This is a genomic window from Enterocloster bolteae, assembly GCF_002234575.2.
GTDB lineage: Bacteria > Bacillota > Clostridia > Lachnospirales > Lachnospiraceae > Enterocloster > Enterocloster bolteae.
In genome coordinates this window covers 5,533,716-5,591,386 of record NZ_CP022464.2, presented here as the reverse complement: position 1 = coordinate 5,591,386, position 57,671 = coordinate 5,533,716, and the positions used below count along the sequence as shown (strand labels likewise).

46 protein-coding genes, 14 tRNA genes, 6 rRNA genes and 1 pseudogene (2 of these 67 cut by a window edge) are annotated in these 57,671 nt (G+C 49.4%); 58 read left to right on the top strand and 9 right to left on the bottom strand.

Features of this window, described 5'->3' with window-relative positions:
• Positions 1-726 carry the 3' portion of a thioredoxin-disulfide reductase gene (gene trxB, locus CGC65_RS25915; protein WP_002566473.1) on the top strand. It extends 198 nt beyond the left edge of the window, so 726 of the gene's 924 nt are visible here — the last part of the coding sequence; its start codon lies beyond the left edge, outside the window; it ends in the stop codon at positions 724-726.
• Positions 727-742: 16 nt separating this feature from the next.
• Complete coding sequence (locus CGC65_RS25910; protein ID WP_002566472.1) at positions 743-2,227, top strand: C40 family peptidase; 1,485 nt, start codon at positions 743-745, stop codon at positions 2,225-2,227.
• Between the two features lie 46 nt (positions 2,228-2,273).
• On the opposite strand, the gene CGC65_RS25905 is transcribed toward CGC65_RS25910, so the two are convergent.
• Both CGC65_RS25905 and hpf read right to left on the bottom strand, forming a co-directional pair.
• Entirely contained in the window at positions 2,274-3,749 is a 1,476-nt protein-coding gene (locus tag CGC65_RS25905) for an IS1182-like element ISClbo1 family transposase (RefSeq protein WP_007037661.1), read from the bottom strand.
• Positions 3,750-3,939: 190 nt separating this feature from the next.
• Entirely contained in the window at positions 3,940-4,470 is a 531-nt protein-coding gene (hpf, locus tag CGC65_RS25900; protein WP_002566470.1) for a ribosome hibernation-promoting factor, HPF/YfiA family, read from the bottom strand.
• A 725-nt stretch (positions 4,471-5,195) separates the two neighbouring features.
• On the opposite strand from hpf, the gene secA reads away from it, so the two are divergent.
• The 5 genes from secA to CGC65_RS25875 all read left to right on the top strand — a co-directional run bounded on the left by secA (position 5,196) and on the right by CGC65_RS25875 (position 11,331).
• A complete protein-coding gene (secA, locus tag CGC65_RS25895; protein WP_002571068.1) occupies positions 5,196-7,769 on the top strand; it encodes a preprotein translocase subunit SecA in 2,574 nt (857 codons plus the stop codon).
• A gap of 125 nt (positions 7,770-7,894) precedes the next feature.
• A protein-coding gene (gene prfB, locus CGC65_RS25890) for a peptide chain release factor 2 (RefSeq protein WP_390391334.1) occupies positions 7,895-9,035 on the top strand; the annotation gives its coding sequence in 2 pieces (ribosomal slippage) (positions 7,895-7,957 and positions 7,959-9,035; 1,140 coding nt in all).
• Positions 9,036-9,219: 184 nt separating this feature from the next.
• Positions 9,220-9,663, top strand: a complete 444-nt coding sequence (locus CGC65_RS25885) for an ACT domain-containing protein (protein WP_002566467.1) — start codon at positions 9,220-9,222, stop codon at positions 9,661-9,663.
• Between the two features lie 57 nt (positions 9,664-9,720).
• Positions 9,721-10,962 (top strand): homoserine dehydrogenase, encoded by a 1,242-nt coding sequence (locus CGC65_RS25880; RefSeq protein WP_002566466.1) that lies wholly within the window; start codon positions 9,721-9,723, stop codon positions 10,960-10,962.
• A gap of 3 nt (positions 10,963-10,965) precedes the next feature.
• Positions 10,966-11,331 carry a DUF2752 domain-containing protein gene (locus tag CGC65_RS25875; protein ID WP_002578469.1) on the top strand — a complete coding sequence of 122 codons (366 nt, stop codon included), beginning with the start codon at positions 10,966-10,968 and terminating at the stop codon, positions 11,329-11,331.
• Positions 11,332-11,401: 70 nt separating this feature from the next.
• On the opposite strand, the gene CGC65_RS25870 is transcribed toward CGC65_RS25875, so the two are convergent.
• Positions 11,402-11,857 (bottom strand): DUF4190 domain-containing protein, encoded by a 456-nt coding sequence (locus CGC65_RS25870; RefSeq protein ID WP_002566464.1) that lies wholly within the window; start codon positions 11,855-11,857, stop codon positions 11,402-11,404.
• 213 nt (positions 11,858-12,070) lie between these two features.
• Between CGC65_RS25870 and CGC65_RS25865 the strand changes: the two genes are divergently transcribed.
• From CGC65_RS25865 to CGC65_RS25845, 5 genes are all read left to right on the top strand, one after another.
• Complete coding sequence (locus tag CGC65_RS25865; protein WP_002566463.1) at positions 12,071-14,218, top strand: Tex family protein; 2,148 nt, start codon at positions 12,071-12,073, stop codon at positions 14,216-14,218.
• 18 nt (positions 14,219-14,236) lie between these two features.
• Positions 14,237-14,665: a tRNA (adenosine(37)-N6)-threonylcarbamoyltransferase complex ATPase subunit type 1 TsaE gene (tsaE, locus tag CGC65_RS25860; protein ID WP_002566462.1), complete on the top strand. Its 429-nt coding sequence runs from the start codon at positions 14,237-14,239 to the stop codon at positions 14,663-14,665.
• Positions 14,662-15,414: a tRNA (adenosine(37)-N6)-threonylcarbamoyltransferase complex dimerization subunit type 1 TsaB gene (tsaB, locus tag CGC65_RS25855; RefSeq protein ID WP_002566461.1), complete on the top strand. Its 753-nt coding sequence runs from the start codon at positions 14,662-14,664 to the stop codon at positions 15,412-15,414. The genes tsaE and tsaB overlap by 4 nt, the downstream gene beginning before the upstream one ends.
• Before the next feature lie 77 nt (positions 15,415-15,491).
• Complete coding sequence (gene rimI / locus CGC65_RS25850) at positions 15,492-15,941, top strand: ribosomal protein S18-alanine N-acetyltransferase (protein ID WP_002566460.1); 450 nt, start codon at positions 15,492-15,494, stop codon at positions 15,939-15,941.
• 135 nt (positions 15,942-16,076) lie between these two features.
• Positions 16,077-16,319 carry a hypothetical protein gene (locus CGC65_RS25845; protein ID WP_002566459.1) on the top strand — a complete coding sequence of 81 codons (243 nt, stop codon included), beginning with the start codon at positions 16,077-16,079 and terminating at the stop codon, positions 16,317-16,319.
• A 114-nt stretch (positions 16,320-16,433) separates the two neighbouring features.
• On the opposite strand, the gene CGC65_RS25840 is transcribed toward CGC65_RS25845, so the two are convergent.
• Genes CGC65_RS25840 through rpiB form a run of 3 tightly spaced genes read right to left on the bottom strand, consistent with a single transcriptional unit; the run spans position 16,434 to position 18,947 of the window.
• Positions 16,434-17,666: a 6-phosphofructokinase gene (locus CGC65_RS25840; protein WP_002566458.1), complete on the bottom strand. Its 1,233-nt coding sequence runs from the start codon at positions 17,664-17,666 to the stop codon at positions 16,434-16,436.
• 17 nt (positions 17,667-17,683) lie between these two features.
• Positions 17,684-18,475: a triose-phosphate isomerase gene (locus CGC65_RS25835; RefSeq protein ID WP_002566457.1), complete on the bottom strand. Its 792-nt coding sequence runs from the start codon at positions 18,473-18,475 to the stop codon at positions 17,684-17,686.
• A 13-nt stretch (positions 18,476-18,488) separates the two neighbouring features.
• On the bottom strand, positions 18,489-18,947 hold the full coding sequence (gene rpiB / locus CGC65_RS25830; protein WP_002566456.1) for a ribose 5-phosphate isomerase B: 459 nt from the start codon (positions 18,945-18,947) through the stop codon (positions 18,489-18,491).
• Between the two features lie 268 nt (positions 18,948-19,215).
• Here rpiB and CGC65_RS25825 point away from each other — a divergent pair, with 268 nt between their 5' ends.
• From CGC65_RS25825 to CGC65_RS25630, 40 genes are all read left to right on the top strand, one after another.
• Positions 19,216-19,977: a DeoR/GlpR family DNA-binding transcription regulator gene (locus CGC65_RS25825; protein ID WP_002566455.1), complete on the top strand. Its 762-nt coding sequence runs from the start codon at positions 19,216-19,218 to the stop codon at positions 19,975-19,977.
• Between the two features lie 217 nt (positions 19,978-20,194).
• Positions 20,195-21,106, top strand: a complete 912-nt coding sequence (locus CGC65_RS25820) for a ribonuclease Z (protein ID WP_002566454.1) — start codon at positions 20,195-20,197, stop codon at positions 21,104-21,106.
• Between the two features lie 48 nt (positions 21,107-21,154).
• On the top strand, positions 21,155-22,189 hold the full coding sequence (tsaD, locus tag CGC65_RS25815) for a tRNA (adenosine(37)-N6)-threonylcarbamoyltransferase complex transferase subunit TsaD (protein ID WP_002566453.1): 1,035 nt from the start codon (positions 21,155-21,157) through the stop codon (positions 22,187-22,189).
• Between the two features lie 101 nt (positions 22,190-22,290).
• Complete coding sequence (gene ispD / locus CGC65_RS25810; protein WP_002566452.1) at positions 22,291-23,034, top strand: 2-C-methyl-D-erythritol 4-phosphate cytidylyltransferase; 744 nt, start codon at positions 22,291-22,293, stop codon at positions 23,032-23,034.
• A gap of 330 nt (positions 23,035-23,364) precedes the next feature.
• The gene (locus CGC65_RS25805; protein ID WP_002566451.1) at positions 23,365-24,486 is read left to right on the top strand and encodes a sugar ABC transporter substrate-binding protein; all 1,122 of its coding nucleotides are present in this window, start codon (positions 23,365-23,367) and stop codon (positions 24,484-24,486) included.
• Positions 24,465-26,120: a sugar ABC transporter ATP-binding protein gene (locus CGC65_RS25800; protein ID WP_007038325.1), complete on the top strand. Its 1,656-nt coding sequence runs from the start codon at positions 24,465-24,467 to the stop codon at positions 26,118-26,120. Before CGC65_RS25805 ends, CGC65_RS25800 begins: the two co-directional genes overlap by 22 nt.
• Positions 26,107-27,057: an ABC transporter permease gene (locus tag CGC65_RS25795; protein ID WP_002566449.1), complete on the top strand. Its 951-nt coding sequence runs from the start codon at positions 26,107-26,109 to the stop codon at positions 27,055-27,057. The genes CGC65_RS25800 and CGC65_RS25795 overlap by 14 nt, the downstream gene beginning before the upstream one ends.
• Before the next feature lie 13 nt (positions 27,058-27,070).
• Positions 27,071-28,030, top strand: a complete 960-nt coding sequence (locus CGC65_RS25790) for an ABC transporter permease (RefSeq protein WP_002566448.1) — start codon at positions 27,071-27,073, stop codon at positions 28,028-28,030.
• Positions 28,031-28,127: 97 nt separating this feature from the next.
• Entirely contained in the window at positions 28,128-29,132 is a 1,005-nt protein-coding gene (locus CGC65_RS25785) for an N-acyl homoserine lactonase family protein (protein WP_002566447.1), read from the top strand.
• 108 nt (positions 29,133-29,240) lie between these two features.
• Positions 29,241-30,491: a Tm-1-like ATP-binding domain-containing protein gene (locus tag CGC65_RS25780; protein ID WP_002566446.1), complete on the top strand. Its 1,251-nt coding sequence runs from the start codon at positions 29,241-29,243 to the stop codon at positions 30,489-30,491.
• A gap of 22 nt (positions 30,492-30,513) precedes the next feature.
• The gene (locus tag CGC65_RS25775; protein WP_002566445.1) at positions 30,514-31,119 is read left to right on the top strand and encodes a class II aldolase/adducin family protein; all 606 of its coding nucleotides are present in this window, start codon (positions 30,514-30,516) and stop codon (positions 31,117-31,119) included.
• Between the two features lie 22 nt (positions 31,120-31,141).
• Positions 31,142-31,867 carry a GntR family transcriptional regulator gene (locus tag CGC65_RS25770; protein WP_002566444.1) on the top strand — a complete coding sequence of 242 codons (726 nt, stop codon included), beginning with the start codon at positions 31,142-31,144 and terminating at the stop codon, positions 31,865-31,867.
• A 119-nt stretch (positions 31,868-31,986) separates the two neighbouring features.
• Entirely contained in the window at positions 31,987-33,264 is a 1,278-nt protein-coding gene (locus tag CGC65_RS25765) for a RuBisCO large subunit C-terminal-like domain-containing protein (RefSeq protein ID WP_002566443.1), read from the top strand.
• A gap of 60 nt (positions 33,265-33,324) precedes the next feature.
• Positions 33,325-33,555, top strand: coding sequence for a hypothetical protein (locus CGC65_RS25760; protein WP_002566442.1), 231 nt, complete (start codon positions 33,325-33,327; stop codon positions 33,553-33,555).
• A 248-nt stretch (positions 33,556-33,803) separates the two neighbouring features.
• Positions 33,804-33,889, top strand: a tRNA-Ser gene (locus CGC65_RS25755).
• Positions 33,890-33,953: 64 nt separating this feature from the next.
• Positions 33,954-34,042: transfer RNA gene (locus tag CGC65_RS25750), tRNA-Ser, on the top strand.
• 186 nt (positions 34,043-34,228) lie between these two features.
• Positions 34,229-35,762, top strand: a 16S ribosomal RNA gene (locus CGC65_RS25745).
• 64 nt (positions 35,763-35,826) lie between these two features.
• Positions 35,827-35,944, top strand: a 5S ribosomal RNA gene (gene rrf, locus CGC65_RS25740).
• 98 nt (positions 35,945-36,042) lie between these two features.
• Positions 36,043-36,116, top strand: a tRNA-Ile gene (locus CGC65_RS25735).
• A gap of 76 nt (positions 36,117-36,192) precedes the next feature.
• Positions 36,193-36,444, top strand: coding sequence for a hypothetical protein (locus CGC65_RS25730; protein ID WP_146111403.1), 252 nt, complete (start codon positions 36,193-36,195; stop codon positions 36,442-36,444).
• A gap of 65 nt (positions 36,445-36,509) precedes the next feature.
• Positions 36,510-39,401: ribosomal RNA gene (locus CGC65_RS25725) — 23S ribosomal RNA — on the top strand.
• The 16S, 23S and 5S rRNA genes sit together here with 5 tRNA genes alongside, the layout of an rRNA operon.
• 116 nt (positions 39,402-39,517) lie before the next feature.
• Positions 39,518-39,592, top strand: a tRNA-Pro gene (locus CGC65_RS25720).
• Between the two features lie 27 nt (positions 39,593-39,619).
• A tRNA-Gly gene (locus CGC65_RS25715) sits at positions 39,620-39,691 on the top strand.
• A gap of 205 nt (positions 39,692-39,896) precedes the next feature.
• The gene (locus tag CGC65_RS25710; protein ID WP_002566098.1) at positions 39,897-40,733 is read left to right on the top strand and encodes a hypothetical protein; all 837 of its coding nucleotides are present in this window, start codon (positions 39,897-39,899) and stop codon (positions 40,731-40,733) included.
• A 71-nt stretch (positions 40,734-40,804) separates the two neighbouring features.
• Positions 40,805-41,380 carry a TetR/AcrR family transcriptional regulator gene (locus CGC65_RS25705; RefSeq protein WP_002566099.1) on the top strand — a complete coding sequence of 192 codons (576 nt, stop codon included), beginning with the start codon at positions 40,805-40,807 and terminating at the stop codon, positions 41,378-41,380.
• A gap of 81 nt (positions 41,381-41,461) precedes the next feature.
• Positions 41,462-41,803: a DUF1330 domain-containing protein gene (locus tag CGC65_RS25700; RefSeq protein WP_002566100.1), complete on the top strand. Its 342-nt coding sequence runs from the start codon at positions 41,462-41,464 to the stop codon at positions 41,801-41,803.
• Positions 41,800-42,660: an MBL fold metallo-hydrolase gene (locus CGC65_RS25695; RefSeq protein ID WP_002566101.1), complete on the top strand. Its 861-nt coding sequence runs from the start codon at positions 41,800-41,802 to the stop codon at positions 42,658-42,660. Before CGC65_RS25700 ends, CGC65_RS25695 begins: the two co-directional genes overlap by 4 nt.
• A 375-nt stretch (positions 42,661-43,035) precedes the next feature.
• Positions 43,036-44,567 (top strand): 16S ribosomal RNA (locus CGC65_RS25690).
• Positions 44,568-44,632: 65 nt separating this feature from the next.
• A 5S ribosomal RNA gene (rrf, locus tag CGC65_RS25685) occupies positions 44,633-44,750 on the top strand.
• Positions 44,751-44,846: 96 nt separating this feature from the next.
• Positions 44,847-44,920: transfer RNA gene (locus tag CGC65_RS25680), tRNA-Ile, on the top strand.
• Positions 44,921-45,003: 83 nt separating this feature from the next.
• Complete coding sequence (locus CGC65_RS25675; RefSeq protein ID WP_096039149.1) at positions 45,004-45,246, top strand: hypothetical protein; 243 nt, start codon at positions 45,004-45,006, stop codon at positions 45,244-45,246.
• A 65-nt stretch (positions 45,247-45,311) separates the two neighbouring features.
• A 23S ribosomal RNA gene (locus tag CGC65_RS25670) occupies positions 45,312-48,203 on the top strand.
• 148 nt (positions 48,204-48,351) lie between these two features.
• Positions 48,352-48,424 (top strand) — tRNA-Asn (locus CGC65_RS25665).
• A gap of 37 nt (positions 48,425-48,461) precedes the next feature.
• Positions 48,462-48,533, top strand: a tRNA-Glu gene (locus CGC65_RS25660).
• A gap of 19 nt (positions 48,534-48,552) precedes the next feature.
• Positions 48,553-48,625 (top strand) — tRNA-Thr (locus CGC65_RS25655).
• Between the two features lie 42 nt (positions 48,626-48,667).
• Positions 48,668-48,741, top strand: a tRNA-Ile gene (locus CGC65_RS25650).
• A gap of 45 nt (positions 48,742-48,786) precedes the next feature.
• Positions 48,787-48,860 (top strand) — tRNA-Asp (locus CGC65_RS25645).
• 36 nt (positions 48,861-48,896) lie between these two features.
• Positions 48,897-48,969: transfer RNA gene (locus CGC65_RS25640), tRNA-Val, on the top strand.
• 41 nt (positions 48,970-49,010) lie between these two features.
• A tRNA-Leu gene (locus CGC65_RS25635) sits at positions 49,011-49,094 on the top strand.
• A 13-nt stretch (positions 49,095-49,107) separates the two neighbouring features.
• A tRNA-Leu gene (locus tag CGC65_RS25630) sits at positions 49,108-49,187 on the top strand.
• A 173-nt stretch (positions 49,188-49,360) separates the two neighbouring features.
• Here the strand turns inward: CGC65_RS25630 and CGC65_RS25625 are convergent.
• From CGC65_RS25625 to CGC65_RS25615, 3 genes and pseudogenes are all read right to left on the bottom strand, one after another.
• On the bottom strand, positions 49,361-49,702 hold the full coding sequence (locus CGC65_RS25625; RefSeq protein WP_007038294.1) for a sporulation initiation factor Spo0A C-terminal domain-containing protein: 342 nt from the start codon (positions 49,700-49,702) through the stop codon (positions 49,361-49,363).
• A 432-nt stretch (positions 49,703-50,134) separates the two neighbouring features.
• Entirely contained in the window at positions 50,135-51,016 is an 882-nt protein-coding gene (locus tag CGC65_RS25620) for an aldose 1-epimerase family protein (protein ID WP_002566094.1), read from the bottom strand.
• Between the two features lie 3 nt (positions 51,017-51,019).
• Positions 51,020-52,090 (bottom strand): annotated as a pseudogene (locus tag CGC65_RS25615) (LacI family DNA-binding transcriptional regulator).
• Positions 52,091-52,531: 441 nt separating this feature from the next.
• On the opposite strand from CGC65_RS25615, the gene CGC65_RS25605 reads away from it, so the two are divergent.
• The 6 genes in view from CGC65_RS25605 to CGC65_RS25580 are tightly spaced (at most 27 nt apart) and all read left to right on the top strand, a layout consistent with a single transcriptional unit that may run on beyond the window.
• Complete coding sequence (locus CGC65_RS25605) at positions 52,532-53,695, top strand: ABC transporter substrate-binding protein (RefSeq protein WP_002566091.1); 1,164 nt, start codon at positions 52,532-52,534, stop codon at positions 53,693-53,695.
• A gap of 20 nt (positions 53,696-53,715) precedes the next feature.
• Positions 53,716-54,549: an ABC transporter permease gene (locus tag CGC65_RS25600; protein ID WP_002566090.1), complete on the top strand. Its 834-nt coding sequence runs from the start codon at positions 53,716-53,718 to the stop codon at positions 54,547-54,549.
• Between the two features lie 15 nt (positions 54,550-54,564).
• On the top strand, positions 54,565-55,350 hold the full coding sequence (locus tag CGC65_RS25595; protein WP_002566089.1) for an ABC transporter permease: 786 nt from the start codon (positions 54,565-54,567) through the stop codon (positions 55,348-55,350).
• Positions 55,338-56,099 carry an ABC transporter ATP-binding protein gene (locus CGC65_RS25590; protein ID WP_002566088.1) on the top strand — a complete coding sequence of 254 codons (762 nt, stop codon included), beginning with the start codon at positions 55,338-55,340 and terminating at the stop codon, positions 56,097-56,099. The genes CGC65_RS25595 and CGC65_RS25590 overlap by 13 nt, the downstream gene beginning before the upstream one ends.
• 13 nt (positions 56,100-56,112) lie before the next feature.
• A complete protein-coding gene (locus CGC65_RS25585; protein WP_002566087.1) occupies positions 56,113-56,871 on the top strand; it encodes an ABC transporter ATP-binding protein in 759 nt (252 codons plus the stop codon).
• 27 nt (positions 56,872-56,898) lie between these two features.
• Positions 56,899-57,671, top strand: the 5' portion of a protein-coding gene (locus tag CGC65_RS25580; protein WP_002566086.1) for a zinc-dependent alcohol dehydrogenase. Its footprint extends 244 nt past the window's final position; only the first 773 of its 1,017 coding nucleotides appear in the window; the start codon lies at positions 56,899-56,901; its stop codon lies off the right edge, out of view.

Sequence of the window (57,671 nt, the reverse complement as noted above, 5' to 3'; positions counted from 1 at the left end):
TTCAGGGAACACGCAGACCGTCTGGGAGCCCGGTTCGTGGAGGACGAGGTTCTGAATATCCAGGATGGAGGAAAAGGCGCAATCAAGGGCGTGGTGTGTCAGGGAAATACCTATGAGGCCAGGTCCCTTATACTTGCCACCGGAGCTGTGCACAGGAAGCTGGGCGTGCCGGGCGAGGAAGAGCTGGCAGGAGCCGGAGTGTCCTACTGTGCCACCTGCGACGGGGCATTTTTCCGCAATAAGGTCACGGCAGTCATCGGAGGCGGCGATGTGGCTGTGGAGGATGCCATTTTCCTGGCGCGTATGTGCAGCAAGGTGTATCTGATTCACAGGAGAAATGAACTGCGGGCAGCCAAGAGCCTGCAGGAGAATCTGCTGTCCCTGGATAATGTGGAGGTAATATGGGACACAGTGGCCGACAGTATCAATGGGGATGGAATGGTAAAGAGTCTTTCCCTGACCAATGTAAAAAATGGACAGAAAAGAGAACTGGATGTACAGGGCGTGTTTATCGCAGTGGGCATAACACCGGAGAGCAGGGCCTTTGAGGGTTTGGTGGATATGGACCACGGCTATATCAGGGCCGGGGAGGATACTGTGACATCGGCACCCGGTATCTTTGCGGCAGGTGACGTGAGGACCAAGCCGCTTCGTCAGATTATTACAGCTGCTGCGGACGGTGCAAACGCCATAACCAGTGTGGAGCGGTATCTGGTAGAGAATTAGGGGAGGCAGGCTACAGATGAATAACTGGAAGAAAGTAATCGTGCTCAGCGGTCTGTGCAGCTGCGCGCTTTCTGTGAACGCTATGGCGTCCACAAACCTGGAGACAGGCTCTTCTCTGGCGGGTATATCCGTTGCGCTGAATAATTATTATGCAGGGAATACAGAGCCGGAAAAGCAGCTGGCTTCATCCTATTCCAACATACAGAACAAATCAGCCCAGTCAAATACAGCCGCTGGTTCCGCCAGCGGCCAGGGCAGCGGCAATAAGGCAAGCGGCCAGTCCGGCAGCGCGTCAGGAGACGCCGGTAAGGCAAAGACTGCCCAGGAGACCGCGTCCAAACCAAAGTCCTCGGCGTATGACAACATTGCCGTGTCCAAGATAAACGGCACGGTAAACATCCGTACAGAGGCCAATACCAGCAGCGGTGTCACCGGCAAGATTAACAATGATTGCGCGGCCACCATCCTGGACACGGTGGACGGAGAGGGCGGAAAATGGTACAAGATTCAGTCCGGTTCCGTGACCGGCTACATAAAAGCTGATTACTTTGTTACAGGACAGCAGGCAGAATCCAGGGCCAAGCAGGTGGGAACCACCTATGGCACCATAGTGGGCACCCCCAGCCTGCGTCTGAGACAAAGTCCTGACATGGAAGGAAAGACACTGACACTGCTGTCAGAGGGCGCCCATTATGTGGTTACGGGCGAGGAAGGTGATTTCCTGAAGGTGCAGGTGGATTCAGATTTGGAAGGATATGTGTTCAAGGAATATATGAAGACCAGTGTGGAGTTTAACAAGGCTGTATCGGTGGAAGAGGAGAAGGCCAAGGCGGCAGAGGAGGCCAAGCGCAAGGAAGATGCGGAGAAGGCCCTGCAGGCTCTGGAGGATGCGAAGAAGGCAGATGCGGCCAAGAAGACGACGGCAGCTACCACAAAGGCCGAGAAGACCACGGAGGCTCCTGCCACCACAGCTCCCAAGAAAGAGGAGACAAAGGGAACAGACGCCGTCACCACCATCGCGGCCAATCCTGAGAACGGCAAGGACAGCACGGTGGCAGCGCCCACAACGGCAAAAGCACCTGAGACAGTGGACAGCAAGGAGCCGGGCTCACCTGGCGGAACCTCCACAGAGGTGGCTTCTGCTACCCGTAACGCAGTGGTGGCATATGCAAAACAGTTCCTGGGCAATCCCTATGTGTACGGCGGGACAAGCCTGACAAGCGGAGCTGACTGTTCCGGATTTACCCAGAGCGTATTTGCCCATTTCGGCATCAGTACGGGAAGAAGCTCCAGGGACCAGGCTGCCAGAGGAAAGTCCATACCAGTCAGTGATGCCAAGCCGGGAGATTTGCTGTTCTACGCCAGTGGCGATTACATTAACCATGTGGCCATCTACATCGGCGGCGGCCAGGTTATCCACGCCAGCAACCCCACCACGGGTATCTGCATCACGCCGGCAAATTACAGGACACCCTGTAAGGCTGTTACGTTTTTGGATTAAGAGAATTATTTCTACATATAAAAGCAAGCCCGCAGATTTGCGGGCTTCAGACTGTAGACAAACTGGTTTTGGGCTTTGTATCCCAAAGCCAGTTTTCTTTTATTAACCAAATTGCGTTCAAAATAAAGTTTGTGAAATGGGCTGCTCCCCATTTCGCTTTCATCCTGGCCAGCTTTTTCAGATTCATGCAGGCAAATGTAAGCCCGACTTTCATTTCCATTCGGGCTTTTCCAAACATCTGTGTATATCGAAAACCATGATTCTCCTTTGCACTTCCAAAGATTCGTTCTATGGTTTCTTTCCTTTGTGAATATAATTCTTTCATACCCAGGGTTTGGCGGATCTCCTCACACATCTCCATGTAAGGTTCCCATATGTGGCGCATAACCGTCTTTACATGATCTTTGCTTTGGGTACATTTTGCAAGATAGGCACAGCTTGCACAGGCACTTCCACAGCTTTTGTACTCGCGATATCCCTCACGGTTGGTTGTTCGATAGGTCAGCACCTGATTGTTGGGACAGATATAGCAGTCGTAATACTCATCATAAACGTACTCGTATTTCTTGAAGAAACCCTCTTTTGTCAGGGGGCGTTTGTATGGTAGGAGCGGTTTGACTCCTTGATCGATCAAAAGTTTTGCTATACCGGGAGTTTTATATCCTGCATCGGCTATCAGGGTCTCTATTCCGATCCCTTTTATCTTGTCATATAAAGACTTGAAGGTTCTGCTGTCATGATTGTTCCCGGGATGAACGCTATAGCTGAGAATCCATCCATTCTTATCACATGCGGTCTGTACTGCATAAGCAAATACATGTTTATGTTCTCCTTTGCGAAACCATCCGCTTTCCGGATCAGAAGTGCTTGCTTTCACTGTCTTTTCTTCTTTGCCGCCGGCTCCACCGGATGGTGTATTGTTGTCATCCTCTTTTTCTTTCAGCGGACGTTTCCCGTGTGCTTCACGGTCTTCATTGATTTCCTGTTTCAGCAGATCTTCAAAAAATAATGCCTCATCATGAGCAATACGCTTCTGCATCTTTTTATTGTTTGCTCTGGCTTTTACATGGGTGGCATCCACAAAAACTTCATTAGGGTCTACCAGCTTAAATTTGTAGCATTCAGAAAGGATATGCGCGAATATCTGTTCAAACAGGTCGGTGTCTTTAAAGCGTCTCGTATAGTTCTTTCCAAAGGTTGAAAAATGTGGCACTTTATCCAGCATATCCAACCCGAGGAACCAGCGATAGGCGACATTTACCTCAATCTCTTTTACCGTCTGGCGCATGCTTTTAATGCCATAAAGATATTGGATGAAAGGAATCTTGATCAGCATGACGGGGTCCATACTGGGGCGTCCGTTGTCCTGACTGTATTTATCTTCTACCAGTTCATAAATGAAGGACCAGTCGATTGCTTTGTCGATGATCCGCAGCAGATGGTCCTGTGGAACCATGTCATCCATGCAAAACAACTGAATCTGTTCTCTTTTTTTATCCGCATTCTGTGTCATCATAAGCATCTCACCGCCTGTATTTGATACATCTATTATACCAAAAAAGAGCCTCAAAGTCTTGTAAGTGCTGACTTTTCTGGCTCAATCGCGAAGAAATTCCGAGGCACTTGTCCTCGGAATTTGTCTACAGTCTGAAGCCCGCAGATTTGCGGGCTTGTACTTATTATAAGAAAAATATTTGGTTTCAATCCGTGGTTTAGAACTCCGGCTCAATCAGTCCGTAAGTTCCGTTCTTACGCTTATAGACCACGTTCACCTGGTCTGTATCCGCGTTCAGGAACACGTAGAAATTGTGTCCCAGCATCTCCATCTGGAGGCATGCTTCCTCGGGAATGGTTGGCTTGATGGCAAATTTCTTTGTCTTGACAATCTGAATCTCGTCATCCTGTACTTCGTCCTCTTCCTCTATGAAGGCCTGGGAGAAAGAGATGGCGGCCTGTTTCTTATCAATGAGTTTCTTTCTATATCTGCGGATCTGGCGCTCAATGATTTCCTCTACCAGATCAATGGATACATACATATCAGTGCTGGATTCCTCCGCGCGGATGGTATTGCCTTTGACTGGGATAGTCACCTCGATTTTTTGTCGGTCTTTCTGTGCGCTAAGCGCTACGATTACTTCGGTGTCCGGCGTGAAGAAATGTTCCAGCTTGCCAATCTTCTTTTCAACGGCAGCCTTCAAACCTGGAGTTACCTCAATATTTCGTCCTGTTATGGTATAACGCATAAACATCAACTCCTTTTCTTGGGATAGTGACATTATATCATATTTATTGCAAAATTACAATTAGAACCTAAGAATTGTTTAACAATTTATCTTAATTTTTTATAAAAATTTGTTTCAAATGCGGTAAAAGACTATTGCATTCCTAATAGCAGACTCCCTGAAATGTCAAGAGAAAACCTTGTTTTTTCTTCCGTACTTATCAAGTTTATCAGAAGTGTACAAAAATAAAATAATTATAAAGTCTGAATGGGAGGCACAGATGAAAAGTTATAAACTTGTGGATAATGTGGATAAGTTGGTGTATAACTATTTTTTGCCTTAAAATGGACAAACTGGGATGTGGATAACTTTGGGGGTAATGTGTATAAACTTCTGGGGATAATGTGGACAGGTAAAAAATCGAACACATTTTTTGTGCAATCTGCTTGGTTGACCATAAGTTTGGGGAAAATAGATTCAAAGCAGGAACGTATATGGACAAAATGTTAATTTTTCATTAACCCGTTGAATTAATCTTTCCCAAGTGCTACAATAAGTAAGATTGTATCATAGGCGTAGTATTTGTAGTATTTTATCTGAAAGGTCCGCAATGAAAGGCATTGCGAAAGGTAAGGAATAGACAGGAATCAGCAGGCAGATAATAGATGGTAGGGCAGATGCTGCAGATACAGGCGCTGGTTGAAAATTAGTTTCTATTATATAGGAAGAAGTTAGGAGAGTATACCATGAACTTGATTGAAAAGGTGTTCGGGACTCACAGTGAAAGAGAACTGAAGATGATAAGGCCAATCGTGACAAAGATTGAATCACTGCGTCCCGAGATGATGGCCATGTCGGATGAGGAACTGCGTGACCAGACCAGAATCTTTAGAGAAAGGCTTGCAGATGGCGCCACTTTGGATGACGTTCTGCCGGAGGCATTTGCCACAGTCCGTGAGGCGGCAAGAAGAACTCTGAATATGGAGCATTTCCCAGTACAGCTGATTGGCGGTATCGTACTGCATCAGGGCCGTATTGCAGAGATGCGTACTGGTGAAGGTAAGACGCTGGTATCCACCTGTCCCGCATACCTGAATGCATTAAAGGGAAAAGGCGTTCAGATCGTAACGGTCAATGACTATCTGGCAAAGCGTGATGCTGAGTGGATGGGTCAGGTCCACAGATTCCTGGGCATGACCGTGGGTGTTGTACTGAACGACATGACAAGCGAACAGCGTAAGGAGGCATATGCCTGCGACATTACTTACGTCACAAATAATGAGCTGGGATTCGATTACCTGCGTGACAACATGTCCATCTACAAAGAGCAGCTGGTGCTGCGGGATCTGGACTACTGTATTATTGATGAGGTTGACTCCGTTCTGATTGACGAGGCCAGAACGCCTCTTATTATTTCAGGCCAGAGCGGCAAATCCACTAAGCTCTATGAGGTGTGCGATGTACTGGCCCGCCAGTTGGAGAGGGGCACTGTGTCCAAGGAATTCTCCAAGATTGACGCCATCATGGGCGAAGAGATTGAGGAGACCGGCGATTTCGTTGTGGATGAAAAGGATAAAGTGGTCAACCTGACAGAACAGGGCGTCAAGAAGGTGGAGGAGTACTTCCATATTGAAAACCTGGCAGATCCTGAGAACCTGGAGATTCAGCATAACATTATCCTGGCTCTGCGTGCCAACAACCTGATGTTCAGGGATAAGGATTATGTTGTAAAGGATGACGAGGTCCTGATCGTAGATGAATTTACAGGCCGTATTATGCCCGGCCGCCGTTATTCCGACGGACTCCATCAGGCAATCGAGGCAAAGGAGCATGTAAATGTGCGCCGCGAGTCCCGTACCCTGGCTACCGTAACATTCCAGAACTTCTTCAACAAGTACACCAAGAAGGCCGGTATGACAGGTACTGCCCAGACCGAGGAAAAAGAGTTCCGCAACATCTATGCCATGGACGTTATCGTCATCCCCACCAACAGGCCTATGATTCGTAAGGACCTGGAGGATGCTGTATATAAGACAAAGAAAGAAAAATACAAAGCAGTTGTGGATGAGGTGGAGAAAGCACATGAGAAGGGACAGCCTGTTCTGGTGGGTACCATTGCCATTGAGACTTCCGAGCTTCTGAGCAAGATGCTGACTAAAAAGGGAATTCCCCATAAAGTGCTGAATGCCAAGTTCCATGAGCTGGAGGCCGAAATCGTAGCAGATGCAGGTATCCACGGTTCTGTTACCATTGCCACCAACATGGCTGGCCGTGGTACGGATATTAAGCTGGACGAGGAAACCAAGGCACTGGGCGGTCTTAAGATTATCGGTACGGAGCGCCATGAGTCACGCCGTATCGACAACCAGCTGCGCGGACGTTCAGGACGTCAGGGAGACCCGGGTGAGTCCAGGTTCTACCTGTCCCTGGAGGATGATCTTTTAAGGCTCTTTGGTTCAGACCGCCTTATGGCTATGTTTGAGGCCATGGGTGTGCCTGAGGGAGAGCAGATTGAGCATAAGATGCTGTCTAATGCCATCGAGAAGGCACAGATGAAGATAGAGAGCAACAACTACGGTATCCGTGAGCAGCTCCTTAAATTTGACGAGGTCAACAATGAGCAGCGCGAGGTTATCTACGCAGAGCGCCGCAAGGTGCTGGACGGCGACAACATGCGCGATCTTGTACTCAAGATGATTACGGATACAGTGGAGAATGCAGTGGATATCTCCGTGTCCGATGACCAGACTCCGGATAAGTGGGATTTACAGGAACTGAACAACCTCCTTCTCCCGGTCATTCCTCTGAAGCCGGTAACTCTTTCCGACGAACAGAAGAAGTCCATGAAAAAGAATGAGCTTAAGCACAATCTGAAGGAAGAGGCCATCAAGCTTTACGAGACAAAGGAAGCTGAGTTCCCTGAGCCTGAGCAGATTCGTGAGATTGAACGCGTGGTTCTGCTGAAGGTAATTGACAACAAATGGATGGCGCATCTGGACGATATGGACGCACTGCGTGAGGGTATCGGCCTTCAGGCATACGGCCAGAGGGATCCGGTGGTTGAATATAAGATGCAGGGTTACGAGATGTACGAATCCATGATGGCTTCCATCCAGGAGGAGACAATCCGGATTCTGTTCCATATCCGTGTAGAGCAGAAGGTAGAGCGTGAAGCGGCTGCCAAGGTGACCGGCACCAATAAGGACGCATCTGCCCCAAGCGCTCCCAAGAAGCGTGCAGAGCAGAAGATATACCCCAACGACCCATGCCCATGCGGTTCCGGCAAGAAGTACAAACAGTGCCACGGAAGAATTAAATAATCGACGTATTACCAGGGCCGGTGTGATATCATCTGAACACCGGCCTTTATGAAAATGGCTGCATATAACCATGAAACAGCCCTGAACAGGGGCTCACAAAATATAGATTGAAAGTGGGTGAAGCTGTGGTAGAGTTAGACAATTTTAAGTATACGTTATCGACGTATGACAAACCATTAGTGGAAGTGAGGGATTCACTTTGACCTGGACAACAAGGTCAGAAGAATCGCGGAATTAGATAAGTCCATGGAGGAGCCTGGTTTCTGGGACGAGCCGGAACAGTCCACCAGGATGGTAAGGGAGTCCAAGAACCTGAAGGATGAGGTGGACACCTACCGGGCATTGGAACAGCAGTATGAGGATATCCAGGTAATGATTCAGATGGGATACGAGGAAAATGATTCCTCCCTGATTCCTGAGATTGAGGAGATGCTGGAACAGTTTAAGGAAACCCTGGAGAATATGCGGATGAAGCTTCTGCTCTCAGGGGAATATGATTCCAATAATGCCATCCTGCGCCTGAACGCAGGGGCGGGCGGAACCGAGTCCTGTGACTGGTGCAGCATACTTTACCGCATGTACTGCCGCTGGGCTGAGAGCAAGGGCTTTAAGGCCCATGTGCTGGATTTCCTTGACGGTGAGGAAGCGGGAATCAAATCTGTCACCGTGCAGATTGACGGTGAGAATGCATACGGATATCTGCGCTCTGAGCACGGGGTGCACCGTCTGGTGCGTATATCGCCCTTTAATTCCGCGGGCAAACGCCAGACCTCCTTTGTGTCCTGCGACGTTATGCCCAATATTGAGGAGGACATAGATATTGAGGTGAACCCCGACGATATCCGCGTGGACACCTACCGCTCCAGCGGCGCCGGCGGACAGCACATCAACAAGACGTCCTCAGCCATCCGGATTACCCATTTTCCAACAGGAATCGTGGTAACCTGCCAGAATGAGCGTTCCCAGTTCCAGAACAAGGAGAAGGCCATGCAGATGCTGAAGGCAAAGCTCCTTATGGTAAAACAGGAGGAACAGGCGGCCAAGGCAGCGGGCATCCGCGGGGATGTGAAGGACATCGGATGGGGAAGCCAGATACGTTCCTATGTGCTGCAGCCCTATACCATGGTCAAAGACCACCGTACAGGCGAGGAGAGCGGTAATGTGGACGCTGTGTTAGACGGGGCAATTGATAATTTTATCAGCGCCTATCTTCGCTGGATGAGTCTGGGATGCCCGGATAAGAATGTAAGGGAAGATGAGGCATAAGAATAGAACCAATGCGCAGGGGACCGGAAAATTCCGGTCCTTTGTGTATCCCTCATTCTCTGTATATCAAGAAAAATTAGAGAAAAACAGTTGCATTTAAAATAAAAATGTGTTAATATCTTCCTCATGAGTACAGATGTATTTCCAATGCGGACATACACCGGACCTACGAAAGGATTGGACAATGGAAGACAAAAGCAAATACTTTGTGGTGAAGCAGAAAGCCGTGCCGGAGGTTCTTTTGAAGGTTGTAGAGGCCAAGAAGCTTCTGGAGACAGAACGGGCCATTACGGTGCAGGAAGCCACGGATAAGGTGGGAATCAGCCGGAGTTCTTTTTATAAGTACAAGGATGACATATTTCCCTTCTATGACAACACCAAGGGGAAAACCATTACCCTGGTGGTGCAGATGGACGATGAACAGGGACTTCTCAGTGACCTGCTTCACGTGGTGGCTGTGTACAGGGCCAACATACTGACTATTCACCAGAGCATTCCGGTCAACGGCGTGGCAACGCTTACGCTGAGCGTGGAGGTAAGGGAGAATACAGGCAATGTATCCAGCATGATAGAGGAACTGGAAGTATTGGACGGAATCCATTACGTCAAAATACTTGCCAGGGAGTAATGACCGGGTCGTGCCTTTCAATATCAGAGGAGAATAAAACACAGGGAGCGGAAGATTATGATTAAGACAGCAGTTATGGGGTATGGTACCATTGGTTCCGGCGTGGCGGAGATCCTTGACAAGAACAGGGATGTCATAGCAGGCCAGGCAGGACAGGAAGTGGAGTTAAAGTATGTTCTGGATTTAAGGGAGTTCCAGGACAGTCCGGTGGCAGACAAGATTGTCCATGATTTCAAGGTGATTCAGCAGGACGAGGAAGTGAAGATTGTGGTGGAGACCATGGGCGGACTGAATCCCGCTTATCCATTCGTGAAGGCCTGCCTTATGGCCGGCAAGCATGTGGTCACCTCCAATAAGGCCCTTGTGGCAGCCCATGGCACGGAGCTTCTGGCGATTGCCAGGAGAAAGAATGTGAATTTCTTTTTTGAGGCCAGCGTGGGAGGAGGTATCCCTATTATCCGTCCTCTTTACCGCTGTCTCATGGGAGAGCGCATTGAGGAAATCACAGGCATATTAAACGGAACCACCAACTTTATCCTGACCAAGATGGACAAAGAGGGGGAATCCTTTGAAAATGCCCTGAAGGAAGCCCAGAACCTGGGATATGCAGAGCGCAATCCGGAGGCGGATGTGGAAGGCCATGACACCTGCCGTAAGATTGCCATTCTCACAGCCATGGCAACAGGAAAAGAAGTGGATTATGAGGATATTTACACCGAGGGCATTACGCGGATTACGGATATCGACTTTAAATACGCGGAGAAGATGGGGACATCGGTGAAGCTGTTCGGAACCAGCCGTATAAAGGACGGCAGGGTTCTGGCCTATGTGGCTCCGGTGATGATCAATAAGACCAGTCCCCTGTACTCTGTGAATGATGTATTCAACGGCATCTTAGTAAAGGGCAATATGCTGGGGACCTCCATGTTCTACGGCAGCGGCGCCGGAAAGCTTCCCACAGGCAGCGCGGTGGTGGCTGATATCATTGAAGCGGCCCAGAATCTTAAAAGGAACGTGCCCATGGGCTGGACCGGGGAAAAACAGGCCATTGAATCCATGGACCAGGCACAGTTCAGGTACTTTGTCAGGGTGGCTGGTTCCTACCGCAATAAGGAGCAGGATGTTAAGAGCGCCTTTGGCCAGGTGGAGGTAATCGAGCTCTACGGAATGGATGAATTTGCTTTCCTAACCGCCCAGATGACGGAGGGAGAATTTAAGAAAGGGGCTGTTTCCTATGACGCCAGGGAACGGGAGCGGTCTGAATACGGTATCAAGCAGATGATACGTGCGGTGCTGTAGCATATGGCATCGGTTATAAGCCGGATTATCGGTGTGATTACAAGGCAGGGATTTCCCTGCCTGTTTCATCTTTTAACAGGTCTTTACTGTCCGGGCTGCGGCGGCACCAGAGCGTTCCGGGCGCTGCTTGCGGGCAATCTGCTCCTGAGCATCCGGTACCACCCCCTGGTTGCCTATATGGCAGTGGTGCTGACGACTGAGCTGGTAAGCTTCGGGGTGTCCAGGGCAGCAAAAAACCCCAGATATTATCTGGGGCATGAGAAATTTCTGGTCTACACCGGAGCAGCCATTGCTCTGGTGAACTGGGTGTACAAAAATTATATGCTGGTGGTAAGAGGTGTGGACCTGCTTCCGCTCTGGCCGCGCTGAGCCGGATGAACGAAGCGGGGAAGCGGCAGCAATGGAATGGAAACCGGCGTCAATGGGGACGGAGCAGGCACTAAAACCAGATAAAGCCGGTGGTTTTGGGCAGCTGCATCTGCTGGTTCAGCTGTTCCTGGAGACGGTTGATGAACTCATTAATCTGAGGACCGGTCACAGGGTCGCTGAGAGCCTCATAGTAGCTGGCCAGGGCATAGAAAAAGAAAAATGTAAGGGTGATGGCAATGACGCTTAATACCAGCCCTGCAATGGCCCTGGCATTAAAGGCTTTCCTGGGGCTCATATCGGCGTTCCTGGCCATGAGGGCAAGGAGGATGCCGATGACGCCGCAGACAAGGCCTGTGGGCATGGCGGTCTGGTTATAGGCCAGTGACATGGGCAGATAGAAAAGGCTGCACACGATTCCGATAATGCCTGCTATCATGGAACAGGTGCCCAGGCGTTCGGAGGACGTGAAGTTCTTTCCCTGTTTGTTGGAAGGCGGTTTCTGGTTGTTATGAGTATCATTCATCATTCTGAATAAGGACCTTTCTTTTGTCAGGCGCGGCCGTTTCTGCCGTGCCGAAATATTGTAACTGCTATCCTGGCTATTTTATCACGAATTACCGGCACTGTCCAGATGAAGAAGCTTTCCATATGCGGGGAACTTTCGGCCAGAACTTGCATAAGCGGTTGGGATGCACTATAATATAACAGTTAGTTAGATTACAGATATGCGAGGTTTACCATGGATATTATTAAAAAACTGGCGGAAGAGCTGAATATCGGACGCCATCAGGCGGAAGCAGCCGTCAAACTCATTGATGAGGGAAATACGATTCCGTTCATTGCCAGATACCGGAAGGAGGCAACCGGCTCCTTAGACGACGAGGTACTGCGTAATCTGGATGAGCGGTTAAAATACCTGCGCAACCTGGAAGACCGCAAGAGCCAGGTCATTGCCTCCATTGCGGAGCAGGAGAAGCTGACCCCGGAGCTGGAGCTTAAGATAAAGGAGGCCCAGACCCTGGTGGCTGTGGAGGACCTTTACCGCCCCTACAAGCCCAAACGCCGGACAAGGGCCATGATTGCCAAGGAAAAGGGGCTGGAGCCCCTGGCCGACCTTATCAGCATGCAGATGACAGCTGAGCCTGTTGAGAAGGCGGCAGCCGGTTTTGTATCGGAGGAAAAAGGCGTGGCCAGTGTCCAGGAGGCCATACAGGGAGCCAGGGACATACTGGCAGAGCGTATTTCAGATAACGCGGCTTTCCGCACCTATATCAGAAATATAACCATGAACAAGGGCGTTATCCAGTCCTCAGCCAAGGATGAGAAGGCCCAGTCTGTCTATGAGATGTATTATAATTATGAGGAGCCTGTGAAGAAGGCTGCCGGCCACCGCATCCTGGCCCTGAACCGGGGCGAGAATGAAAAGATGCTGACTGTGAAGATTCTGGCTCCTGAGGAGCAGATTCTGGGGTATCTGGAAAAGCAGACCATTGTCAGGGACAACCCATATACCACGCCAATCCTTAAAGAAGCTGCAGCCGACAGCTACAGCCGCCTCATCGGCCCTTCCATAGAGCGGGAGATCAGAAGCGATTTGACGGAAAAAGCAGAGGAAGGCGCCATCAAGGTATTTGGAAAGAACCTGGAACAGCTTCTGATGCAGCCTCCTATCGTGGGACGGGTGGTCTTGGGCTGGGATCCGGCTTTCCGTACCGGCTGCAAGCTGGCGGTGGTGGACAGCACGGGAAAGGTGCTGGATACGGTGGTCATTTACCCCACAGCGCCTCAGAACAAGGTGGAGGAATCCAGGAAAATACTGAAGGATTTCATTAAAAAGTATAATATTTCCCTTATATCCGTGGGCAACGGTACAGCATCCAGGGAATCAGAGCAGATTATTGTGGATTTGCTGAAGGAAATCAGGGAACAGGTCCAGTACGTGATTGTAAACGAGGCAGGAGCATCCGTGTACTCTGCCAGCAAGCTGGCCACCGAGGAATTTCCGGCCTTTGACGTGGGCCAGAGGAGCGCGGTATCCATTGCCAGACGTCTCCAGGACCCGCTGTCTGAGCTGGTGAAAATTGACCCCAAGTCCATCGGCGTGGGCCAGTACCAGCATGATATGAACCAGAAACGTCTGGGCGAGGCGCTGGAAGGCGTGGTGGAGGACTGCGTGAACAAGGTGGGAGTGGATCTGAATACAGCATCAGCCTCCCTGTTGGAATATGTGTCCGGCATCAATAAAACATTGGCCAAGAACATTGTGGCCTATAGGGAAGAGAACGGGGCATTTAAGAGCAGGAAGCAGCTGTTAAAGGTGGCCAAGCTGGGACCAAAGGCATTTGAGCAGTGCGCGGGCTTTATGCGCATTACCGGGGGAGAGAATCCTCTGGACGGAACCAGCGTCCACCCGGAGAGCTATGACGCAGCCGGGAAGCTCCTGGAAAAGCTGGGCTATAAGCCTGAGGAACTGTCCGGAGGAGGACTTCTGGGAATCAGCCGGAAGATAAAGGATTATAAGAGGACGGCGCAGGATCTGGGTATAGGAGAGATTACCCTGAGAGATATTGCCGGAGAGCTGGAAAAGCCTGCCAGGGACCCCAGGGATGAGATGCCAAGGCCCATTCTCAGAAGCGATATTCTGGAGATGAAGGATCTGGAGCCGGGAATGGTGCTAAAGGGAACCGTGCGCAACGTCATTGATTTTGGCGCTTTTGTGGATATCGGCGTTCATCAGGACGGCCTGGTACATATCTCCCAGATGACAGACAAGTACATCAAGCACCCGCTGGAGGCTGTCAGTGTGGGCGATATCGTGGATGTAAAGATTTTGAGCGTGGATTTGGCCAAGAAGAGGATTTCACTGACCATGAAGGGCGTAAAGTAAGGATGAAAGAGGTAGGAAATGGTAATCGAGACGCGGAAACCGGAAGAAACATATGAGCTGGGAAGAAAGATGGGAAGGGAAGCAGAGCCGGGACAGATTGTCTGCCTGAGCGGTGATTTGGGTGTGGGAAAGACTGTGTTTACGCAGGGATTTGCCGCGGGTCTGGGCATAGAGGGGCCGGTGAACAGCCCCACCTTTACGATTTTGCAGCAATATGAGGACGGTCGGCTTCCGCTGTACCATTTTGACGTGTACCGTATCGGTGATGTGAGTGAAATGGACGAAATCGGTTATGAGGACTGTTTCTTTGGGGACGGCGTCTGCCTCATCGAGTGGCCGGGCCTGATTGAGGAGATACTGCCTGAGAAGGTGACCTGGGTGACCATTGAAAAGGATCTGGAAAAGGGATTTGATTACAGGCGGATTAGCGTGGAGGATAGAGGATGAGAGTATTAGGAATAGAGAGTTCATCCCTGGTGGCCAGCGTGGCCCTGGTGACAGATGACATATTGACAGCAGAGTATACAGTGGATTTTAAAAAGACCCATTCACAGACCCTGCTTCCTATGCTGGATGAGATAGTAAAGCTTCTGGAGCTGGATATGGATACCATTGACGCCATAGCGGTGGCCGGCGGTCCGGGTTCTTTTACCGGGCTGCGCATAGGTGCCGCCACAGCAAAGGGACTGGGGCTGGCTCTGAAAAAGCCCTTGGTCCATGTTCCTACCGTGGATGCCATGGCATATAATATGTGGGGGGCAGAGGGGCTTATCTGTCCTATTATGGACGCAAAACGCAGCCAGGTCTATACGGGGCTATACCATACCAGGGACGGCCTGGAGGTGGTGATGGAGCAGCAGCCCATGGATATGAGGGAGCTGGCAGGACTTCTCAATAAAAAAGGAGAGCGGACCATATTTCTGGGAGACGGTGTACCTGTATATAAAGATATAATCAGGGAAATGCTGACCGTACCCCATGCCTTTGCACCGGCTCAGATGAACCGGCAGAGGGCTGCCTCCGTGGCTGCCCTGGGGATGAACGCGCTTTTGGATGCAGAGGGCTGCCCGGGCGTCCGGGTGGTGACGGCGGCGCAGTTTACGCCGGATTATCTGAGAAAGCCCCAGGCTGAACGCCAGAGAGAGGCGGAGCAGTCTGCCCTGGGGGCGGCCGCAAAGCTTCCGGGAGATTATTAAGGGCAGCAGACACAAGGAACTGATACATGGTCTGATTCAAGGCATGGGCTGCTGCGGAAACAGAAAGGAGCAGGGAAATGGAGCTGATTCGCGGGGTTCGCCCCATGACGGGCCAGGACATTGAGCAGGTGGCGGATTTGGAGCAGGTATGCTTTTCGGAGAGCTGGTCTGAGAATCTGATACGCATGGGCCTGGACAGCAGGCTGGATACGTATTTTGTCTATGCTGACCACGGAACCATACTTGGATATGCGGTTCTGCGGATTCTGGCAGACGAGGGGGAGATACAGCGGATTGGGGTATATCCCCATTACAGACGTCAGGGAATCGCACGGAAACTCATGGATGCCATGGTGACTTTTGCCAGGGCCAGAGGGGTCCGGGCCATTGCCCTGGAGGTCCGGGAGAGCAACCTGGGAGCCAGAAACCTGTATGATTCCTATGGTTTCAGGCAGGAGGCTGTGAGGAAAGGATATTACCATAATCCGGCCGAGGATGCCATCATCATGTGGAACCGGGCAATATGAAAGAATTACCACTTAAAATGTGAATATTTTATGTATATAATGGAGAGGAACCGGACATTCCTCTCCTTTTTTCTTTAAGGGGAAGATAAGGGAATGAATGAAAGGATACGATGACAGAGAAAGGCGAGGGTTCATATGAAAAGGTACAATAAAAATGGACAGCTGGAAACAATAATGTGCAATTGCTGCGGAAAAAAGCTGGTGGTGCAGCATGGAATCATCCGGGAGGGATGTATCAGTATTGACCATGCATGGGATTATTTTTCTGAGAAGGACGGACAGGTCCATCATTTTGATTTGTGTGAAGAATGTTATGATGAACTGGTTTCCGGCTTCAAGATACCTGTGGACAGGGAAGAACAGATTGAATTTCTGTAGGATGGGATAAGGAGAACTGCCAACGCGGTTCTCCTTAATATGTATCCCTGGCTTTATATATGTATCCCTGGCTTTATATAAGTGTCCCTGGCTTTATATATGTGCTCCTGGCTCTTATTCAAGGGATATGGTGAAATATTCAGGAAAGCGGTTCCGGTACAGCACCGGTACCTCTCCCTCCATAAGGGGCGTCAGGTAATCCGTCATTTCCCGGGTAATGCCGTTGCCTTCCCGGTTAATCCACTGGCGGGGTACTGTCTTTTCACGGTTTGCCACCAGAGACACGTCCGCGGAGGCAAACTGAATCCGGTAACGGTCCTTTGAGGGCAGGCGAAGCAGGGTTGCCATTTTTCCGGTCTGTCCCTGGACTGCGCACTGAACCGCCTTTGCTCCCAGAAGCCGGGATTCGTTTAAATCCGTGCGGCTGGCCAGATGGGCGGCGCAGCGCTGCATGAGATTGAGCTCCAGGGAACGGGTCTTGCATCCCAGCTCATTGCGGACAATCTGGGCCAGGACGCCTCCGGTTCCTGCAATATCCCTGTGGCCGAACCGGTCGGGACGGTTGCCGGGAGTCTGTTCAGACAGATAGGTCCCATTTTCATCCCGGATGCCCTCGCTGACAGCAATCAGCAGATTCCTGTTTTCAGACTGGCGGCTTCGTATGTCGTCCAGAAACCGGCTGATGGAAAAGGGCACTTCGCAGAGGTAAATAAAATCAGGCCCGCGGCTGCCGTTTACCCTGGATAGGGACGAGGCGGCGGTGAGCCATCCGGCGTTGCGTCCCATGATTTCCACAATGGTGACTCCGAAGGAATCATAGACAGCCACATCCCTCTCCAGTTCTGCGAAGGTGGTGGCAATATACTTGGCCGCTGAGGCAAAACCAGGGCAGTGGTCGATTTCCATCAGGTCATTGTCAATGGTCTTTGGCGCGCCGATGATTTTTATATCCTCAATCTGTTGGGAACGACAGTACCTGGCCAGCTTATCCACTGTGTCCATGGAGTCATTCCCGCCTATGTATATGAAATAGGAGATATCATATTTACGGAAAATATCAATCAGAACCCGGTACTGGGCAGTATCCTCTTCCGGCCCGGCCAGCTTGAAGCGGCAGGAACCCAGGGCGGCGGCAGGGGTTTGGGCCAGTTTGTCCAGGTCCATTGTGTTATTGATATGATCCAGCAAATCTATTATTTTTTCCTGTAAAATGCCTTCAATGCCGTTGAGTCCCCCATATATCCGGTCAATGCCGCCCTGAATCATGGCTTCTGTGATGACTCCGGACAGGGTGGCGTTGATTGCGGATGTGGGGCCGCCGGACTGGGCCACAAGCAGATTGTGCATTGATGATTTCCCTCCTGCTATTTATTCATGTATAAAGGCATGACCTGGCGTATGATGCGGTTGAACTGAGAGGCGTCCCAGGCACTGCGTCCGATAAAGAGGCCGTCTACATCCGGTAGCGCAATCAGCTCCTGAGCGTTTTGGGGATTCACGCTGCCGCCGTAAAGAATGGGGATGCGGCTTCCCTGTTCCTCGCCAAAGCGTGCGCACAGAATCCGCCGTATGCCTGCATGGCGCTCAGCCACATAATCACTGTCCGCGGGGATGCCGTTCACACCGATGGCCCACACGGGTTCGTAGGCAATCCAGAGCTGCTCCGCCTGTTCTGTGGTGATGGAATGAAGCCCCACCTTTAACTGGGTGCTCAGGGTCTCCCCGCTTAGGCCGTATTCCCTCTGGGTCAGGGTCTCTCCTATACACAGCAGAGGAGTGAAACCGGACTGGGCTGCCTTTGCTGTCTTTTTTTCCTGGTCAAAGTCATTCTCCCTGAAAACGTGGCGTCGTTCCGAGTGGCCGATTTCCACTACGCTTACCCCCACTTCCTTAAGCATGACAGGCGAGATTTCACCGGTGAACTGTCCCTGGTCCTCCCAGCACATGTTCTGGGCTCCCAGCCGGATGTGGGATCCGGATGTAATCCTGTTGGCGGACTCCAGGGAGGTAAAGGAGGGGATGACAAACAGGGTGAGGGGGCTGTCTGCCAGGTCTTCTGTCAGTCGGCGGAGCTGTGTTAGAAATGAAGTTGTTTCCGCAATGGTTTTGTACATCTTTGTGTTTGTGCCAAGATATAACCGATTCAGTTTTTTCATCAAGCCGCCTCCGCTATTTGAGATTTTCGCCTTCAATTTCTTTGATGGCCTCTACCTTGGATGTGGATGCACAGTCTACGAATTCCAGTTCCAGCCATTTTTCCAGAATCCGCTTTGCCAGCTCGGCTCCAATCACCCGCTCGCCCATACAGATCACATTGCCGTCATTGCTCAGTTTTAAACGTTCCGCTGAGAAAACATCATGGCATACGCCGGCGCGGATGCCTTTGAATTTGTTGGCAGTCATGGCCATGCCCAGGCCTGTGCCGCAGATCAGCACACCGTGCTTCTGATAACCGCTGTTTATGATTTCCTGGCACACCTTCTCTGCCACATAGGGATAATAGGTAGAATCCTCAGTGCTGTCGCATCCCATATTCTCCACAGTATATCCCTTTTTCTCCATGAATCCCATGAGTTCATTTTTCAAATGTACAGCAGCATTGTCGCACCCAATTACAATTGTTCTCATATTTTGGCCTCCATATTGGTAAAAATGTTAATTAGTGTTATTATGAGCATATATTAACATTTTAGAATACGAAAATCAAGATAAATTATCAAAAAATGTTAAATTAAATGCAGATGTAACATTTTACAAACAATATATAACATTTTAGCACGGCCAGGAACATCTGGACATTTTCTGAAAATACAATTATAATATTTTACAGTCAGATTCGTAACGCTGTGCACCCATGGGCCGCAGCAGGATTGCGACAGGAGGGGAAACAGAACTTATGGGAAAAAGGGATCTCAGGATTTACGCGCTTTTGGATACACTGAAGGAATCGCCCGTATTATCAATTAAGGAGCTGGCAGACCGCTTTCAGGTCTCGGAAATGACCATCCGCCGTGATATTGATTATCTCAAAGAAAACCGTCTGTTTTACGAAAATAAGGCTTCTGAGCCGGCAGCGCGGGAACACGACGAATATCTGTACTCTTCGGAGCAGATCCGCAATTTTGATAAAAAGGACAGAATCGCCCGGTTTGCGGCGGGGATGATTGAGGAGGGGGATATCCTGATTCTGGATTCGGGAACCACCACAGGCGTGTTGTCCAAATATATACCGGAACAGACGCAGCTCACAGTGCTCTGCTATAATTACCATATCCTGTCCCAGCTTCAGGGTAATGAGAAGCTTTCCCTGATTTTTGCCGGCGGATATTTCCACCGGAACGACCTGATGTTTGAGAGCGTTGAGGGAATCGGGCTTATACGGAGGACAAGGGCCAGCAAGATGTTTGTTTCTGCCTCCGGTGTCCATGAAAAGCTGGGCATGACCTGCGCGCATAATTATGAGGTGGTCACAAAAAAGGCGGCCCTGGAATCATCCCTGCAGAAGATACTGGTGGCGGACAGCAGCAAGTTCGGCCAGGTAAGGCCGGGATATTTTGCTGAACTGGAAGAGATTGATGAAATCGTCACGGATGACGGGCTGAGCCGGGAATGGCAGGAGCTCATCGCTGAGAAGGATATTCCCCTCCATCTGGTGTAGGACGGCATCCAGCCTTTCGCGGGACAGGATTTATATAAGATAAATGTAACTGTTACAGATAAATATGGGAGCTGCTGCGGCAGCTCCTTTTTGACGTCTGACTTAAGCGCCTGACTTTTTGTGTCTGCCATGTTATTTTCCGGCGATACTTGATTATTAAGAGGAAAGTGTGATATGATTTTGTGAGTTAAGATATTGAGAGAATGAGGATTACAGTATGTTGGATATATGTTTGTTAGGAACAGGAGGCATGATGCCCCTTCCGTACCGCTGGCTCACATCCATGATGGCAAGGTGCTCGGGCAGCAATCTGCTTATTGACTGCGGTGAGGGGACCCAGGTGGCCCTGAAGGAAAAGGGATGGAGTCCCAAGCCCATAGATATCATTTGCTTTACACATTATCACGCGGACCATATAAGCGGCCTTCCCGGTCTTTTACTTACCATGGGCAATGCGGAGCGGGTGGAGCCGCTGACCCTGATTGGTCCCAAGGGGCTGGAACGGGTGGTGGGAGCGCTGCGCACCATTGCGCCGGAACTGCCCTTTGAACTGCGCTTTGTGGAGCTTACGGAGAACCGGGAACGCATACAGATGGGCCCTTATGTGATAGATGCTTACAGGGTAAACCACAATGTGCTGTGTTACGGCTATTCCATCACCATCCCCCGTACCGGACGTTTTGACGTGGAGAGGGCCAGGTCTAAGGAGATTCCCCAGAAATTCTGGAGCAGGCTGCAAAAGGGCGAGGAGATAGAGCATGAGGGACGGCTTTTGACGCCGGATATGGTGCTGGGGCCGGACCGCAGAGGGCTTAAGGTGACATACTGCACAGATACCAGGCCGGTGCCGGTGATTGCAGAGTATGCAGCCGGGGCAGACCTTTTTATCTGCGAGGGAATGTACGGGGAAAAAGAAAAAGCAGCCAAGGCCAGGGAATATAAGCATATGACGTTTTATGAAGCGGCGGCCCTTGCAAAGCAGGCTAATCCAAAACAGATGTGGCTTACCCATTACAGCCCCTCCCTTACCAAGCCCGAGGAGTATATGGAGGAAGTCAGAACGATTTTCCCAAGGGCAAAGGCTGCCAGGGACGGATGGACAGCGGAGCTGGAATTTGATGAGGACTGATAGCGCGGTACGAGGTACCGGAGGATACGTGGAAGTGGAGAGAATACTATGATAGGACAGGCATCAGAGGATGTTTTGATACTGGCAATTGAAAGCTCATGCGACGAGACGGCCGCGGCAGTGGTGAAAAACGGAAGGACCGTGCTGTCCAATGTGATTTCATCCCAGATTGCCACCCATACGGTTTATGGAGGCGTGGTTCCGGAGATAGCTTCCCGGGAGCATATAAAGGCGGTCAATTATGTGATTGAGAGAGCCCTGGCAGAAGCGCAGGTGGCTCTGGAGGATATTACGGCAATCGGTGTGACCTACGGACCCGGTCTGGTAGGCGCTCTTTTGGTAGGGGTGGCAGAGGCAAAGGCCATTGCATATGCAGCAGGAAAGCCTCTGATTGGAGTGCACCATATAGAAGGGCATGTTTCCGCTAATTTTATTGAGAACCAGGATTTGGAACCGCCTTTCGTTTGTCTCATTGTGTCGGGAGGCCATACCCATCTGGTGATTGTAAAGGACTACGGGGAATTTGAAATCATCGGCAGGACCAGGGACGATGCGGCCGGAGAGGCGTTTGACAAGGTGGCAAGGTCCGTGGGCCTGGGATATCCCGGCGGGCCTAAGATCGATAAGGCTGCAAAAGAGGGGAATCCCCATGCCATCCAGTTCCCCAGGGGCAAGGTGGAGGGGGCTCCCTATGATTTCAGCTTCAGCGGACTAAAGTCAGCTGTACTGAACCACATCAACCACGCCCGTATGACCGGGGAAGAAATCAATGTGCCTGACCTGGTGGCCTCATTCCAGAATTCCGTGGTGGAGTCTCTGGTAAGCCGCGCCATACTGGCAGCCCATGAATTTGGATATAAGAAGCTGGCCATAGCCGGCGGTGTTGCCTCCAACTCCGCGCTGAGAAAGGCCATGGCAGAAGCCTGTGAGAAGGACGGGATTCAGTTCTATTATCCGTCCCCTATTTTCTGTACGGACAATGCAGCCATGATCGGGACGGCTGCCTACTATGAATATTTAAAGGGAAATATATCCGGGTGGGATTTGAATGCCATTCCCAATCTGAAGCTGGGTGAACGCTAGAGCCTGTCTGAAATTTGAAAATTGGGTCGGAGCGTACAGTCGGCGGGGATGTAAGGAACAAATGGACTCCGGTCCGGGAAGGACGAAAGAAGAGGTCTGCAATGGAAAAGAAATATTGTACGGCTGTGGTCCTGGCAGCAGGGAAGGGCAGCCGCATGGGCGGGAATACGGCAAAGCAGTACATGGAAATCGGCGGCAAGCCGCTGGTGGCCTATGCGCTGGAGGTGTTTGAAGCCTCTCCTGTGATAGATGAAATCATACTCATGACAGATGCAGGGCATATGGAATATGTGAGAACAGAGATCGTGGAGGCGTATGGCCTGAAGAAGGTGAGTACCATAGGCGCCGGAGGCGGCGAGCGGTACGAGAGCGTATGGAAGGCGCTCTGTACCCTTATGGACCGGGAAGAGGGGGAGAAGGAATCCGTTGCCAGGGACAGACAGGATGGATACGTGTTTCTCCATGACGGGGCCCGCCCCTTTGTCACCGGCGAAATCATTGAACGGGCATACAGGGCAGTGTGCAAATGCAATGCCTGCGTGGTGGGCATGCCCGTAAAGGATACCATCAAGCTGGTGAACCGGGAGGGAATGATTGAGTCCAGCCCGGACCGCAGCATGGTATGGCAGGCACAGACACCCCAGGTCTTTTCCGTGCCCCTGATTGTGGAGGCATTTACCCGCCAGATGAAGGAGGACTGCACCGGCATAACGGATGACGCCATGGTGGTGGAGGCGCAGATGGGGGTGAAGGCGCATATGGTAATGGGCAGTTATGCCAATATTAAGATTACGACGCCTGAGGACCTTTTAATGGCCGAAGTGCTGAGAAATTCCATTGTGTAGGTGAGGATACCCGGTTTAGGGGATACAGGATAAAATATAACCTGTATCCCCTTTTTATCATTCTGATTCAGATGCATTTTCGTTCAGTCTATATACAACTCATAAATTAATCCCATAAAAAATATCCACATACCTGATAAAAAAATGACAATTGTAATTATTGACAGAAAAATCAGAAGAGTGATGTGCACTATATACAAAAATTAAACAATAAACAAGAATATACTATTTAATATTGACAAGCAAATTTGGAAGTGCTATATTAATCACAAGAAGATTGTATCCAAAATCCAATATCCAAAATAACATAAAAAAACAAGGAGGAAAAAAATGAGGAAGAGAGTAGTATCAATTTTATTAACGGCTGCAATGTCTGCCATGCTTTTTACGGGCTGCAGCACACCGACAGAGGCACCAGCCAGCAGTGCGAAAGAGGAGACAAAGGCAGAAGAAGATACAAAGAGCAGTTCTTCAGGATTGTCTGCCGCTACTGTGCTTGATGTAAGTCAGCTTCCGGTCACAGGAATCGGAGCTCAGATTGCAACCAGCGTCAAGGCGGGAGGGGATTACAAGATCGGCTACATTGCCAAGAACACAACGAATCCTTACATGGTGGCTCAGTCAGCAGGTGTGGAGGCTGCCGGGAAGGCCATGGGATTTACCGCGATCACACAGGCACCGACGACTGCGGACTCGGTTGAGGAGCAGGTACAGTTGATGGAGAACATGATTACACAGGATGTTGATGCAATTATTGTACACTGTGCGGACTCCAACGGTATCATGACAGGCGTGAGAAAAGCCCAGGATGCAGGTGTTCTGGTGCTGACCATTGGCACGCCGGCAGCAGAAGATACATTCCTCAGAACAGGCGTTGACTATTACGAGTCCGGCTACACCATGGCCAAAGCAGTGGCGGACAAGCTTGGCGGAAAAGGAAAATTCATCATTCTTGAAGGGCCGGCCGGGGCATCAAATGCAATTGAGAGATTAAATGGTATTAATACTGGTCTTTCCGAGTATGAGGGAATCGAAATCGTTGCTTCACAGACCGCAAACTTTAAGAGGACAGAAGGAATGTCGGTAACGGAAAACCTGATTCAGCAGTATACAGACATTGATGCAGTCATCGCCTGCAACGATGAGAGTGCCCTGGGAGCAGTCCAGGCCCTGACGGCAGCCAACATGAGTGATGTACTGGTCTGCGGATTTGACGGGAGTGTTGATGCTACGAATGCCGTAAAGGAAGGAACCATGTTCGCTACCTATAACACGGATCCATATGGTTCAGGATTTGTTGCATGTGCCTATGCAGTTAAGTATCTGAATGATAAGACAGAACCGGAAGGCAAGTTCATTCCATTTCCCACAGCAGCAAATGACCCGCTTGTAATTGCCGATACAGTTCAAAATTACATTGACAACATTGCATGGTGGAAGGTCATCCAGTAGAATGCGGCAAAATTGAAACTGAACTATTTCACCTGTTTGTCCCCGCAGGAAACTGCGGGGACGAATACAGAGGAAATAAATTCCGTGAGAAGTATTGGGGTGAAACGATGGGGAAAACAATATTAACTGCGAAGCATATCACCAAACTTTTTCCGGGCATGAAGGCCCTGGATGATGTGGATTTTGATTTGCAGGAAGGGGAAGTACATATCCTGGTGGGTGAGAACGGCGCAGGCAAGAGTACGCTTGCAAAATGTCTTCTCGGCGCATATAAACCGGAAGAAGGGGAGGTCCGGCTGGACGGCCAGGTGGTTAAGTTTAACGGGACCAAGGAGGCTCTTGCCAGGGGAATTGTAGCAGTATATCAGGAGTTTACGCTGGTGCCGTATATCAGCGTTGCTCAGAATATTTTTCTTAACAGGGAATATAAGACCAAACTGGGTTTGATTGACCATAAGAAGATGGAAGAAGAGGCTGCAAAGCTTTTAAAGGCGTTGAACTGTGAATACATGAATCCCAAAGATTATGTAAAGAACTTAAGCATAGCAGAGCAGCAGATGGTGGAAATTGCCAAGGCGCTTTCATTTAATCCCAGAATTATGGTGTTTGATGAACCCACCGCAACTTTGTCGGAAAGAGAAGTGGACTCCCTCTTTGCACAGATTCACAGGCTAAAGGCGGAGGGGATCGGTATTATCTATGTATCCCACCGGATGCAGGAGTTCCCCTTGATTGGGGACAGAATCACGATTCTCAGGGATGGGGTTAAGATTAATACGGTGGGAATCAACGATTGCACCAACGAGGAACTGGTCAACATGATGGTGGGCAGGAGTGTGGAACAAGTCTATGCGCGTACAGAGAATGAGCATGAAGGGATTACCCTTAAAACAGAGAATCTGTGCGATTATAAAGGGCGTGTCAGAAATGTAAGCTTTACCGTTAGAAAAGGCGAGATTGTGGGCCTGGCCGGATTGGTGGGGGCAGGCCGCACTGAGACGGCCGAGCTGCTTTATGGAATCGAGAAGATTAAGTCTGGAAAAGTTTACGTACGGGGGAGCCAGGTATTTCCAAAGTCGCCTGTGCAGGCTGTCAGAATTGGAATAGGTCTGGTAAGCGAGGACCGCAAGAAGCAGGGGCTTGCTCTGGATGAGTCAATTGCGCTTAATATGGTGGCGGTCAGCCTTAAGAAGATATTCCCTAACTTCTTTATTTCAAAAAAGAAAATTACCGAAGTTGCGCTGGGATATAAGAAGCAGCTTCGTATCGCTACAACCAGCGTTAATAAAGCATGTAAATATCTGTCCGGCGGCAATCAGCAGAAGGTGGTACTGGCAAAATGGCTGAGTTTTGACCCGGAAATTCTGATTTTTGATGAGCCCACCCGTGGTATTGATGTGGCTGCAAAACTGGAAATCTATCATTTGATGGACAGGCTTGCAGCAGAGGGTAAGGCAATTATCATGATTTCTTCCGAACTTCCCGAGGTAATTGGTATGAGCGACCGCATTTATATCATGCATGAGGGCGAAATCGTGGACGAGGTCATCAGAGGAACAGACGGATTCAATTCCGAGGTCATTGGAGCGCGGATGATGCTGGGAGCAGGAGGTGCTGAGCATGCAGAGGAATAAGATTGTGCAGAGAATGAAAAGTCTGCCTCCGGTAGCCTATATGCTGGTTGTTCTGATTGTGATTTTCAGTGTTATGAGCCCCAACTATCTTACGCTGATGAACTTTAAAAATGTGCTGATTCAGGCAACCCCGTTAATGATTGTTGCATTTGGGCAGACATGTATCGTCCTGACGCAGGGAACCGACCTGTCTCTTGGTGCGCAGGTCAGCTTTGTAACCGTATTTACTGTGTGGATGGCCCTGAGGGGAATCCCGCTTCCGGCTGCAATGCTGCTCGCCGTTTTATCCACTACACTCATTGGTGTGGCGAATGGTGTGATTGTTGCAAAAGGAAGTATTCCTCCCTTCATCGCGACTTATGGAATGCAGAATATACTGAACAGCCTTTCGTTACTGTTGGCTGCAGGCTCTTCTATCTATTTTCCAAGTTTTACATACCGTATCATTACAGAGACCATGATTATGGGAATACCGCTTATGGTCTGGGCCGCTGTATTGGTATTTATCATGGTGTGGGTGGTACTGAATAAGACCAGGTTTGGAACCAATATCCATGGACTGGGCGGTAACAGGGAGGCACTGCAGCTTGCAGGCATCAATCCCATTATCTGCCTGATTAAGACATATGCATTTGCCGGGTTCATTGCCGGAATTGCCGGGATCATCACACTCAGCCGTATTGAGGCAGGTATGCCTACGGCAGCCACGGGCTGGGAATTCCAGGCAGTGGCAGTAACGCTTCTGGGAGGGACCTCTCTGCGTGAAGGAAAAGGCGGCGTTACAGGCACGATTTTTGGTGTGCTTCTTATACAAGTCATCAAAAATGGTCTGAACATAGTGGGTGTGCAGTCAATTAAGCAGAATGCAATCATTGGTTCTATCGTTCTGATGGCCATTATCATTGATGCGGTTGTCCGTACTCGTTCAAAGGAATAGGGGGGATAGGGACATGAAAGCAAAGAAAATATTTGAAGAGATAAGGAATTCAAAAGTATTTTACAGTCTGATAGGTTTAATCATCCTGGTCATCTTTTCCGCAATTGCCGCCCCAAATTTCAGGACCGTCGACAACATTATCACAGTATTCAGGCAGGCCAGTGTATTGCTGGTGCTCAGCGCCGGCTTGACGGCAGTACTGCTGACAGGCGGTATGGATTTATCGGTGGGAGCAACCGCCGGATTCATCGGATGTATCTGTGCCCAGTGCATTAAAAATGGTGTACCCATTCCGGCAGCCTTTATTCTGGGAATTCTCATTGGACTGGTAGTGGGAGTCATCAACGGGCTGTTAGCCGGAATTCTCCCCAGCTTTATTGCTACCTACGGGACCAACTGGGTCATGAGCGGACTTGCGGTCCTGGTCATGCAGGGGGCGGTCATATATGACCTTCCCAAGGGTTTTACCCAGATAGGTGTGGGGTATACGGGTCCTGTGCCCAATTTGATTATCATAGCGGCGGTGGTTGTCATCCTGATATATGTCCTGCTTCAGAAAACCACCTACGGCCGTCAGGTGTACGCATATGGCTCAAATCCTGTGGCTGCCAAATACGCGGCGGTTCCGGTAAAAAAAGTTATGTTATCTGCATTTATGATGTGCAGCATGTGCGCAGGCCTTGCAGGCATGCTGATGACGGCAAGGTTAAATGCAGCAGATGCAGCCATGGGAGACAGTTACGGACTGCAGACCGTTGCGGCAGTGGTTGTAGGCGGAACCTCCATGCTGGGAGGGGAAGGCGGAGTACTTGGAACTGTGGTAGGAGCCTTGATACTTACAATTATTGTAAATGTAATGAACCTGAAGGGGATTTCCTCCTATGCGCAGGGGCTGGTAATCGGTATTGTAATCATTGCCATGGTGCTGTTCGACACGTACAGCAAGAGAAGACAGGAAAGCAAGGCAGCATAATTGCCGCATATAAACAGGGATTAAAACGGCCTGGGGGATAAACCCATGGCGGTTTTAAGATAGATAATTCATGAAAGAGAAAGAGAGGAAAATTAATATGCCATTAACAATCCGACCACTTAATTCTGGTTATATTCCGACCAAACCTTTGGAGTACTGGTATCATTTTTCGTGTAAAAAATTTGTAGAAAAGCTGGGAATTACCAATGACTCGGACCAGCTTCCGGATTTCACATTCTTAATTGAAGGCGGAGACCAGCTGATTCTGGTTGACACGGGTATGTCCTGGACGGAGCATGCCGATAAGTATCACCATGGCCCATCTGTGCAGAGACCGGGAATTGATGACATTGAATCACGGCTGGCCCAGGTTGGCTTTAAGCCATCTGATGTTGATATTGTACTGTTTACGCATCTGCACTGGGACCATGTATTTTATCTTGAAAAATTTACAAAGGCACGTTTTATTTGTCATGAGACAGAGTGGGACTATGCCCATAACCCGATCCCCCTTCATTACAAATCATACTGCAGACCCATTATCGCCAAAGATGGAGACGTGACCTGCAATGATGAATTCATTGCGCCATATGACCAGCCGGGAGTGAAAGAACGTTTTGAGACAGTAAAGGGCGAGGCACAGATTGCACCAGGGGTAAGTGTATATGAGTCATTCGGACATTGCCCCGGACATATGACGGTTGTGGTTGAAACAGAAGACGGACCGTACTATTGTGTGGGGGATTCTGTATTCGTTATGGGCAACATTGATGCTCCCCAGACCATGCAGGATGAGCTTCACTATGATATCTGCCCTCCGGGACGCTATGTTGATATAGTGGCCGCATGGCAGACAATCCGCGATACGGTCCGCCGCTGCCATGAGGCTGGGGTTGACCCTCATAAGCATCTTCTGCTTGCCCATGATATTATCTTATCCGCAGCAGTTGAGAAATACGAAGATACCCATGAAAACAGACTTCCGGTAATCGGGCTTAAGGACACGGACTTTGTATTTGATGAGTACAAGGGCGCGATTATTGATAAAGATGCAAAAAAAGCAGCTGCAAAGGCAAAAACAAAGTACTTCAGCCAGAAGTAATGTGAATAAGCATCTGTGAAGACGCACCTGTGAAAACGCGGGGCCCATGAGGGATATTGTGGAGACTGTTGGGGATGGTCTTCACAATATCGTATTGGAGGAATAGTGATGAATACAATCGCAATCATAGGAAGCTGTGATACCAAGTACAGAGAGATTGCATACATGCGTGAGCAGGTTGAGAGCCAGGGAATGAAAGCCATGGTAATTAACGTGGCCACAGGCCCCAATCCGTCTTATGGATACGATGTTTCCAGGGAAGATGTCACCAAAGCAGCAGGGACAGAGTGGGCTGAGCTGGAACCCAGGACAAAGGGTGAGAAGATTACATTTATGATGGAGGCAGTGGCGTCGTATGTGGAGAAACTGTATGCAGAGGGGAAGATTGACGGAATCCTTTCAGCAGGAGGCCTTCAGAATACGGTCATGGCCACCAACGCCATGAAGCGGCTTCCCATAGGTTTCCCAAAAGTCATGGCAACCACGGTGGCATCAGGCCGCAAAACTTTTGAAAGTGTGGTAGGGGCAAAGGATATAGTAACGATTCCATCCATATGCGATTTTACCGGACTTAACATAGTGACGAGACAAATCATGGCAAATGCATGTGCATGCTGTGCGGGAATGGTGAAACATGCAGGCCAGGTCCTGAAAAAAGGCGATAAGCCGGTTGTGGGCGTGACTTTGATGGGGATTACGAACACAGGGGCGTGTGCTGCCATTGATGAGCTGGAACGGCTTGGTATAGAGCCTATCGGTTTTCATTCCACCGGTGCAGGCGGAGCAATCATGGAGCAGATGGCGGCGGACGGGCTGATAGACGGAATTTTGGATTTAACAACCCATGAGATTACACAGGAGTATTTTAAAGGCGGTTTTTCCTATGGGGAAGATGCAAAGTACCGTCTTGTCCGGGGGGTGGAGAAAAAGGTGCCTCTGGTGGTCAGCGTGGGCGGCCTGGATTTTATTGATTTTCAGGCGGGAGAGTTTCCGCCCCGCATGGACGAAAGAATCTATATGATGCATAACGCCAATACGGCTCATATCAAGCTGCTTCCGGATGAAGCAGAGATTACAACAGCAAGATTTGCTGCGCGGATTGAGAAAATTGATTACCCGGTAAAACTTCTGATTCCTACAGACGGAATGCGCCATAATACACGCAAGGGCGAGGCGCTTTATTATAAAGAGGTGGATGATATTATCATTCGCCAGTTAAAGGAAATCAGAAATCCCAATGTGGAAATCATTACAATACCAGGAAATCTGGATACAGAGGAATGGGGCATTCAGGCCGCCCACCATATGGTGGACGAACTGAAAGAGCATGCTGTGATAGGTGATGAAATACAATATTAGGACAAGGAGGGCGTTCCAGGAAATGTCAGAAGATGTTAAAAAAATTGCAGAGGAACTTGTCATAGCCTGCAAAAGAGCATATACTAGAGGTATACAAACCGGAAGCGGCGGCAATGTGAGTGCCAGGGTGCCAGGGAAAGATTTGATGATTGTGAAGGCAAGCGGCAGCTCTTTTATTGACAGTACGCCGGACGGATTTGTAATCACGGATTTCGATGGAAATCTAGTAGAAGGGGAAGGAAAACCTACAAGAGAGGCTTTACTTCACGGCTTGCTATATAGAATTTGTCCCAAGGTGAATGCTGTTGTACATACACACTCACCGTATTCGATTGCATGGGCATCCACAGGAAAGGCCTTAAAGAGGACCACGTGGCACGCCCAGCTCAAGATGAGCGCGGATTTACCTTCGTTAGATGTTCCGGCAGCGATGGTAAAGAAAGAGTATTTCCCAATGGTGGAAGATATATATAGAGAGAACCCGGATTTGCCCGGATTTTTACTGGTAGATCATGGCTTAGTGGCAGTCGGAAAAGATGCAATTAATGCAGAGCATACAGCAGAATTAATTGAAGAAACCGCGCAAGTGGCGATTTTAAAAGTGACCGTTTCGAAGCTTGGCTTGTAAATATTACTTAGGTGAGAGCTATATGAAATCTAATATGCGTATTACAATGAATGATCTGGACAGGGGAATGCTTCAGCATAACAAGCTTCCGGACTTGGCCTTGGACAAGCTGATGGAATGGATTATGAGCGGTAAGCTGTCAATGGGTGATAAGCTTAACACGGAGGAACTGGCGTCCCAGCTGGGAGTCAGCAGGATGCCGATTCGGGAAGCTTTGGCCAATCTTGAGAAGAAAGGGCTTGCGGAGTCTGTTCCATATGCAGGGACGAGGCTTGTGACATTGACAAAGGATGATGTACGGCAGATATATATAGCCAGAACGGCATTGGAGCCGGTAGCAGCAAAGTATGCCTGTGAGAAGATTACAGATGAAGACATCCAAAACCTGAAAGAGATTCACGCAGAATATATTCGTATTGTCAGGCAGGAGGAGCTTGATGCAATTGATGTGTATCAGCAGAATAGGTTGTACCATTTTTCAATCTATAAAATCAGCCAGCTGGACAGAATCTGTGCGATGATAGAATCGTTGTGGGATAATCTGTCGTTCTTTAAATTGATTTACGGTCAGAAACTGTTGGAAGGCCGGGAATCCAGGGAAAGGATGATTGAAGAGCACCAGAGTTATCTGGATGCCTTGAAACAACGGGACAGCGAACGAATCAGTCATTTATTGGCTCAGAATCTGAAGAAGAGAACGGAGAATATTCCTTACTCTTTGGATGTGTATTTTCATGAGAATGCGTAAATCGTGATATAAGTATATAGCAGAATCAGAGAGTGATAACAGAGCTTGGGCATCGAAACAGGATGCCGGGCTCTTTTGTTTTGTCAGGCATATGAGCGCTGCGGATTAAAGGAGAAAAGATGGATTCTTTACTTTATACATTATCGGAGACAGTACACAAACAAAATTATGCAGTAGCAACATATCATATCAGTCTGCCGAAGGAAGTGGATGTCCTTAAGAAAGCGGCAGCCCTTGCAGTGGGGCAGACCATTGGAACATGGATTCCCATACCTGGAATTACAGAGGAGATTCGCGAAAAATATATGGGGAAGGTGGTGAACGTATTTGATGTGCCTTCCCTGGATCTGGCTACTCAGATTACCGGAGACCAGAGAGAATATCTGATTCAGATTGCCTATCCTGCTGTAAACTTTGGTACAGACCTGCCGCTGCTTATTACCGCCCTTTTAGGCAACGATGCCTCCACCTCAGCCCAGGTAAAACTTTTAGATATAGAGTTTCCGGAGGAGTTTGTCCGCAAATTCAGGGGACCGCGGTATGGGATTGAAGGAATTCAGAAGTTTGCCGGAATAAGTAACCGGCCGATTTTGTTGAATATGATCAAGCCGTGTACAGGACTGACTCCGAAAGAGGGGGCAAGGATATTTTATGAGACTGCACTGGGAGGTGTGGATTTTATAAAGGACGATGAATTGTTTGGAAATCCTGTTTACAGCAAGCCCGAAGAACGGGTAAGGGCATATAGAGAGGCGGCTGAGGCGGCCTATGAGAAGACAGGGGAGCGGGTAAAATATTTTGTGAACATAACCAGCGGCGCAGGTGAAATTATGGAAAATGTAAAACGCGCAGAGGATGCCGGTGCAGATGGACTGATGATTAATTTTGCGGCCATGGGATACAGCGTGCTTAAGCATGTGGCGGAGCATACGGTTCTTCCTATCCTGGGACATTCGGCAGGTACTGGAATGTGTTTTGAAGGAGCCATGAATGGAATGGCCTCTCCCCTTGCTGTGGGAAAGCTTGCACGGCTTGCTGGAGCTGATATTGTAATGATCAATACACCCTATGGCGGCTATCCGCTTCTCCATCAAAAGTATATGCAGACAGTAGCCCAGCTCACGCTTCCTTTCTATGACATTAAGCCCTCTATGCCGTCCATAGGAGGGGGAGTCCATCCGGGGATGGTGGAAAAGTATATCCGGGAAGTGGGAAAAGATGTGGTTCTGGCAGCAGGGGGAGCCGTTCAGGGACATCCAGGCGGTGCAGCAGCAGGGGCTCGGGCAATGCGCCAGGCGATTGAGATTGTGATGAGCGGACAGCCATTTGAAAAGGCGGCAGCAGAAAAGGATGAGCTGCGTACTGCTCTGACTCAATGGAATTATATAAAATCATGATTGGATATTGTATATTTTATCCTAAAATGTTATACTATGCCCGAATAAGGAGGTATCAATATGGTACGTGAAATTATGCTGTACACATCCAATGATTTAAGAGATTTTATGCATCTGGCCTGTGCTTCTCCATTGGATATTGGAGTACATACAATGGATAATCAGATTGCAGACGGAAAATCCGTATTGGGACTGATGGCTATAGATTACAAAAAACCAGTCAAGGTAGTTTCAGAGGATAGAAGATTCCTGAAGCAGCTGGACCGCTGGGCCGTGGATAAGGACCTGTAAGAGGTTTACCAGGAATTGGAATGAATAACAGTTGGTAACGCAGGTTGAATCTTCCTAATTTTGGAAAATTCAACCTGCAGAAAAAAAGTTAAAAAAAATGTTGACATCTGTCGAATTACATGATAGACTAATCGAGTTGCCGCTGAGAACAGCAGCAAAACACAAAACTTAGAAAAATAAAGTTTTGAAGAAATAAAAAAAGTACTTGACAAAACGTCGAAACTTCTGTAAAATGGAAAAGCGCGTTCGGAGAGGTATCGAAGTGGTCATAACGAGGCGGTCTTGAAAACCGTTTGTCCGCAAGGGCGCGTGGGTTCGAATCCCACCCTCTCCGCTGCAGACGAGTTTTAGTGATTTGCCTGCGAATATAAATTGAATATGAAACAAGATTCAACCAAGCAGAAGTACCCAAGAGGTTGAAGGGGCTCCCCTGGAAAGGGAGTAGGTCGTTAGTAGCGGCGCGAGGGTTCAAATCCCTCCTTCTGCGGTCGGAAGCAATGCTTCCATCGTACCTTTAAAATTGAAGACTGAATAATACACAAACCCTGAAAATTCTAAAAACAAAAGGTCTGGTTTAGGCCTTTGGATTTGAGAAAATTCAGAACAAAACCAAGTAATGAAGGTTAAAGATAACTAGCCAAGCTAAGTAGTCTGAAACCTGGAATCAACTTTTAAACATGAGAGTTTGATCCTGGCTCAGGATGAACGCTGGCGGCGTGCCTAACACATGCAAGTCGAACGAAGCAATTAAAATGAAGTTTTCGGATGGATTTTTAATTGACTGAGTGGCGGACGGGTGAGTAACGCGTGGATAACCTGCCTCACACTGGGGGATAACAGTTAGAAATGACTGCTAATACCGCATAAGCGCACAGTACCGCATGGTACAGTGTGAAAAACTCCGGTGGTGTGAGATGGATCCGCGTCTGATTAGCCAGTTGGCGGGGTAACGGCCCACCAAAGCGACGATCAGTAGCCGACCTGAGAGGGTGACCGGCCACATTGGGACTGAGACACGGCCCAAACTCCTACGGGAGGCAGCAGTGGGGAATATTGCACAATGGGCGAAAGCCTGATGCAGCGACGCCGCGTGAGTGAAGAAGTATTTCGGTATGTAAAGCTCTATCAGCAGGGAAGAAAATGACGGTACCTGACTAAGAAGCCCCGGCTAACTACGTGCCAGCAGCCGCGGTAATACGTAGGGGGCAAGCGTTATCCGGATTTACTGGGTGTAAAGGGAGCGTAGACGGCGAAGCAAGTCTGAAGTGAAAACCCAGGGCTCAACCCTGGGACTGCTTTGGAAACTGTTTTGCTAGAGTGTCGGAGAGGTAAGTGGAATTCCTAGTGTAGCGGTGAAATGCGTAGATATTAGGAGGAACACCAGTGGCGAAGGCGGCTTACTGGACGATAACTGACGTTGAGGCTCGAAAGCGTGGGGAGCAAACAGGATTAGATACCCTGGTAGTCCACGCCGTAAACGATGAATGCTAGGTGTTGGGGGGCAAAGCCCTTCGGTGCCGTCGCAAACGCAGTAAGCATTCCACCTGGGGAGTACGTTCGCAAGAATGAAACTCAAAGGAATTGACGGGGACCCGCACAAGCGGTGGAGCATGTGGTTTAATTCGAAGCAACGCGAAGAACCTTACCAAGTCTTGACATCCTCTTGACCGGCGTGTAACGGCGCCTTCCCTTCGGGGCAAGAGAGACAGGTGGTGCATGGTTGTCGTCAGCTCGTGTCGTGAGATGTTGGGTTAAGTCCCGCAACGAGCGCAACCCTTATCCTTAGTAGCCAGCAGGTAAAGCTGGGCACTCTAGGGAGACTGCCAGGGATAACCTGGAGGAAGGTGGGGATGACGTCAAATCATCATGCCCCTTATGATTTGGGCTACACACGTGCTACAATGGCGTAAACAAAGGGAAGCAAGACAGTGATGTGGAGCAAATCCCAAAAATAACGTCCCAGTTCGGACTGTAGTCTGCAACCCGACTACACGAAGCTGGAATCGCTAGTAATCGCGAATCAGAATGTCGCGGTGAATACGTTCCCGGGTCTTGTACACACCGCCCGTCACACCATGGGAGTCAGCAACGCCCGAAGTCAGTGACCCAACTCGCAAGAGAGGGAGCTGCCGAAGGCGGGGCAGGTAACTGGGGTGAAGTCGTAACAAGGTAGCCGTATCGGAAGGTGCGGCTGGATCACCTCCTTTCTAAGGAAGAAGAAGTAGGGGTTTATGTATTATTGAGTCCTTGATTAAAAGGTGCTTAAAATTTTCCGGTGGCGATGCGCTTAGGGGAAACACCCGTACCCATCCCGAACACGATGGTTAAGACCTAAGCGGCCGATGGTACTATGCTGGAGACGGCATGGGAGAGCAGGTGGCTGCCGGATTTTATAAGAAGTTTTACAGTGAACAGTGGTTTTACTTTCACTGAGAACATATACAGCAAGGTAATGATGTGACAGCGTAGCTTTTGCAGAATTAACCGGGGCTTATAGCTCAGCCGGTTAGAGCGCACGCCTGATAAGCGTGAGGTCGGTGGTTCGAGTCCACTTAAGCCCATGTAATATCTAAATTAAATAAGAGATTGCCTTGAAAGGGTAGCCCTGTATGAATATCATATCATTCTTCTGGAAGAATGGCTGTTGAAGAGACAGAAGGGTCAGGAGTTCGAATCTCTCCATCTCCATTTGCTGAAGTGACCAAAGGGAAGAAGCTTGTGCTGAAAACCTCTGAGGAAACGGAAGCATACCAAACGTACCTTGAAAACCGCATATTGAATAAAAATGAATTGTATATTCTAAATCAGAATATCAAGACATCCGAGGCCATACAAGAGATTGTATGGAAAAACAAACTTGTAAATGCGAAAGCATTTATGAAAACCTAGAACCAAAGCGTCCAACGCTATGGACGTTTAGAGGACCCGCAGCAACCCGCGGCGGGAAATCATTTGGTTAAGCTATAAAGAGCGCAGGGTGGATGCCTTGGCACTAAGAGCCGATGAAAGACGTGATAAGCTGCGAAAAGCTTCGGGGAGGAGCAAATATCCTTTGATCCGGAGATATCTGAATGGGGAAACCCGGCTGAGCAAACCTCAGTCACTGCATGGTGAATCCATAGCCATGCAGAGGGAACCCGGTGAACTGAAACATCTAAGTAGCCGGAGGAAGAGAAAGAAACATCGATTCCCAAAGTAGCGGCGAGCGAAATGGGAAGAGCCCAAACCAGCGTGCGTGCATGCTGGGGTTATGGACTGCAAACGTGAACCGATTTGTTAGTGGAACTGTCTGGGAAGTCAGGCCAGAGAGGGTGAAAGCCCCGTACACGAAAACAATAGGAAGCAGCAGGATCCAGAGTACCACGAGACACGAGAAACCTTGTGGGAAGTCGGAGGGACCACCCTCCAAGGCTAAATACTCCTTAGTGACCGATAGCGCATAGTACTGTGAAGGAAAGGTGAAAAGGACCCCGGGAGGGGAGTGAAAAAGAACCTGAAACCCTGTGTTTACAAGCTGTGGAAGCACGTTAAGGTGCGACCGCGTACTTTTTGTAGAACGGTCCGGCGAGTTGCCGGTACTGGCAAGGTTAAGAGCTTAAGGCTCGGAGCCGAAGGGAAACCAAGTCTCAAATGGGCGTCAAGTCAGTACAGGCAGACCCGAAACCGGGTGACCTATCCATGTCCAGGTTGAAGCGGAAGTAAAATTCCGTGGAGGACCGGATCCACATCCGTTGAAAAGGGTGGGAATGAGGTGTGGATAGGGGAGAAATTCCAATCGAACCCGGAGATAGCTGGTTCTCCTCGAAATAGCTTTAGGGCTAGCCTCATATTAGTTTAGCGGAGGTAGAGCACTGAATTCCTAAGGGGGCGTCAAAGCTTACCAAGGGATATCAAACTCCGAATGCCGCATAAATGATGTATGGGAGTCAGACTGCACGAGATAAGTTGGGTAGTCAAAAGGGAAAGAGCCCAGACCTACAGCTAAGGTCCCAAAGTGTGTGTTAAGTGGAAAAGGATGTGGGATTTCAAAGACAACTAGGATGTTGGCTCAGAAGCAGCCACACATTCAAAGAGTGCGTAATAGCTCACTAGTCGAGAGGTCCTGCGCCGAAAATGTCCGGGGCTGAAACACAACACCGAAGCTTAGGAATGTATGTAAGTACATTGGTAGAGGAGCATTCTTAGTGCGGAGAAGCGGTACCGATAAGGAGCCGTGGAGCGTTAAGAAGAGAGAATGCCGGAATGAGTAGCGAGATGGAGGTGGGAATCCTCCAGGCCGAATATCCAAGGTTTCCAGAGTAAAGCTGATCTGCTCTGGGTAAGTCGGGGCCTAAGGCGAGGCTGAGAGGCGTAGTCGATGGACAACAGGTTGAAATTCCTGTACCATGTATCATCAGAACTGTGGGGACACAGAAGGACAACACATCCCGGGAATGGGAATACCGGGGCAAGCGAGGTAGGAGTACGGTTGGCAAATCCGCCGTGCAATCCGAAGACGTGACGCGCAGCGAACTAAAGTAGCGAAGTGTGTGATTCCGGCTGTCAAGAAAAGCCGCTATTGTGTGATACATGCCCGTACCGTAAACCGACACAGGTAGATGAGGAGAGAATCCTAAGGCCGGCGGGAGAAGCATTGTTAAGGAACTCGGCAAAATGACCCCGTAACTTCGGGAGAAGGGGTGCCACAGAGATGTGGCCGCAGAGAATAGGCTCAAGCAACTGTTTAGCAAAAACACAGGTCTATGCAAAACCGTAAGGTGAGGTATATGGGCTGACGCCTGCCCGGTGCTGGAAGGTTAAGAGGAGAGGTTAGCGCAAGCGAAGCTTTGAATTTAAGCCCCAGTAAACGGCGGCCGTAACTATAACGGTCCTAAGGTAGCGAAATTCCTTGTCGGGTAAGTTCCGACCCGCACGAAAGGCGTAATGATTTGAGCGCTGTCTCAACAATGCACCCGGTGAAATTGAAATACCAGTGAAGATGCTGGTTACCTGCGCCAGGACGGAAAGACCCCATGGAGCTTTACTCCAGTTTGATACTGGGATTCGGTATTGCATGTACAGGATAGGTGGGAGGCTTTGAAACATGGACGCCAGTCTGTGTGGAGCCAATGTTGGGATACCACCCTTGCGATATTGGGTTTCTAACCTGCGCCCGTGACCCGGGCGGGGGACAATGTCAGGCGGGGAGTTTGACTGGGGCGGTCGCCTCCGAAAGGGTATCGGAGGCGCTCAAAGGTTCCCTCAGGATGGTTGGAAACCATCCAAAGAGTGCAAAGGCATAAGGGAGCTTGACTGCGACACCGACGGGTGGAGCAGGTACGAAAGTAGGACTTAGTGATCCGGTGGTATGAAAGTGGGATTGCCATCGCTCAACGGATAAAAGCTACCCTGGGGATAACAGGCTTATCACTCCCAAGAGTTCACATCGACGGAGTGGTTTGGCACCTCGATGTCGGCTCATCGCATCCTGGGGCTGTAGCAGGTCCCAAGGGTTGGGCTGTTCGCCCATTAAAGCGGTACGCGAGCTGGGTTCAGAACGTCGTGAGACAGTTCGGTCCCTATCCGGCGCGGGCGTAGGATATCTGAGAGGAGCTGTCCTTAGTACGAGAGGACCGGGATGGACAGACCGCTGGTGTACCTGTTGGCCTACCAAGGCCATGGCAGGGTAGCCAAGTCTGGACGGGATAAACGCTGAAGGCATCTAAGCGTGAAGCCCCCCTCAAGATGAGATATCCCATCGCGAAAGCGAGTAAGACCCCTTGAAGACGACGAGGTAGATAGGTTAGAGGTGGAAGTGCAGTAATGTACGGAGCTGACTAATACTAATCGGTCGAGGGCTTATCCAGAAGGTTAAGGGAAAAAGGTTTGTGAAACAATCGGAATTCAATATGTGGTTTTGAGGGTACGTAAAAGTACTTGAAATTTAATATCATCTGTGATATATTTATGTACACGGTGATGACGGGGTGTGGCTCAGCTTGGCTAGAGCGCCTGGTTTGGGACCAGGAGGTCGCAGGTTCGAATCCTGTCACCCCGACTTTGAAAATATAATGATAACATTTATGCGCGAGTGGCTCAGGGGTGGAGCACCACCTTGCCAAGGTGGGGGCCGCGGGTTCGAATCCCGTCTCGCGCTTTTTTGTTGTTTAACCGGAGCTTTGTGATTTTATGATACAGGGTGCTCCGGTTTTTTTGTTTTTATATTTTCCATCCAGAAGTATAATTGTAACTGTTCAGGACGGCGCATGGAACTGTTACGTATAATTTAAGTTGATTTTAGGTTCTTGTCCCTGGAAAAGAGAAGTATATTGGAAGTATAAGACTAAGGGAGGGCAACTGATATGAAGATAAAGGATAAGAGGGCTGTGTATAAAAGAGCCGCGGATAAGAGCACCGCCGGTAGGAAAAAATGCTGGATGATGGTAATTGCGGTGCTGCTGGCCACTGTAGCTTTGAGTATGAGCGCGTTTGCAGGCCAGTGGAGGCAGGACGATACCGGCTGGTGGTATCAGAATGAGGATGGCACGTATGTAAAAAGCGAATGGTCCTGGATAGACGGAAGATGCTATTATTTTAATGAGGATGGCTATTGCCTCCAAAACACCCAAACACCAGATGGGTACAGCGTTGACATGCAGGGGGCCTGGATTGAGGACGGAGTGGTGCAGATGCAGCAAGAGGTTCAGGCGCAGATGCAGGAACAGGCAGAGGTGCCCCAACAGGAGCTGACAGGTGTGCAAGAGCAGGGCCAGGACAGCGGCGCAATAAAACAGATTGGTAATGTGCTTCTCACAGTTCCCGAAGAATTTGTATTTCATTCCTCTGATGAGAGGGGAATATATATGACCAGTGTGGACGGCAGCAGCCTTATCTGCATCATGTCAGAATCCCTCGCGGACTTTGGCGGATATGCAGACCTGGTATACACCTACCAGGAAAGCGTACTGGACGCAGCTGTGGAAGCAGAGTTGGGGACACCCCAGACCAAGACAACCAGTCAGCTTTCAAACGGACTCTGGTACAGTTATCACTATATGGATGCATCTTCCCTGGGCATACCCGGATTTTTGAAGGTTTATGCCAGAATCAATGGAGACAGACTGCAGATGGTTATGTTCGGCGGCTCTATATCGTCCCTGGATACGGAGGGAATAATGAACAGCTTGACCTTTTTGTGACAGGAAGCCTTGACAGGGAGATGGGATTATTGTATGATGCAAGTGTACACTTGCGCTTTGGGGAGGGTGATATGGACCAGACAGGACAGAATATTATAGATGCAGCCATGGAACTTGTAGTGGAGAGAGGATATACAGCTACCACTACAAAGGATATCGCAAAACGTGCCGGGGTGAACGAGTGTACTATCTTCAGAAAATTTAAGGGGAAGAAGGAAATTGTGCTTCAGGCCATGGGACAGAAAAGATGGCATCCGGATTTGGAACCGGATGATTTTATGATTGAGACGGGTAATCTGACAGAGGACCTGTGCCAATTTGCCCGTATTTATATGAAAAAGGTCACGCCGGAATTTGTTAAGCTCTCCCTGGGACTGCGTACACCAGAGCTGGCGGAGGATACAAGGGAAGGGATCTTAGCCATTCCCCAGGTCTTTAAAACCGGTGTTACGGCATATTTCAGGAAAATGTATGAGAAGGGAAAGCTCATATCGGATGATTACGAGAGTATGGCCATGATGTTTTTGTCGTTGAATTTTGGATTTGTATTTTTTAAGGCCTCTTTTGGCAGCGGCCTGACTGAGATGAAAGCAGATGAGTATATTATTAAAATGGTAGATGCGTTTGTCCATGGAGTGGCCAAGTAAATGCATAAATATATGGTACCATACGGTGCCATTTATTTTTAACAGTTATGCAAGTGGATACTTGCGTAGAAAGGAGAAGATATGAGCTGTTACTTTATTATTTCTGTTTTCCTGGAGCCAGGAAAGGACCGGGCAGATTATGACGATTACATAAAACGGGTCAGGCCTATTGTGGAAGAACACGGAGGAAGGTATGTGGTGAGGAGCGAAGGGATTGAATATATAGGGAAAGACTGGCATCCGGACCGCTTCATTATGATATGGTTTCCGGACAGGGAGAGCATAGACCGGTGTTTTTCCTCAGAGAAATACAGAAAAATCATGAGTAAAAGGGAAAATACAGTGGACAGCCAGGCCATTATTGTCACGGCAGAGGAGATGTATGGGGATAACAGTGGTAAGAGAGAGAGGAGAATGGAATGAAGATAAATGACAGAGTTCATCAGCTGCGCGTTCAGTTTAATATTACACCTGAAATCACAAGATATGTCTATGTGTATATCATAACAGGAAAGAAAGGATGTTACCTGGTTGACGCAGGGGTAAAAGGATGTGATAAAAAAATTGAGGAATATATACATAAAATTGGAAAAAACAGAGAAAATATAAATGCTGTACTGTTGACCCATTCCCATCCGGACCATATTGGTGCCCTAAAAACCATAAAGGAAATGTATTCCTGCTGCGTATATGCCAGCAGGGGAGAGCGGGATTGGATTGAGGATATAGATCTTCAATATGAGAAACGGCCCATACCTGGCTTTTATAGTCTGGTGGATGGTTCTGTTACGGTGGACCGTATCTTGTCTGACGGGGATCTGCTGTGCCTGGAACCTGGGATTACCATTCAGGTAATAGGCGCACCCGGCCATTCCAGAGAATCATTGTGTTTTTATTACAGGGAGCAGAAAATACTTTTTACCGGAGATTCCATACCGGAGCCATCAGACGTTTTGATTTATGATGACTCTCATGCCAGTGAGGAAACATTAAAGCGTCTGGAACGATTGGAGGAAGTTGATGTGTATTGTCCAGCGTGGGATAAGGTTTATGACAAAAGAACAGGGATAGCCATGATTCATGAAGGACTCTCAAGGATATCCAAGATCAGGAGGTGTACAGAAGGATACAGAGGAGGTATGGGGAAAGAAAGTACTCAGAGGCTGTTTGAGCTGATATGCGAGGCATGTAATATGGCTGAATATAAAAAGAATCCCTTGTTTATGCGTTCTGTCATGTCGGATTTAAGCCGGTTAAACCAGGGGAATCATAGGGATTGAAACAAGTTGGATATAGAAAAATGCAAAAAATGAAAAAAGTTGAAAAAACCTGTTGACATTTGTTGAAGCATCTGGTAAGATATCTCTTGCGCTGCGGTGAGTACCAAAAGCGCAAGAGAATAAGAAATAAAAAAATGAAAAAAGTTGTTGACAAACACAAGCGACTGTGATAAGATATAAAAGTTGCTGCTGAACAAGCCGACAACAAAGAACCTTGAAAATTGAAGATTAGACAGTATGTAAAACCCTGAAAATTCTAAAAACAAAAGGTCTGGTTTAGGCCTTTGGATTTGAGAAAATTCAGAACAAAACCAAGTAATGAAGGTTAAAGATAACTAGCCAAGCTAAGTAGTCTGAAACCTGGAATCAACTTTTAAACATGAGAGTTTGATCCTGGCTCAGGATGAACGCTGGCGGCGTGCCTAACACATGCAAGTCGAACGAAGCAATTGAAGGAAGTTTTCGGATGGAATTCGATTGACTGAGTGGCGGACGGGTGAGTAACGCGTGGATAACCTGCCTCACACTGGGGGATAACAGTTAGAAATGACTGCTAATACCGCATAAGCGCACAGTACCGCATGGTACAGTGTGAAAAACTCCGGTGGTGTGAGATGGATCCGCGTCTGATTAGCCAGTTGGCGGGGTAACGGCCCACCAAAGCGACGATCAGTAGCCGACCTGAGAGGGTGACCGGCCACATTGGGACTGAGACACGGCCCAAACTCCTACGGGAGGCAGCAGTGGGGAATATTGCACAATGGGCGAAAGCCTGATGCAGCGACGCCGCGTGAGTGAAGAAGTATTTCGGTATGTAAAGCTCTATCAGCAGGGAAGAAAATGACGGTACCTGACTAAGAAGCCCCGGCTAACTACGTGCCAGCAGCCGCGGTAATACGTAGGGGGCAAGCGTTATCCGGATTTACTGGGTGTAAAGGGAGCGTAGACGGCGAAGCAAGTCTGAAGTGAAAACCCAGGGCTCAACCCTGGGACTGCTTTGGAAACTGTTTTGCTAGAGTGTCGGAGAGGTAAGTGGAATTCCTAGTGTAGCGGTGAAATGCGTAGATATTAGGAGGAACACCAGTGGCGAAGGCGGCTTACTGGACGATAACTGACGTTGAGGCTCGAAAGCGTGGGGAGCAAACAGGATTAGATACCCTGGTAGTCCACGCCGTAAACGATGAATGCTAGGTGTTGGGGGGCAAAGCCCTTCGGTGCCGTCGCAAACGCAGTAAGCATTCCACCTGGGGAGTACGTTCGCAAGAATGAAACTCAAAGGAATTGACGGGGACCCGCACAAGCGGTGGAGCATGTGGTTTAATTCGAAGCAACGCGAAGAACCTTACCAAGTCTTGACATCCTCTTGACCGGCGTGTAACGGCGCCTTCCCTTCGGGGCAAGAGAGACAGGTGGTGCATGGTTGTCGTCAGCTCGTGTCGTGAGATGTTGGGTTAAGTCCCGCAACGAGCGCAACCCTTATCCTTAGTAGCCAGCAGGTAAAGCTGGGCACTCTAGGGAGACTGCCAGGGATAACCTGGAGGAAGGTGGGGATGACGTCAAATCATCATGCCCCTTATGATTTGGGCTACACACGTGCTACAATGGCGTAAACAAAGGGAAGCAAGACAGTGATGTGGAGCAAATCCCAAAAATAACGTCCCAGTTCGGACTGTAGTCTGCAACCCGACTACACGAAGCTGGAATCGCTAGTAATCGCGAATCAGAATGTCGCGGTGAATACGTTCCCGGGTCTTGTACACACCGCCCGTCACACCATGGGAGTCAGCAACGCCCGAAGTCAGTGACCCAACTCGCAAGAGAGGGAGCTGCCGAAGGCGGGGCAGGTAACTGGGGTGAAGTCGTAACAAGGTAGCCGTATCGGAAGGTGCGGCTGGATCACCTCCTTTCTAAGGAAGAAGAAGTAAGGGTTTTATATACTGTCTAGTGTTCAATGAAAAGGACACAAAGAATTTCTGGTGCCGATGCGCTTAGGGGAAACACCCGTACCCATCCCGAACACGATGGTTAAGACCTAAGCGGCCGATGGTACTATGCTGGAGACGGCATGGGAGAGCAGGTGGCTGCCGGATTTTATAAGAAGTTTACAGTGAACAGTGGTTTTACTTTCACTGAGAACATATACAGCAAGGTAATGATGTGACAGCGTAGCTTTGCAGAATTAACCGGGGCTTATAGCTCAGCCGGTTAGAGCGCACGCCTGATAAGCGTGAGGTCGGTGGTTCGAGTCCACTTAAGCCCATGTAATATCTAAATTAAATAAGAGATTGCCTTGAAAGGGTAGCCCTGTATGAATATCATATCATTCTTCTGGAAGAATGGCTGTTGAAGAGACAGAAGGGTCAGGAGTTCGAATCTCCATCTCCATTTGCTGAAGTGACCAAAGGGAAGAAGCTTGTGCTGAAAACCTCTGAGGAAACGGAAGCATACCAAACGTACCTTGAAAACCGCATATTGAATAAAAATGAATTGTATATTCTAAATCAGAATATCAAGACATCCGAGGCCATACAAGAGATTGTATGGAAAAACAAACTTGTAAATGCGAAAGCATTTATGAAAACCTAGAACCAAAGCGTCCAACGCTATGGACGTTTAGAGGACCCGCAGCAACCCGCGGCGGGAAATCATTTGGTTAAGCTATAAAGAGCGCAGGGTGGATGCCTTGGCACTAAGAGCCGATGAAAGACGTGATAAGCTGCGAAAAGCTTCGGGGAGGAGCAAATATCCTTTGATCCGGAGATATCTGAATGGGGAAACCCGGCTGAGCAAACCTCAGTCACTGCATGGTGAATCCATAGCCATGCAGAGGGAACCCGGTGAACTGAAACATCTAAGTAGCCGGAGGAAGAGAAAGAAACATCGATTCCCAAAGTAGCGGCGAGCGAAATGGGAAGAGCCCAAACCAGCGTGCGTGCATGCTGGGGTTATGGACTGCAAACGTGAACCGATTTGTTAGTGGAACTGTCTGGGAAGTCAGGCCAGAGAGGGTGAAAGCCCCGTACACGAAAACAATAGGAAGCAGCAGGATCCAGAGTACCACGAGACACGAGAAACCTTGTGGGAAGTCGGAGGGACCACCCTCCAAGGCTAAATACTCCTTAGTGACCGATAGCGCATAGTACTGTGAAGGAAAGGTGAAAAGGACCCCGGGAGGGGAGTGAAAAAGAACCTGAAACCCTGTGTTTACAAGCTGTGGAAGCACGTTAAGGTGCGACCGCGTACTTTTTGTAGAACGGTCCGGCGAGTTGCCGGTACTGGCAAGGTTAAGAGCTTAAGGCTCGGAGCCGAAGGGAAACCAAGTCTCAAATGGGCGTCAAGTCAGTACAGGCAGACCCGAAACCGGGTGACCTATCCATGTCCAGGTTGAAGCGGAAGTAAAATTCCGTGGAGGACCGGATCCACATCCGTTGAAAAGGGTGGGAATGAGGTGTGGATAGGGGAGAAATTCCAATCGAACCCGGAGATAGCTGGTTCTCCTCGAAATAGCTTTAGGGCTAGCCTCATATTAGTTTAGCGGAGGTAGAGCACTGAATTCCTAAGGGGGCGTCAAAGCTTACCAAGGGATATCAAACTCCGAATGCCGCATAAATGATGTATGGGAGTCAGACTGCACGAGATAAGTTGGGTAGTCAAAAGGGAAAGAGCCCAGACCTACAGCTAAGGTCCCAAAGTGTGTGTTAAGTGGAAAAGGATGTGGGATTTCAAAGACAACTAGGATGTTGGCTCAGAAGCAGCCACACATTCAAAGAGTGCGTAATAGCTCACTAGTCGAGAGGTCCTGCGCCGAAAATGTCCGGGGCTGAAACACAACACCGAAGCTTAGGAATGTATGTAAGTACATTGGTAGAGGAGCATTCTTAGTGCGGAGAAGCGGTACCGATAAGGAGCCGTGGAGCGTTAAGAAGAGAGAATGCCGGAATGAGTAGCGAGATGGAGGTGGGAATCCTCCAGGCCGAATATCCAAGGTTTCCAGAGTAAAGCTGATCTGCTCTGGGTAAGTCGGGGCCTAAGGCGAGGCTGAGAGGCGTAGTCGATGGACAACAGGTTGAAATTCCTGTACCATGTATCATCAGAACTGTGGGGACACAGAAGGACAACACATCCCGGGAATGGGAATACCGGGGCAAGCGAGGTAGGAGTACGGTTGGCAAATCCGCCGTGCAATCCGAAGACGTGACGCGCAGCGAACTAAAGTAGCGAAGTGTGTGATTCCGGCTGTCAAGAAAAGCCGCTATTGTGTGATACATGCCCGTACCGTAAACCGACACAGGTAGATGAGGAGAGAATCCTAAGGCCGGCGGGAGAAGCATTGTTAAGGAACTCGGCAAAATGACCCCGTAACTTCGGGAGAAGGGGTGCCACAGAGATGTGGCCGCAGAGAATAGGCTCAAGCAACTGTTTAGCAAAAACACAGGTCTATGCAAAACCGTAAGGTGAGGTATATGGGCTGACGCCTGCCCGGTGCTGGAAGGTTAAGAGGAGAGGTTAGCGCAAGCGAAGCTTTGAATTTAAGCCCCAGTAAACGGCGGCCGTAACTATAACGGTCCTAAGGTAGCGAAATTCCTTGTCGGGTAAGTTCCGACCCGCACGAAAGGCGTAATGATTTGAGCGCTGTCTCAACAATGCACCCGGTGAAATTGAAATACCAGTGAAGATGCTGGTTACCTGCGCCAGGACGGAAAGACCCCATGGAGCTTTACTCCAGTTTGATACTGGGATTCGGTATTGCATGTACAGGATAGGTGGGAGGCTTTGAAACATGGACGCCAGTCTGTGTGGAGCCAATGTTGGGATACCACCCTTGCGATATTGGGTTTCTAACCTGCGCCCGTGACCCGGGCGGGGGACAATGTCAGGCGGGGAGTTTGACTGGGGCGGTCGCCTCCGAAAGGGTATCGGAGGCGCTCAAAGGTTCCCTCAGGATGGTTGGAAACCATCCAAAGAGTGCAAAGGCATAAGGGAGCTTGACTGCGACACCGACGGGTGGAGCAGGTACGAAAGTAGGACTTAGTGATCCGGTGGTATGAAAGTGGGATTGCCATCGCTCAACGGATAAAAGCTACCCTGGGGATAACAGGCTTATCACTCCCAAGAGTTCACATCGACGGAGTGGTTTGGCACCTCGATGTCGGCTCATCGCATCCTGGGGCTGTAGCAGGTCCCAAGGGTTGGGCTGTTCGCCCATTAAAGCGGTACGCGAGCTGGGTTCAGAACGTCGTGAGACAGTTCGGTCCCTATCCGGCGCGGGCGTAGGATATCTGAGAGGAGCTGTCCTTAGTACGAGAGGACCGGGATGGACAGACCGCTGGTGTACCTGTTGGCCTACCAAGGCCATGGCAGGGTAGCCAAGTCTGGACGGGATAAACGCTGAAGGCATCTAAGCGTGAAGCCCCCCTCAAGATGAGATATCCCATCGCGAAAGCGAGTAAGACCCCTTGAAGACGACGAGGTAGATAGGTTAGAGGTGGAAGTGCAGTAATGTACGGAGCTGACTAATACTAATCGGTCGAGGGCTTATCCAGAAGGTTAAGGGAAAAAGGTTTGTAAACAATCGGAATTCAATATGTGGTTTTGAGGGTACGTAAAAAGTTATAATTGTGCTTGAAATTTTGGCAAAGTTATTGTATAATGATTTGGTCAGCGCAAAGTGCAATAAGCGTATCATTTTATTCCTCGATAGCTCAGTCGGTAGAGCACGCGGCTGTTAACCGCGCTGTCGTAGGTTCAAGTCCTACTCGGGGAGTTTTAGTGGAAGTCCATGGCGACCACTACCTTATTCAGGCCCCATGGTCAAGCGGTTAAGACATCGCCCTTTCACGGCGGTAACACGAGTTCGAATCTCGTTGGGGTCATTTGACCAGTTTATGATACGCCGATGTGGCTCAATTGGCAGAGCAGCTGATTTGTAATCAGCAGGTTATCGGTTCGAGTCCGATCATCGGCTTTTACTGTAAAACAGTAAACAATGTTAGAGATTATATAGTTCGGACCTTTAGCTCAGTTGGTTAGAGCAACCGGCTCATAACCGGTCGGTCCTGGGTTCGAGTCCCCGAAGGTCCACTCTTCCTAACTAAAGCAGAATGAGAACTATATTATCTAAATAATGGCCCGGTGGCTCAGCTGGTTAGAGCGCCGCCCTGTCACGGCGGAGGTCGACGGTTCGAACCCGTTCCGGGTCGTTTGCATTTTATAATGCGATACAACATATGCAATTTGGGGTCTTAGCTCAGCTGGGAGAGCATCTGCCTTACAAGCAGAGGGTCACAGGTTCGAGCCCTGTAGGCCCCATTTGTTTTATATCTGCATATAGCTGTGTCATGTAACAATCTGCGGGTGTGGTGGAATAGGCAGACACAAGGGACTTAAAATCCCTCGGTAGCGATACCGTGCCGGTTCAAGTCCGGCCACCCGCATTTTTTTATATTTGCGGCTGTGGTGGAATTGGCAGACACGATGGGTTTAGGTCCCATTGGGAAACCGTGCAGGTTCGAGTCCTGTTAGCCGCATACGTAAGAGTCCTGTGTTTGCAGGGCTTTTTTTATTTCTAAAAAGACACTATATAGGAGCGCAGCAAACAGACCCGATGGTCACCGGGCCTGCCCTCTCTTCTCTTTTTATGATTTTGTAAAATTATGCCCTTAGAATAAGCAGACGGATACCCTAAATATATTTTACAGAATCAGTCGTAATAGTGTTCTACAACATAGTGAGAGAGCGCATCAATGAAGGCGCCGTTTCGAGGCTTCTGTTCCAACTCAAAGCCGAAGACCTGATTCAGAAGAGTACGGTCTCCATGCAGCCATATGGTGCTGATGATGGTGCGGATATTGCGTTCCACACAGCCAATGGATGTATGATATTCCGCAGATATTTCCACGTAAAGCCCTTTGGAAATGTAGATAAGCAGTTCCGGATTGGCAATAGCGCGGATGACACCATAAACTGTGTAGCGGAACCCTACGTAGGAGTTGTTGACGCCGAGGCGCCGGAGCAGGTTGCAGGTTTCTCTTTCGTATTTCATGATGATTCCTCCAGATATCGTTTGACTCCTGTAAAGTTAAACCGGGTATGGGGGTTTTATCAAGTTAGACAGGACGACAAAAAACGATAAATTATGTCGCTAAATGTCGAATGATTAGCCGGGGAAATTCGCAGGTTAAATAGTGGGGGATAAAGGGCGGTATGATATAACTGAGTATAGCAAAAGTAAGGGTTTAAATCCATCTCTTATGACAGCTGCGCTCCCTGCATATGACAGCATACGCAGGTGCTGTGTCCATTGTGGAATTTTTAAAAATTCTGCTTGTGGGATGACGTAGAAACTGCTTAGTTTTAGAAGGGGTATCCGCGGAATAGGGCGCGTACGCAATTCAAAGGATAAAACCGGATCTGCACTTAGGGAAATGGACTGCAGAGCCGGTTTTATAGTATGATTATTTAATTTGGAGAAAATTTATCCCAGGATTCGTATGGTCATGATATAGCTGCAGCTGTCCCCTGGACAGAGATGCTGTATGTGGTGCCTATGGGAGAGCTGGTCGTCCTCATTCTCATAGATGCCGGAACCGTTCCAGGGCTCTACGCAGAGGTATGGGGCCGGCTCCGGATATAAGGTCCAGAAAGCAACGGTTTCAAAGCCGGGAAACCCCACCTCCACGCCGTGGCCGGTGGCAGGATTGAGGATGGATACCGCCCGGGAATTCAGCTTGTCAAAGAATACGGCATCATTTCTAAACATTTCGCGCTTCAGCGAAAGGGTACGGCCCCTCAGCCTGGTTCCCGGTTTGGAGGGGGAAAAGTGCAGCTGATCCAAATCGTAAGGGATGCTGACGGTGTTTTCTTCCTTTTCAAATACCAGCTGGTAATCCTCAAAGGCAAAGCCTTCCTCCATGGGACAGTTAAATCCCGGGTGTGCGCCGATGGCATACCACATGTCGCGCTGGTCTCTGTTTTCCACCTGATATTCCATAAACAGAATGCCGTCCTTCAGCTCATATGCCAGGGAGAGGCAAAAGGCGTAAGGGTATGCCCTGTGTGTGTCCGGTGTGTCATCCATGGAAAATACTGCCTTTGCTGGGGACTTCTGTGACACATCAAAGTCCCTTTCACGGCAGAATCCGTGCTTTTCAATGGCGTATATGCGGTCCTCCAGTATAGTCCTGTCATTCCGGCAGTTGCCTACTACGGGAAACAGGAGAGGGGAGCATTTTTTCCAGTATTTCGCGTCACGCTGCCAGATGTATTCACAGCCGGAAGCATCCTTCAGGGAAATGAGCTGGGCGCCCGTGGAGTCAATGACAGCAGTTGTTTTGGAATCCGTAAGTGTAATAAGCATGGTTTAGTCCTCTTTTCTTGGCATTGTATGTTCATGTTCCGGGCCCTGCGTCTTTTCGGCGTAGGGGGCACAGCTTTCCCTGTTTGCCAGATAGAAGGGAAGGTTCATCTTGATAGGAAGCTTGTGGCCTTCCTCAATCCGGTCAATGAGGATTTTTGCTGTCATCTGTCCCATCTCTTCCACGGGTATGTGGATTGTGGTGAGCATGGGGGACAGATACTGGGCTGTGTCTATGTCGTCGATGCTGATGACGGAGAGGTCGTCCGGAATCACCAGACCGGCTTCCTTGATGGCCCTCATGGCGCCTATGGCTGTGTTGTCATTGCAGCAGAATACGGCGGACACGTCGGTTTTGCGGGACAGAAGCTCCTTGGCCCCCTTGTATCCTCACTCGGAGGACAGGGGAACGTTGACGATGTAGGACTTGGCCGGCCTCAGATTATGGGCGCTAAGGGCAGCGCAGTAGCCTGTGTACCTATCCTCAAACTGTGTTTCCCCTATGAAGCCGATTCTCGTATGGCCCAGTCCAAGGAGGGTATTCATGGCGGCCAGGCTGGCCTGGTACCCGTCGCAGATCACCTGGTCGTACTTGGCTTCCAACAGGTTGAGCCCTGTATAGGCCACGCAGTTAAAGTATTTCTTTAAAAAGCTCAGGGTCTGTTTATCGCACCGGCCAAGAACCACCACGCCGTCCACATGGTTATCCGTTATGAGGCGGAACGTATTGGGGTGGTGAATGTCAATGCCGGTAAAGGAGTACTTTAACACGTAGTTGTGTTTGAAGGCTTCCTTTTCGATGCTGCGGGCCAGTGTGGAGAAAAACAGGTCTGAGTTGGAATCTTCGGCCCTGGCGTAAAGGCAGGCAATGGAGCGGGTGGGGGAGTCAGCAGCTTTAGCTGCGCCTGTCTTCAGACTGCGGGCCGTGGCGTTGGGAGTATATCCGGTGCGGCGGACAATCTCCCAGATGCGGTCCTGGACTTCCTTGCTGGCAACATTGGTGCTGTTTTTGTTTATGACCCGGGAAACGGTGGAGATGGATACCCCTGCTTCCCGGGCGATTTCTTTTAAAGTCATGTCTACCCTCCTCTTACGGGGCATTGAAGGCAAATGTTTCAATCTATTTGCCTTTAGTATACAAAAAATGGACATGGAATACTATAAAATAATACACAAACGTTTGCGTAAAAAAATGCCCGGGAAAAACCAGGGAAAGAAGGGCAGAATCATGGAATATCAATGTTTTTTCAAAGGGTTTTGGTACGCAAACGTTTGGTTTGAATTGCCTTGCCTTGAAATGGTCATATTGCTATAATGACTTTGCAAGTTGGGTAATAAATAGTCAAAAATAAATAGTGTACCGCAAATACATGCTGCTTGATTGATGTAAATGTTAACTATTTAACTAAAATAATGATAAAAATATGCAACTTTTATAAAGGATAAAGGAGGCTGTTTATTACGCAAAAACATGTAACAAAAATAAGAGAACCATTTGGGGACAGGAGGTCAAACGTTATGAGAAAATCATTAGTAAAGACATTGGCAGTCACAATGGCAGCAGTCATGTGTGCCGGGATGGTATCAGGCTGCGGAGCTGGTTCAGAATCCAAGAAAGCGGATACACAGGCTGAGGCATCGGGAACAGGTGACAGCAAAACAGCGGACAAGAGTTACGAGCTTACGGTCTCAGGCATTGGGGGCAGCCTTAATTATCTTCCTATCTACATTGCGGAGCAGGAAGGCTGGTTTAAGGAAAAAGGACTGGATATTGAGGAGGTGCTGTTCACCAACGGCCCGGTACAGATGGAATCTCTTTCATCTGACGGCTGGGATATCGGCTGCACCGGCGTGGGCGGCGTGTTTGCCGGCGTTCTGGGATACGATGCGCTGGTCCTTGGATCCAGTAATACGGACGACGGAACACAGTATGTATTTGCCAGAAATGATTCAGATATCGTGAAGGCCGGCAAGGGACATAACAGTCTGAGCGATGAGATCTACGGGGATGCGGACAGCTGGAAAGGAAAATCCATCCTGTGCAACACGGGCAGCGTTACCCAGTATGTGCTGATTAAGGTACTGGAAGGCTTTGGACTTACGGTTGACGATGTGAACTTTATCGCCATGGACCCGGCTACGGCTTACAGTGCATTCCTGGCAGGCGAAGGCGACGTGTGTGTGCTGACAGGAGCAGGGGGAACCTTCAAGATGCTGGCTGAATCCGATAAGTATATACCTGTGGCCAGCGGTCCCATGGCGGATTCCGGTCTGATGTGCAGCTTTGTGGCAAATAAGAACAGCTATGCCGATCCGGATAAGTATGAGGCCATGAAGGTGTTTATGGAAGTGTACTTTAAGACCATGGACTGGATGAAGGAGAACAAGGAAAAGGCCATTGACTACTGCGTGGACATGAACGATGAGAACGGAAGCTCCATGGACAGGGAGACAACCGCAAAATATCTGGAGGCCGATACATATTACACACTTCAGGAGGCATGCGGCATGTTAAATGACAAGGCAGAGGGTTCCGACCATTCAGTTATGGACCAGAGGCTTTTAGACGTACTTGATTTCTTCATCAGCGTGGGCAACTATAAGGAAGGCGACCAGGAGAGATTCGTGGGACATACAGATGGAAAGCTGTTAAATGAGGTTCTGACCGAAACCGCAAATTAAAAAGGAGTTGAGATACCGATATGGCAACTGGAAATGAGAAATTAGAGGCTGGCCTTTTGGCGTGGAAAAAGCAGAAATCAAAGGAAGGCCTGAATTACGCCCTGTTAAGCGCGGCAGGCATCATCACGCTTCTGGCCGTGTGGCAGCTGGTAGTAAGCCTGGGTCTTGTCAATGAAAGGATGCTTCCCGCACCCACTCAGATTTTTGAGACCCTGATGTATAAGTTTGCGAATAAGGCCCCTGACGGCAACGTCCTTTGGGTGAATATACTGGCCAGCCTCCAGGTTGCCTTATCCGGTTTCCTGGCAGCCATCATCATCGGCGTTCCCCTGGAGCTGGTCATGGGCTGGTGGACCTATGCGGACCGTTTCATCCGTCCCATCTTTGAGCTGGTGAGGCCGGTTCCCCCCATTGCCTGGATACCCCTTGTAGTGGTGTGGATGGGAATTGGGCTGAAGGCAAAGGCTCTCATTATCTTTTTTACCGCCTTTGTGCCGTGCGTCATCAATTCCTATACAGGCATAAAGCTGACCAACAAGACGTTAATCAATGTATCCAGGACCTTCGGGGCCTCCAATGCGGAGATATTCTGGAAAGTGGGGGTGCCTTCCTCCCTTCCCATGGTATTTGCCGGAATCCGTGTGGCATTGGGAAATTCCTGGTCCACCCTGGTGGCGGCAGAGATGCTGGCAGCCAGCGCGGGACTGGGATATATGATTCAGATTGGCCGTACAGTGGCCCGCCCGGATATTGTAATCGTGGGTATGGTGGTGATTGGCGCTATCGGAGCCATTCTTTCAGGATTTTTGTCCAGGGCGGAAAAATATTTCCTGCGCTGGAAGGTAAACAGGTAGGAGGGAGTAAGGAATATGGATGTAGCAAGCAAACAGCAGAAAACACTGAAAAACGTCCTGTACTACGGCCTGCCTGTACTGGCAATCCTGATGATTGCCGTGGGCTGGGTCCTGTTTTCGGGCAGTCACCCGGAGCTGATGCCCGCCCCGGCCGACGTATGGGCGCGTTTTGTGAAAACATTTACCAAACCCATTGCAAAGACCTCCCTGGCAGGACATGCATGGGCCAGCTTAAGGCGTGTACTCATGGCACTGCTTATCGCATGGGCCTTTGGTATTTCCTTCGGCATTCTCATTGGGTGGAATAAAAAATGCAAGGCATTCTTCGGCAGTATATTTGAGGTCATCCGCCCCATTCCTCCCATTGCCTGGATTCCTATTGTAATCATGTGGTTCGGCATCGGAGAATTTCCAAAGGTGCTGCTGGTGTTCATCGGAACCTTTGTGCCGTTAGTCATCAACACCTCCACGGGGATTGAGATGGTGGATAAAATCAATCTGGATGTAGGCCATGTATTTGGCGGAAATAACAGGCAGATACTGACGGATATCGTTATCCCCACAGCCCTGCCCTCCATCTTTGCCGGAATACGGACCTCGGTCAGCTCAGGCTGGACAACGGTGCTGGCGGCTGAGATGTTAGGAGCCCAGAAAGGACTGGGAGCACTGGTGACCAGAGGCTGGCAGGGAAGCGATATGGCCCTGGTACTTGTCTCTGTCATAACCATTGCAATTATTGGCGCCCTTTTGTCACTGGGGCTTCAAAAACTTGAGAAGGTGGTGTGCCCGTGGAACAACTAAATAAACGAATGGAAATAAATGGGATATCCAAGACGTTTTTCAGCGATAAGGGATATTTTACAGCCATAAAGGATGTGAGCTTTGATGTAAACGACGGCGAATTCCTGGTAATCCTGGGACCGGGGCGCTGCGGCAAGACCGTGCTGCTCAACATCATTGCAGGACTGGAGCAGCAGACCGAAGGAAAGGTAGTGTACAACGGCAGGGAGTGGAAGGGCGTAAACCCGGAAATCAGCATGGTATTTCAGAAGCTGGCTCTGATGCCCTTTAAGACGGTTATGGAAAATGTGGAGCTGGGCCTTAAATTCCGTGGCATGTCCAAGGGACAGCGCAGGGAGATTGCACAGCATTACATAGAGCTGGTGGGCCTTAAGGGATTTGAAAAATCCTATCCCACCCAGCTGTCGGGCGGCATGAAGCAGAGGGTGGGAATCGCCAGGGCGTATGCGGCGGATCCTAAGCTGTTAATCATGGACGAGCCCTTTGGACAGCTGGACGCCCAGACCCGCTATCAGATGCAGGAGGAAATCTTAAGAATCTGGGAAAAGGAAAAGCGTACCGTCATATTTGTCACCAACAATATAGAGGAAGCCTGCTATCTGGGAGACAGAATCATCCTGCTCAGCGACTGTCCGGCCACGGTAAAGGAAGTATATCCCATCAGCATACCCAGGCCAAGGGATATGGTGAGCGGGGAATTCCTGAAGCTGCGTACGGTTATTTCCGACAACACTGATTTAGCAATTTAATAGGAGGACAAAAATGCCTGAAAGAGAGGATACCCGGCCCATAAAAGTCGAGGTCAGGAATCTTACAAAGCGATTCGGCGACCTGCTGGTGCTGGACGATATGTCATTTAATATCCGTAAAGGCGAGTTCGTGTGTGTAGTAGGGCCTACAGGCTGCGGAAAGACCACATTTTTAAACTGCCTTACCAGGATTCATATGCCCAGCGAGGGCGATCTGTATATAGACGGGGTCCCTGCGGACCCGCGCAAACATAACATTTCTTTTGTATTTCAGGAGCCAAGCGCCCTTCCGTGGCTGACCGTGGAGGACAACCTGGCCTATGGACTTAAGATTAAGAGAATTCCCAAGGCTGAAATCGACCGCAGGGTGAACCAGATACTGGATCTGATGGGACTTCAGGAGTTCAGGAAGGCTTATCCGGGCGAGCTGTCCGTATCAGCGGAGCAGAGAATCATCATCGGACGTTCCTTTGCCATGCAGCCCGACCTGCTGCTGATGGATGAGCCATATGGACAGATGGATGTGAAGATGCGCTTTTATCTGGAGGATGAGGTTATACGTCTGTGGAAGGAACTGGGGAGCACAGTGGTATTCATCACCCACAACATAGAGGAAGCCGTGTATCTGGCGGAGCGCGTGCTGATTCTCAGCAACAAGCCGGCGAAGATAAAGGAGGAGGTACGGATTGACCTGCCAAGACCCAGGGATATCACATCCTCCCAATTTATCCAATACCGCAACTATATAACTGACAAGATTAAATGGTGGTAGAAATATAGAATCAGGAGGATTGAAAACATGAAGGTATTATGTCTGCCGGAGCCAGGAAACCTGGTGATAAAAGATTTGCCTATGCCGGAGCTGAAAGAAGGACAGGCAATCGTAAAGATGGAAATGTGCGGTATCTGCGGTTCGGATGTGACTGCTTACAGGGGAGTGAACCCCACCATGCGCTATCCCATTAACGGGCTGGGCCATGAGGGCGTGGGCATCATCCAGGAAATCGGGGAGAATGACAAGGGGTTAAAGCCGGGAGACCGTGTGGCCCTGGAACCCTATGTACCCTGCAACAAGTGTCATATGTGCGCGGCAGGGCGTTTCAATAACTGCGCGGATCTCCATGTGCGCGGCGTACATAAGGACGGCATGATGTCCGAATATTTCCTTCATCCGGTGCAGCTTTTATATAAGCTTCCCGATGAACTGACCTTTACCCATGCAGCCCTGGTGGAGCCCTTAACCATCGGCCTTCACGGGGCCACCAGGGCCAGGGTATCAAGGGGAGAGCATTGTGTTGTGTTCGGCGCCGGTATTATCGGCCTTATGGCTGCATTTGCCTGTATTAATTACGGCGCAACCCCCATACTGGTGGATGTGCTGCAAAAGCGCCTGGATTACGCAAAGGAGCTGGGAGTACCATGCACCTTTAACTCCAAAGACGGAAATGTGGAGGAATATCTGCGGGAGGTGACAGGCGGTAAGCTGCCTGAGGCCATGATTGATTGTACGGGAGCGCCGGTGATCCTGGAGAACATGCACAATTATGTGTGCCATGGAGGACGGATTGCCCT

What these genes read in the sequence shown, in the direction of transcription:
- CGC65_RS25870 (WP_002566464.1), bottom strand. Translation starts at nt 11,857, where the DNA reads ATGATGAATGATACTCATAACAACCAGAAACCGCCTTCCAACAAACAG.
- CGC65_RS25820 (WP_002566454.1), top strand. Translation starts at nt 20,195, where the DNA reads ATGTTGGATATATGTTTGTTAGGAACAGGAGGCATGATGCCCCTTCCG.
- CGC65_RS25805 (WP_002566451.1), top strand. Translation starts at nt 23,365, where the DNA reads ATGAGGAAGAGAGTAGTATCAATTTTATTAACGGCTGCAATGTCTGCC.
- secA (WP_002571068.1), top strand. Translation starts at nt 5,196, where the DNA reads ATGAACTTGATTGAAAAGGTGTTCGGGACTCACAGTGAAAGAGAACTG.
- CGC65_RS25730 (WP_146111403.1), top strand. Translation starts at nt 36,193, where the DNA reads ATGGCTGTTGAAGAGACAGAAGGGTCAGGAGTTCGAATCTCTCCATCT.
- ispD (WP_002566452.1), top strand. Translation starts at nt 22,291, where the DNA reads ATGGAAAAGAAATATTGTACGGCTGTGGTCCTGGCAGCAGGGAAGGGC.
- CGC65_RS25595 (WP_002566089.1), top strand. Translation starts at nt 54,565, where the DNA reads ATGGATGTAGCAAGCAAACAGCAGAAAACACTGAAAAACGTCCTGTAC.
- CGC65_RS25865 (WP_002566463.1), top strand. Translation starts at nt 12,071, where the DNA reads ATGGATATTATTAAAAAACTGGCGGAAGAGCTGAATATCGGACGCCAT.
- CGC65_RS25875 (WP_002578469.1), top strand. Translation starts at nt 10,966, where the DNA reads ATGGCATCGGTTATAAGCCGGATTATCGGTGTGATTACAAGGCAGGGA.
- rpiB (WP_002566456.1), bottom strand. Translation starts at nt 18,947, where the DNA reads ATGAGAACAATTGTAATTGGGTGCGACAATGCTGCTGTACATTTGAAA.
- CGC65_RS25800 (WP_007038325.1), top strand. Translation starts at nt 24,465, where the DNA reads ATGGTGGAAGGTCATCCAGTAGAATGCGGCAAAATTGAAACTGAACTA.
- CGC65_RS25710 (WP_002566098.1), top strand. Translation starts at nt 39,897, where the DNA reads ATGAAGATAAAGGATAAGAGGGCTGTGTATAAAAGAGCCGCGGATAAG.
- CGC65_RS25695 (WP_002566101.1), top strand. Translation starts at nt 41,800, where the DNA reads ATGAAGATAAATGACAGAGTTCATCAGCTGCGCGTTCAGTTTAATATT.
- rimI (WP_002566460.1), top strand. Translation starts at nt 15,492, where the DNA reads ATGGAGCTGATTCGCGGGGTTCGCCCCATGACGGGCCAGGACATTGAG.
- CGC65_RS25905 (WP_007037661.1), bottom strand. Translation starts at nt 3,749, where the DNA reads ATGCTTATGATGACACAGAATGCGGATAAAAAAAGAGAACAGATTCAG.
- hpf (WP_002566470.1), bottom strand. Translation starts at nt 4,470, where the DNA reads ATGCGTTATACCATAACAGGACGAAATATTGAGGTAACTCCAGGTTTG.
- CGC65_RS25880 (WP_002566466.1), top strand. Translation starts at nt 9,721, where the DNA reads ATGATTAAGACAGCAGTTATGGGGTATGGTACCATTGGTTCCGGCGTG.
- CGC65_RS25760 (WP_002566442.1), top strand. Translation starts at nt 33,325, where the DNA reads ATGGTACGTGAAATTATGCTGTACACATCCAATGATTTAAGAGATTTT.
- CGC65_RS25585 (WP_002566087.1), top strand. Translation starts at nt 56,113, where the DNA reads ATGCCTGAAAGAGAGGATACCCGGCCCATAAAAGTCGAGGTCAGGAAT.
- CGC65_RS25705 (WP_002566099.1), top strand. Translation starts at nt 40,805, where the DNA reads ATGGACCAGACAGGACAGAATATTATAGATGCAGCCATGGAACTTGTA.
- CGC65_RS25620 (WP_002566094.1), bottom strand. Translation starts at nt 51,016, where the DNA reads ATGCTTATTACACTTACGGATTCCAAAACAACTGCTGTCATTGACTCC.
- CGC65_RS25910 (WP_002566472.1), top strand. Translation starts at nt 743, where the DNA reads ATGAATAACTGGAAGAAAGTAATCGTGCTCAGCGGTCTGTGCAGCTGC.
- CGC65_RS25845 (WP_002566459.1), top strand. Translation starts at nt 16,077, where the DNA reads ATGAAAAGGTACAATAAAAATGGACAGCTGGAAACAATAATGTGCAAT.
- tsaD (WP_002566453.1), top strand. Translation starts at nt 21,155, where the DNA reads ATGATAGGACAGGCATCAGAGGATGTTTTGATACTGGCAATTGAAAGC.
- CGC65_RS25835 (WP_002566457.1), bottom strand. Translation starts at nt 18,475, where the DNA reads ATGAAAAAACTGAATCGGTTATATCTTGGCACAAACACAAAGATGTAC.
- tsaE (WP_002566462.1), top strand. Translation starts at nt 14,237, where the DNA reads ATGGTAATCGAGACGCGGAAACCGGAAGAAACATATGAGCTGGGAAGA.
- CGC65_RS25825 (WP_002566455.1), top strand. Translation starts at nt 19,216, where the DNA reads ATGGGAAAAAGGGATCTCAGGATTTACGCGCTTTTGGATACACTGAAG.
- CGC65_RS25600 (WP_002566090.1), top strand. Translation starts at nt 53,716, where the DNA reads ATGGCAACTGGAAATGAGAAATTAGAGGCTGGCCTTTTGGCGTGGAAA.
- CGC65_RS25795 (WP_002566449.1), top strand. Translation starts at nt 26,107, where the DNA reads ATGCAGAGGAATAAGATTGTGCAGAGAATGAAAAGTCTGCCTCCGGTA.
- CGC65_RS25840 (WP_002566458.1), bottom strand. Translation starts at nt 17,666, where the DNA reads ATGCACAATCTGCTTGTGGCCCAGTCCGGCGGCCCCACATCCGCAATC.
- CGC65_RS25775 (WP_002566445.1), top strand. Translation starts at nt 30,514, where the DNA reads ATGTCAGAAGATGTTAAAAAAATTGCAGAGGAACTTGTCATAGCCTGC.
- CGC65_RS25765 (WP_002566443.1), top strand. Translation starts at nt 31,987, where the DNA reads ATGGATTCTTTACTTTATACATTATCGGAGACAGTACACAAACAAAAT.
- CGC65_RS25790 (WP_002566448.1), top strand. Translation starts at nt 27,071, where the DNA reads ATGAAAGCAAAGAAAATATTTGAAGAGATAAGGAATTCAAAAGTATTT.
- CGC65_RS25605 (WP_002566091.1), top strand. Translation starts at nt 52,532, where the DNA reads ATGAGAAAATCATTAGTAAAGACATTGGCAGTCACAATGGCAGCAGTC.
- tsaB (WP_002566461.1), top strand. Translation starts at nt 14,662, where the DNA reads ATGAGAGTATTAGGAATAGAGAGTTCATCCCTGGTGGCCAGCGTGGCC.
- CGC65_RS25625 (WP_007038294.1), bottom strand. Translation starts at nt 49,702, where the DNA reads ATGAAATACGAAAGAGAAACCTGCAACCTGCTCCGGCGCCTCGGCGTC.
- CGC65_RS25885 (WP_002566467.1), top strand. Translation starts at nt 9,220, where the DNA reads ATGGAAGACAAAAGCAAATACTTTGTGGTGAAGCAGAAAGCCGTGCCG.
- CGC65_RS25780 (WP_002566446.1), top strand. Translation starts at nt 29,241, where the DNA reads ATGAATACAATCGCAATCATAGGAAGCTGTGATACCAAGTACAGAGAG.
- CGC65_RS25700 (WP_002566100.1), top strand. Translation starts at nt 41,462, where the DNA reads ATGAGCTGTTACTTTATTATTTCTGTTTTCCTGGAGCCAGGAAAGGAC.
- CGC65_RS25770 (WP_002566444.1), top strand. Translation starts at nt 31,142, where the DNA reads ATGAAATCTAATATGCGTATTACAATGAATGATCTGGACAGGGGAATG.
- CGC65_RS25785 (WP_002566447.1), top strand. Translation starts at nt 28,128, where the DNA reads ATGCCATTAACAATCCGACCACTTAATTCTGGTTATATTCCGACCAAA.